At 62.1% G+C, this 50,785-nt stretch carries 59 protein-coding genes, 1 tRNA gene, 1 other RNA gene and 2 pseudogenes; 38 read left to right on the top strand and 25 right to left on the bottom strand.

All coding sequences use genetic code 11. The features are described from left to right. From A3722_RS14170 to recO, 9 genes and pseudogenes are all read left to right on the top strand, one after another. Positions 1-190: pseudogene (locus A3722_RS14170) on the top strand (DUF2062 domain-containing protein); the annotation flags it as partial. 99 nt (positions 191-289) lie between these two features. Then, positions 290-1,042 (top strand): pyridoxine 5'-phosphate synthase, encoded by a 753-nt coding sequence (locus tag A3722_RS14165; protein WP_067627712.1) that lies wholly within the window; start codon positions 290-292, stop codon positions 1,040-1,042. Between the two features lie 113 nt (positions 1,043-1,155). Beyond that, positions 1,156-1,599: a PA2169 family four-helix-bundle protein gene (locus A3722_RS14160; protein WP_067627704.1), complete on the top strand. Its 444-nt coding sequence runs from the start codon at positions 1,156-1,158 to the stop codon at positions 1,597-1,599. Positions 1,600-1,744: 145 nt separating this feature from the next. Beyond that, positions 1,745-2,149 carry a holo-ACP synthase gene (gene acpS, locus A3722_RS14155; protein ID WP_067627706.1) on the top strand — a complete coding sequence of 135 codons (405 nt, stop codon included), beginning with the start codon at positions 1,745-1,747 and terminating at the stop codon, positions 2,147-2,149. Positions 2,150-2,281: 132 nt separating this feature from the next. Then, entirely contained in the window at positions 2,282-3,118 is an 837-nt protein-coding gene (gene lepB, locus A3722_RS14150) for a signal peptidase I (protein ID WP_067916223.1), read from the top strand. Then, a complete protein-coding gene (rnc, locus tag A3722_RS14145; RefSeq protein WP_067626292.1) occupies positions 3,115-3,801 on the top strand; it encodes a ribonuclease III in 687 nt (228 codons plus the stop codon). Before lepB ends, rnc begins: the two co-directional genes overlap by 4 nt. Beyond that, the gene (era, locus tag A3722_RS14140; protein WP_067626294.1) at positions 3,798-4,706 is read left to right on the top strand and encodes a GTPase Era; all 909 of its coding nucleotides are present in this window, start codon (positions 3,798-3,800) and stop codon (positions 4,704-4,706) included. Before rnc ends, era begins: the two co-directional genes overlap by 4 nt. A 15-nt stretch (positions 4,707-4,721) precedes the next feature. Further along, entirely contained in the window at positions 4,722-5,051 is a 330-nt protein-coding gene (locus tag A3722_RS14135) for a DUF1491 family protein (protein WP_067626296.1), read from the top strand. Further along, entirely contained in the window at positions 5,051-5,773 is a 723-nt protein-coding gene (recO, locus tag A3722_RS14130; protein ID WP_067626298.1) for a DNA repair protein RecO, read from the top strand. Before A3722_RS14135 ends, recO begins: the two co-directional genes overlap by 1 nt. Here recO and A3722_RS14125 read toward each other — a convergent pair. Both A3722_RS14125 and A3722_RS14120 read right to left on the bottom strand, forming a co-directional pair. Further along, entirely contained in the window at positions 5,757-6,149 is a 393-nt protein-coding gene (locus A3722_RS14125) for an META domain-containing protein (protein WP_067624750.1), read from the bottom strand. The two genes, recO and A3722_RS14125, sit on opposite strands and share 17 nt — an antisense overlap. 67 nt (positions 6,150-6,216) lie before the next feature. Next, on the bottom strand, positions 6,217-7,899 hold the full coding sequence (locus A3722_RS14120; protein WP_067624753.1) for an acyl-CoA dehydrogenase family protein: 1,683 nt from the start codon (positions 7,897-7,899) through the stop codon (positions 6,217-6,219). Positions 7,900-8,041: 142 nt separating this feature from the next. On the opposite strand from A3722_RS14120, the gene A3722_RS14115 reads away from it, so the two are divergent. Continuing rightward, positions 8,042-8,806, top strand: coding sequence for a sulfite exporter TauE/SafE family protein (locus A3722_RS14115; protein ID WP_067624757.1), 765 nt, complete (start codon positions 8,042-8,044; stop codon positions 8,804-8,806). A gap of 406 nt (positions 8,807-9,212) precedes the next feature. On the opposite strand, the gene A3722_RS14110 is transcribed toward A3722_RS14115, so the two are convergent. Beyond that, positions 9,213-9,288, bottom strand: a tRNA-Ala gene (locus A3722_RS14110). Positions 9,289-9,381: 93 nt separating this feature from the next. Beyond that, positions 9,382-9,711, bottom strand: coding sequence for a TIGR02300 family protein (locus A3722_RS14105; RefSeq protein ID WP_067624760.1), 330 nt, complete (start codon positions 9,709-9,711; stop codon positions 9,382-9,384). 111 nt (positions 9,712-9,822) lie between these two features. Here A3722_RS14105 and A3722_RS14100 point away from each other — a divergent pair, with 111 nt between their 5' ends. Then, positions 9,823-10,524: a M48 family metallopeptidase gene (locus A3722_RS14100; RefSeq protein ID WP_067624763.1), complete on the top strand. Its 702-nt coding sequence runs from the start codon at positions 9,823-9,825 to the stop codon at positions 10,522-10,524. Here the strand turns inward: A3722_RS14100 and A3722_RS14095 are convergent. Both A3722_RS14095 and A3722_RS14090 read right to left on the bottom strand, forming a co-directional pair. Then, positions 10,521-11,642, bottom strand: a complete 1,122-nt coding sequence (locus A3722_RS14095; RefSeq protein ID WP_067624767.1) for an aminodeoxychorismate synthase component I — start codon at positions 11,640-11,642, stop codon at positions 10,521-10,523. The genes A3722_RS14100 and A3722_RS14095 overlap by 4 nt on opposite strands. 8 nt (positions 11,643-11,650) lie before the next feature. Beyond that, the gene (locus A3722_RS14090) at positions 11,651-11,944 is read right to left on the bottom strand and encodes a Dabb family protein (protein WP_067624770.1); all 294 of its coding nucleotides are present in this window, start codon (positions 11,942-11,944) and stop codon (positions 11,651-11,653) included. 126 nt (positions 11,945-12,070) lie between these two features. Between A3722_RS14090 and A3722_RS14085 the strand changes: the two genes are divergently transcribed. After that, on the top strand, positions 12,071-12,721 hold the full coding sequence (locus A3722_RS14085; RefSeq protein WP_067624773.1) for a GntR family transcriptional regulator: 651 nt from the start codon (positions 12,071-12,073) through the stop codon (positions 12,719-12,721). Positions 12,722-12,736: 15 nt separating this feature from the next. On the opposite strand, the gene A3722_RS14080 is transcribed toward A3722_RS14085, so the two are convergent. Continuing rightward, a complete protein-coding gene (locus tag A3722_RS14080) occupies positions 12,737-13,048 on the bottom strand; it encodes a hypothetical protein (RefSeq protein ID WP_067624776.1) in 312 nt (103 codons plus the stop codon). A gap of 293 nt (positions 13,049-13,341) precedes the next feature. Between A3722_RS14080 and A3722_RS14075 the strand changes: the two genes are divergently transcribed. Continuing rightward, positions 13,342-13,788, top strand: coding sequence for a GNAT family N-acetyltransferase (locus A3722_RS14075; RefSeq protein ID WP_161487430.1), 447 nt, complete (start codon positions 13,342-13,344; stop codon positions 13,786-13,788). On the opposite strand, the gene A3722_RS14070 is transcribed toward A3722_RS14075, so the two are convergent. Continuing rightward, positions 13,785-14,747: an acetyl-CoA carboxylase carboxyltransferase subunit alpha gene (locus A3722_RS14070; protein WP_067624781.1), complete on the bottom strand. Its 963-nt coding sequence runs from the start codon at positions 14,745-14,747 to the stop codon at positions 13,785-13,787. The genes A3722_RS14075 and A3722_RS14070 overlap by 4 nt on opposite strands. A gap of 158 nt (positions 14,748-14,905) precedes the next feature. After that, positions 14,906-15,865, bottom strand: a complete 960-nt coding sequence (locus tag A3722_RS14065; RefSeq protein WP_067624784.1) for an L-malyl-CoA/beta-methylmalyl-CoA lyase — start codon at positions 15,863-15,865, stop codon at positions 14,906-14,908. A 257-nt stretch (positions 15,866-16,122) separates the two neighbouring features. Between A3722_RS14065 and dgcN the strand changes: the two genes are divergently transcribed. From dgcN to A3722_RS14050, 3 genes are read left to right on the top strand one after another with little or no spacing between them, the layout of a single operon-like run. Continuing rightward, positions 16,123-17,124: an N-acetyltransferase DgcN gene (gene dgcN / locus A3722_RS14060; RefSeq protein ID WP_067624787.1), complete on the top strand. Its 1,002-nt coding sequence runs from the start codon at positions 16,123-16,125 to the stop codon at positions 17,122-17,124. Positions 17,125-17,126: 2 nt separating this feature from the next. Next, positions 17,127-18,092, top strand: coding sequence for an N-acetyl-D-Glu racemase DgcA (gene dgcA, locus A3722_RS14055; RefSeq protein ID WP_067624914.1), 966 nt, complete (start codon positions 17,127-17,129; stop codon positions 18,090-18,092). A 2-nt stretch (positions 18,093-18,094) separates the two neighbouring features. Then, positions 18,095-18,955, top strand: coding sequence for a D-amino-acid transaminase (locus tag A3722_RS14050; RefSeq protein ID WP_067624790.1), 861 nt, complete (start codon positions 18,095-18,097; stop codon positions 18,953-18,955). A gap of 3 nt (positions 18,956-18,958) precedes the next feature. Here A3722_RS14050 and A3722_RS14045 read toward each other — a convergent pair whose 3' ends face one another. After that, positions 18,959-19,402: a DMT family transporter gene (locus A3722_RS14045; protein ID WP_067624917.1), complete on the bottom strand. Its 444-nt coding sequence runs from the start codon at positions 19,400-19,402 to the stop codon at positions 18,959-18,961. A gap of 109 nt (positions 19,403-19,511) precedes the next feature. Here A3722_RS14045 and A3722_RS14040 point away from each other — a divergent pair, with 109 nt between their 5' ends. After that, positions 19,512-19,970, top strand: a complete 459-nt coding sequence (locus tag A3722_RS14040; protein WP_082849493.1) for a MaoC family dehydratase — start codon at positions 19,512-19,514, stop codon at positions 19,968-19,970. Between the two features lie 19 nt (positions 19,971-19,989). Here A3722_RS14040 and A3722_RS14035 read toward each other — a convergent pair whose 3' ends face one another. Continuing rightward, on the bottom strand, positions 19,990-20,982 hold the full coding sequence (locus tag A3722_RS14035) for a calcium-binding protein (protein ID WP_067624796.1): 993 nt from the start codon (positions 20,980-20,982) through the stop codon (positions 19,990-19,992). Positions 20,983-21,122: 140 nt separating this feature from the next. Beyond that, positions 21,123-21,434 carry a DUF1244 domain-containing protein gene (locus tag A3722_RS14030; RefSeq protein WP_067624799.1) on the bottom strand — a complete coding sequence of 104 codons (312 nt, stop codon included), beginning with the start codon at positions 21,432-21,434 and terminating at the stop codon, positions 21,123-21,125. A 152-nt stretch (positions 21,435-21,586) separates the two neighbouring features. Here A3722_RS14030 and pyk point away from each other — a divergent pair, with 152 nt between their 5' ends. The 5 genes from pyk to A3722_RS14005 all read left to right on the top strand — a co-directional run bounded on the left by pyk (position 21,587) and on the right by A3722_RS14005 (position 25,452). Continuing rightward, complete coding sequence (gene pyk, locus A3722_RS14025) at positions 21,587-23,032, top strand: pyruvate kinase (RefSeq protein ID WP_067624802.1); 1,446 nt, start codon at positions 21,587-21,589, stop codon at positions 23,030-23,032. Positions 23,033-23,059: 27 nt separating this feature from the next. Continuing rightward, positions 23,060-23,284 (top strand): hypothetical protein, encoded by a 225-nt coding sequence (locus A3722_RS14020; protein ID WP_067624919.1) that lies wholly within the window; start codon positions 23,060-23,062, stop codon positions 23,282-23,284. A 136-nt stretch (positions 23,285-23,420) separates the two neighbouring features. Next, positions 23,421-23,621, top strand: coding sequence for a 50S ribosomal protein L35 (gene rpmI / locus A3722_RS14015; protein WP_067624805.1), 201 nt, complete (start codon positions 23,421-23,423; stop codon positions 23,619-23,621). Positions 23,622-23,636: 15 nt separating this feature from the next. Beyond that, positions 23,637-24,002, top strand: coding sequence for a 50S ribosomal protein L20 (gene rplT / locus A3722_RS14010; RefSeq protein WP_007118124.1), 366 nt, complete (start codon positions 23,637-23,639; stop codon positions 24,000-24,002). Between the two features lie 253 nt (positions 24,003-24,255). Then, positions 24,256-25,452, top strand: a complete 1,197-nt coding sequence (locus A3722_RS14005; protein ID WP_067624808.1) for a Hint domain-containing protein — start codon at positions 24,256-24,258, stop codon at positions 25,450-25,452. On the opposite strand, the gene A3722_RS14000 is transcribed toward A3722_RS14005, so the two are convergent. Then, complete coding sequence (locus tag A3722_RS14000; RefSeq protein WP_067624811.1) at positions 25,441-25,653, bottom strand: hypothetical protein; 213 nt, start codon at positions 25,651-25,653, stop codon at positions 25,441-25,443. The two genes, A3722_RS14005 and A3722_RS14000, sit on opposite strands and share 12 nt — an antisense overlap. 91 nt (positions 25,654-25,744) lie before the next feature. Next, positions 25,745-26,419 (bottom strand): type 1 glutamine amidotransferase domain-containing protein, encoded by a 675-nt coding sequence (locus tag A3722_RS13995; protein ID WP_067624814.1) that lies wholly within the window; start codon positions 26,417-26,419, stop codon positions 25,745-25,747. A 173-nt stretch (positions 26,420-26,592) separates the two neighbouring features. Here A3722_RS13995 and pheS point away from each other — a divergent pair, with 173 nt between their 5' ends. The 6 genes and pseudogenes from pheS to mscL all read left to right on the top strand — a co-directional run bounded on the left by pheS (position 26,593) and on the right by mscL (position 32,753). Then, positions 26,593-27,666: a phenylalanine--tRNA ligase subunit alpha gene (pheS, locus tag A3722_RS13990; protein ID WP_067624817.1), complete on the top strand. Its 1,074-nt coding sequence runs from the start codon at positions 26,593-26,595 to the stop codon at positions 27,664-27,666. 74 nt (positions 27,667-27,740) lie between these two features. Further along, positions 27,741-28,022, top strand: coding sequence for a YrhK family protein (locus tag A3722_RS13985; protein WP_067624820.1), 282 nt, complete (start codon positions 27,741-27,743; stop codon positions 28,020-28,022). A gap of 9 nt (positions 28,023-28,031) precedes the next feature. Next, the gene (gene pheT, locus A3722_RS13980; RefSeq protein ID WP_067624823.1) at positions 28,032-30,428 is read left to right on the top strand and encodes a phenylalanine--tRNA ligase subunit beta; all 2,397 of its coding nucleotides are present in this window, start codon (positions 28,032-28,034) and stop codon (positions 30,426-30,428) included. Positions 30,429-30,443: 15 nt separating this feature from the next. Continuing rightward, positions 30,444-30,889: pseudogene (locus A3722_RS13975) on the top strand (YtoQ family protein). A 193-nt stretch (positions 30,890-31,082) separates the two neighbouring features. After that, a complete protein-coding gene (locus A3722_RS13970) occupies positions 31,083-32,198 on the top strand; it encodes a histidine kinase dimerization/phosphoacceptor domain -containing protein (RefSeq protein WP_082849492.1) in 1,116 nt (371 codons plus the stop codon). Positions 32,199-32,321: 123 nt separating this feature from the next. Then, positions 32,322-32,753, top strand: coding sequence for a large conductance mechanosensitive channel protein MscL (mscL, locus tag A3722_RS13965; RefSeq protein WP_067624825.1), 432 nt, complete (start codon positions 32,322-32,324; stop codon positions 32,751-32,753). Between the two features lie 64 nt (positions 32,754-32,817). On the opposite strand, the gene ald is transcribed toward mscL, so the two are convergent. Beyond that, entirely contained in the window at positions 32,818-33,936 is a 1,119-nt protein-coding gene (gene ald / locus A3722_RS13960) for an alanine dehydrogenase (protein WP_067624828.1), read from the bottom strand. 138 nt (positions 33,937-34,074) lie between these two features. Between ald and A3722_RS13955 the strand changes: the two genes are divergently transcribed. Continuing rightward, a complete protein-coding gene (locus A3722_RS13955; protein ID WP_067624832.1) occupies positions 34,075-34,533 on the top strand; it encodes an Lrp/AsnC family transcriptional regulator in 459 nt (152 codons plus the stop codon). A gap of 281 nt (positions 34,534-34,814) precedes the next feature. Here A3722_RS13955 and rpsU read toward each other — a convergent pair whose 3' ends face one another. Further along, complete coding sequence (gene rpsU / locus A3722_RS13950) at positions 34,815-35,021, bottom strand: 30S ribosomal protein S21 (protein WP_007118112.1); 207 nt, start codon at positions 35,019-35,021, stop codon at positions 34,815-34,817. 110 nt (positions 35,022-35,131) lie between these two features. Between rpsU and A3722_RS13945 the strand changes: the two genes are divergently transcribed. The 4 genes from A3722_RS13945 (at position 35,132) to A3722_RS13930 (ending at position 37,820) form a co-directional block, all read left to right on the top strand. Then, the gene (locus A3722_RS13945) at positions 35,132-35,824 is read left to right on the top strand and encodes a COQ9 family protein (RefSeq protein ID WP_067624835.1); all 693 of its coding nucleotides are present in this window, start codon (positions 35,132-35,134) and stop codon (positions 35,822-35,824) included. A gap of 82 nt (positions 35,825-35,906) precedes the next feature. Next, entirely contained in the window at positions 35,907-36,641 is a 735-nt protein-coding gene (locus A3722_RS13940; RefSeq protein ID WP_067624838.1) for an energy-coupling factor ABC transporter ATP-binding protein, read from the top strand. After that, positions 36,616-37,212: a CbiQ family ECF transporter T component gene (locus A3722_RS13935; RefSeq protein WP_067624841.1), complete on the top strand. Its 597-nt coding sequence runs from the start codon at positions 36,616-36,618 to the stop codon at positions 37,210-37,212. The genes A3722_RS13940 and A3722_RS13935 overlap by 26 nt, the downstream gene beginning before the upstream one ends. A 62-nt stretch (positions 37,213-37,274) precedes the next feature. Further along, a complete protein-coding gene (locus A3722_RS13930) occupies positions 37,275-37,820 on the top strand; it encodes a biotin transporter BioY (protein WP_067624844.1) in 546 nt (181 codons plus the stop codon). Positions 37,821-37,856: 36 nt separating this feature from the next. Here A3722_RS13930 and A3722_RS13925 read toward each other — a convergent pair whose 3' ends face one another. Next, a complete protein-coding gene (locus A3722_RS13925; RefSeq protein ID WP_067624847.1) occupies positions 37,857-38,963 on the bottom strand; it encodes a thiolase family protein in 1,107 nt (368 codons plus the stop codon). Next, entirely contained in the window at positions 38,960-40,189 is a 1,230-nt protein-coding gene (locus tag A3722_RS13920) for an AMP-binding protein (RefSeq protein ID WP_067624854.1), read from the bottom strand. The genes A3722_RS13925 and A3722_RS13920 overlap by 4 nt, the downstream gene beginning before the upstream one ends. A gap of 98 nt (positions 40,190-40,287) precedes the next feature. On the opposite strand from A3722_RS13920, the gene A3722_RS13915 reads away from it, so the two are divergent. Further along, on the top strand, positions 40,288-41,298 hold the full coding sequence (locus tag A3722_RS13915; protein ID WP_067624857.1) for an NAD(P)H-quinone oxidoreductase: 1,011 nt from the start codon (positions 40,288-40,290) through the stop codon (positions 41,296-41,298). Between the two features lie 162 nt (positions 41,299-41,460). Here the strand turns inward: A3722_RS13915 and A3722_RS13910 are convergent, their stop codons facing one another. Beyond that, on the bottom strand, positions 41,461-42,105 hold the full coding sequence (locus tag A3722_RS13910; RefSeq protein ID WP_067624861.1) for a ribonuclease T2 family protein: 645 nt from the start codon (positions 42,103-42,105) through the stop codon (positions 41,461-41,463). A gap of 123 nt (positions 42,106-42,228) precedes the next feature. On the opposite strand from A3722_RS13910, the gene A3722_RS13905 reads away from it, so the two are divergent. From A3722_RS13905 to A3722_RS13895, 3 genes are all read left to right on the top strand, one after another. Beyond that, complete coding sequence (locus tag A3722_RS13905; protein WP_067624864.1) at positions 42,229-43,008, top strand: DUF1013 domain-containing protein; 780 nt, start codon at positions 42,229-42,231, stop codon at positions 43,006-43,008. 119 nt (positions 43,009-43,127) lie between these two features. After that, on the top strand, positions 43,128-44,249 hold the full coding sequence (locus A3722_RS13900) for an endonuclease/exonuclease/phosphatase family protein (protein ID WP_067624867.1): 1,122 nt from the start codon (positions 43,128-43,130) through the stop codon (positions 44,247-44,249). A 186-nt stretch (positions 44,250-44,435) separates the two neighbouring features. Beyond that, a complete protein-coding gene (locus A3722_RS13895; protein ID WP_067624870.1) occupies positions 44,436-45,614 on the top strand; it encodes a type III PLP-dependent enzyme in 1,179 nt (392 codons plus the stop codon). Positions 45,615-45,692: 78 nt separating this feature from the next. Here A3722_RS13895 and recR read toward each other — a convergent pair whose 3' ends face one another. From recR to A3722_RS13875, 4 genes are all read right to left on the bottom strand, one after another. Then, positions 45,693-46,286, bottom strand: a complete 594-nt coding sequence (recR, locus tag A3722_RS13890; RefSeq protein WP_067624873.1) for a recombination mediator RecR — start codon at positions 46,284-46,286, stop codon at positions 45,693-45,695. 52 nt (positions 46,287-46,338) lie between these two features. Continuing rightward, the gene (locus A3722_RS13885; RefSeq protein WP_067624876.1) at positions 46,339-46,683 is read right to left on the bottom strand and encodes a YbaB/EbfC family nucleoid-associated protein; all 345 of its coding nucleotides are present in this window, start codon (positions 46,681-46,683) and stop codon (positions 46,339-46,341) included. Between the two features lie 51 nt (positions 46,684-46,734). After that, a complete protein-coding gene (locus A3722_RS13880; RefSeq protein ID WP_067624879.1) occupies positions 46,735-48,498 on the bottom strand; it encodes a DNA polymerase III subunit gamma/tau in 1,764 nt (587 codons plus the stop codon). Between the two features lie 77 nt (positions 48,499-48,575). Further along, positions 48,576-48,938 (bottom strand): YidH family protein, encoded by a 363-nt coding sequence (locus A3722_RS13875; protein WP_067624882.1) that lies wholly within the window; start codon positions 48,936-48,938, stop codon positions 48,576-48,578. A 63-nt stretch (positions 48,939-49,001) separates the two neighbouring features. Between A3722_RS13875 and ypfJ the strand changes: the two genes are divergently transcribed. Next, complete coding sequence (gene ypfJ / locus A3722_RS13870) at positions 49,002-49,835, top strand: KPN_02809 family neutral zinc metallopeptidase (RefSeq protein WP_067624885.1); 834 nt, start codon at positions 49,002-49,004, stop codon at positions 49,833-49,835. A 171-nt stretch (positions 49,836-50,006) separates the two neighbouring features. Here the strand turns inward: ypfJ and ffs are convergent. After that, positions 50,007-50,104: signal recognition particle sRNA small type (ffs, locus tag A3722_RS13865), an RNA gene on the bottom strand. 37 nt (positions 50,105-50,141) lie between these two features. Then, positions 50,142-50,785: 5'-nucleotidase C-terminal domain-containing protein (locus A3722_RS13860; protein WP_236627420.1), on the bottom strand; the 644-nt coding region annotated here is incomplete at its 5' end.

Here is a 50,785-nt window from a genome sequence, read left to right as displayed (position 1 = left end):
TCAGGTCTTCTACCCCTATCTGATCGGGGGCATCCTGCCGGGAATGATCTGCGCCTCTATCGCCTATTATATCTCGGTACCGGTGCTGCGGGCTTACCAAAAGCGGCGGCGCGGGATGATCAAAGCCAAGTTCGAGGCGCTCAAGCATAAGGCGGCGCAAAAGGCCGAGGCCAAGCGCCACGCGGACTGAGGCTTTCAGGGCATCAATTTTCCGGAAAAACCGCTTCCCCCTATGGGGTTGGCGAAATTTCCGACCTATGGTCGGGCAAGTGATGCAGGGGGAATCGAGATGGCGGATCAACCAAAGCTGAGATTGGGCGTGAACATTGACCATGTGGCGACCGTGCGCAACGCGCGGGGCGGCGCCTATCCTGACCCGCTGCGCGCGGCCAAGATCGCGGAAAAGGCTGGCGCCGATGGCATCACCGCGCATCTGCGCGAAGACCGGCGGCATATCTCTGACGCCGATATCGAAGGGTTGATGGAGGTGCTTTCCGTCCCGCTGAACTTTGAGATGGCCGCCACCGACGAGATGCAAAAGATTGCCCTGCGCCACAGGCCCCATGCCGTCTGCATCGTGCCCGAAAAGCGCGAAGAGCGCACCACCGAGGGCGGGCTGGAAGTCGCCCGCGAGGAGAACAAGCTGGCCCATTTCATCGCGCCCCTGCGTGAGGCGGGCAGCCGGGTGTCAATCTTCATCGCCGCCGAGCCTGCGCAGATCGAAGCCGCCAATCGCATCGGCGCAGAGGTGATCGAACTGCACACCGGCGCTTATTGCGATGCCTTTGCCGAAGGCCGCTGGGACGAGGCGGATGTCGAGCTTAACAAGCTGCGTGAGATGTCGAGTTTTGCAGCTTCCCTCGGGCTTGAGGTTCATGCCGGACACGGGCTGACCTATGACACGGTGACCCCCATCGCCGCCTTTCCGGAGGTGCGCGAACTCAACATCGGGCACTTCCTGATCGGAGAGGCGATATTCCTCGGGCTGGAACCCGCCATAACCGAAATGCGCCGCCTGATGGATGAGGCCCGCGAGGGCTAAGCCCGCCGGTCTTCGGTGGCGAAAATCCACTCAATGGATGCCTTCTTCTGGACCCAAAACGGCTTTGACTGCGTTGGGCTGCCAGACTGGTTAACAAACCTAAGGAGGCACCAATGAGCGACCATATCGACACACTGAAGAAACTCCACACCCGCCTGATCGACAGCCGCGACGGCTATCGTGAATCCCGCAAGCAGGTCTCGGATGAGGCCGCTTTCGTCGGCTTCTTCGACCAGCGCATCGCTGAGCGCGAGAAGTTCCACACCGAATTGCACCGCCAGTTGGGCGTCGACGGCGTGGATGTCTCCGAAGAAGGCTCCGCCGCGGCATCGGCCCACCGTGGTTGGCTGAAACTGCGTGACGCGGTGACCGGCGATGACGAAGCCGTCTATGACGAAATCGTCAACGGCGAAACCGCATTGATCGAAAACTACGACGATGCGATCAAAGCCACCGCTGGCCGCCCCGGTTATGAGTTCCTGACCGAGCAGCGTGCCTCTGTGCAGCGCGCCATTGATGAGGCGAAAGCCGAAAAAGCGCGCCACGCCACAGCCTAAGCTGCGCGACATCCCGAGTTTAACGCCGTTCCGTTCCGCGGGGCGGCGTTTTCGCGTCGTATTGCTGCTTTTCCTCGGCAACGGCGCATGATCTATTGTCGGTAAAGGGCGCATCGGCCCTGTCACGCGACAAGAATGGCACTCAATGATCCTCGGCATCGGTACTGATTTGGCAAATATCGAGCGTATCCAAGGCACGCTCGACCGCTTTGGCGACCGTTTCCGCAATCGTGTTTTTACGGACGTGGAACAACGCAAGGCCGAGCGTCGCCGCGATGTCGCGGGAACTTACGCCAAACGCTGGGCCGCGAAAGAGGCCTGCTCAAAGGCGCTTGGCACCGGGCTGCGCATGGGCATTGCATGGCGCGACATGGCGGTCAGCAATCTGCCCACCGGCCAACCCGTGATGGAAGTGACCGGTTGGGCCGCCGACCGTCTGGCCGCGATGACCCCGCCGGGGCATGAGGCAATCATCCATGTCACCCTGACCGATGACCACCCCTGGGCGCAGGCCTTTGTCGTGATCGAAGCGCGCCCCCTTGCCGATTGAGACCGCTCAGGCTGGCGTGCGCCGCCGTTTCGCGTCATATGCACGCGGGACAGGCCGATCCGGCCCCGCGTCACTTGACTTGGCCCGCACGGCCCCGCATGTAACCCCAAACCGATATGTCAGGAGCGCCGCATGGCCGCCAAGGAAAAAACCGGCAACGCCTTTGTCGAAACCATCAAGACAATCTTCTGGGCGCTGCTGATCGCCGGTGTCTTTCGGACCCTGTTCTTCCAGCCCTTCTGGATCCCTTCGGGGTCGATGAAAGAGACGCTGCTGATCGGCGATTTCCTTTTCGTGAACAAGATGGCTTACGGCTATTCCTATGCGTCTTGCCCCAGCCTGATGCTCCCCGGTGTCGGGATCGAGATTGACGCCAAGGATGTCTGCGGTGTCTTCGATGGCGATAATGAGCGTCTCTTCGGGTCCGAGCCTGAGCGCGGCGATGTGGTGGTCTTCCGTCACCCCGTATCGGGCCGCGACTACATCAAGCGTCTGATTGGCCTGCCGGGGGACAAGGTGCAGATCCAAAACGGCGTCATCAGCCTGAACGGCACCCCGGTCAAAGTCGAAGATGCAGGCACCTTTGAAGAGGTCATGGCCCCGCAAGGCCCACAACAACTGCGCCCGCGTTGCGAAAACGGCCCCGTCGGGCAGGGCGGCACCTGCCTCAAAAGCCGCCAGATCGAAACGCTGCCCAATGGCGTCTCGCATCCGATCTTGAACATCACCAACCAGCAGTCGGACAACACGGGCGTCTATACCGTGCCTGAGGGGCATTACTTCTTCATGGGCGACAACCGCGACAATTCTGCCGATAGCCGGTTGGCGCAGCGCGCCGGTGGCGTGGGTTTCGTGCCGTTTGAGAACCTAATTGGCCGCGCGGATCGCATCATGTTCAGTTCTGCCGGGCGTTCGATGCTGTTCTTCTGGACATGGCGCAGCGACCGTTTCTTCGAAGCTGTAAGATGAAGCTAAGCGGAGACCTCAAAGCCTTTGAGGCGCGGATCGGCCATCACTTCGGCAAGCCGGACGTGCTGGTGCGCGCCGTGACCCATGCCTCTATGTCCTCGGCCAACCGCGACGACAACCAGCGCTTGGAGTTTCTGGGCGACCGGGTGCTGGGCCTCGTCATGGCCGAGGCGCTGCTGGCGCTGGATCCCGGTGCGACCGAGGGGCAGTTGGCCCCGCGGTTCAACGCATTGGTGCGCAAGGAAACCTGCGCCGATGTGGCGCGCGAGATCGATCTGGGAAAGGTGCTGAAACTGGGCCGGTCTGAGATGATTTCGGGCGGGCGGCGCAAACAGGCGCTTTTGGGCGATGCGATCGAAGCGGTTATCGCCGCCGTCTATTTGGATGGCGGGTTTGACGCGGCCAAAGACCTCGTGTTGCGGCTGTGGGGCAACCGGCTGAAGACCGTCAAGGAAGATGCGCGTGATGCCAAGACCGCGTTGCAGGAATGGGCGCAGGCGCGCGGGCTGAACCCGCCGCGCTATGTCCAGACCGACCGCAGCGGCCCCGACCATGCGCCGGTCTTTACCATTACCGCGCGGCTGGACAACGGCGCCGAAGCCGCCGCCACCGCGCCCTCAAAACGCGCCGCCGAACAGGCCGCCGCCAGCACATTGCTGCGGCAATTGGAGAAGAACTCATGACCACCCGTGCCGGATTTGTTGCCCTGATCGGAGAGCCCAACGCGGGCAAATCCACGCTGCTGAACCGCATGGTTGGGGCCAAAGTCTCGATCGTGACGCATAAAGTCCAGACCACCCGCGCCCGCATCCGTGGCGTGGCGATGGAGGGCGACGCGCAGCTTGTCTTCGTCGACACGCCTGGCCTGTTCCAACCGCGCCGCCGGCTTGACCGTGCCATGGTCGCCGCCGCCTGGGGCGGGGCTGCGGATGCCGATGTGATCGTGCTGCTAATCGAAGCGCACCGTGGCATGACCGAGGGTGTCGAGCGTATCCTTGAGGAGCTTGGCAGCATCGCCAAGGGCCGCCGCGTGGCGCTGGCGATCAACAAGATCGACCGCGTTGAGGCGCCTGTGTTGTTGGGGCTGACCGAAAAGATGAACGCAGCTTTCGATTTCACCGAGACTTTCATGATCTCCGCCGAGCGTGGCCACGGTATCGACACGCTGCGCCAGTGGCTGGCCGGAGAGGTGCCGGAAGGCCCGTGGCTCTACCCCGAAGACCAGATTGCCGACCTGCCGATGCGCAATATCGCGGCCGAGATCACCCGCGAGAAACTGACCCTGCGGCTGCATCAGGAACTGCCCTATCAGCTCACGGTCGAAACCGAGAATTGGGAAGAGCGCAAGGACGGCTCGGCCCGGATCGATCAGTTGGTCTATGTCGTGCGCGACGGTCACAAGGGCATCGTGCTGGGCAATAAGGGCGAGACGATCAAGGCCGTGGGTAAAGCGGCGCGGGAAGAGCTTGAAGAGTTCCTTGGCCGCAAGGTGCATCTGTTTTTGCAGGTCAAGGTTCGCGCCAATTGGCTGGAAGAGGCCGAGCGCTATTCCGAGATGGGCTTGGATTTCAAAGATGGCAACGACTGAGCGTAAAGGCCAGCCATGCCGCATCTGACCGCGCGTTTCTGGGTCGACGCCTATCTCACCCGGCTGCGTTTGCAGGATATCCCGGCCTTTGTTGTGGCTCATGGCGATGACACGGGCGGCGCTGTGCTGGTGAAACTGGCGACGCTGGACGGCAAAGCAGTGCTGTTTCAACGCTCTTTTGATTTGATGACCGGCGACCGGAAGTGGATTGAGCTGGCTTCGGGTGACGAGGCTGAGGTTGACGCCACCGTCGCCCGCCAACGCAGCTTTGACCCGGACCTCTGGGTGATCGAAGTCGAAGACCGGCAGGGCCGCCACCTGTTGGACGAACCGGGGCTCACCTGATGGAATGGCGCGATCAGGGCATCCTGCTGAGCGCGCGGCGACATGGCGAAACCTCGGCCATCATCGAAGTTTTCACTCCCGAACAGGGCCGCCATGCCGGGATCGTGCGCGGCGGCACCAGCCGCAAGATCGCCCCCAGCCTGCAGCCCGGCGCGCAGCTTGATCTGGCATGGCGCGCGCGGTTGGAGGACCATATCGGGGCCTTCACGGTCGAGCCTTTGCGGAGCCGGGCTGCAGTGGCGATGCAGGACCGACTGGCGCTGGCGGGGTTGAATGCGGTGACGGCGCTTTTGTCCTTTTGTCTGCCCGAACGCGAGCCGCATCCGGCGCTCTACCGCCGCACCGAAGCGCTGCTCGATCTTCTGGGGCAGGGGGAGGTCTGGCCGCTGGCCTATCTGAAATGGGAGCTGCGTCTGTTGGAAGAGATGGGCTATGCGCTCGATCTGGAAAGCTGCGCGGTAACCGGGGTGAGCGAAGAGCTGATCTATGTTTCGCCCAAGTCGGGCCGTGCGGTCTCGGCCAAGGGCGCGGGGGAGTGGGCGGATCGTTTGCTGCCATTGCCGACAGTCCTGCGCGGCGGCACGGGGAGCGATGCGGAGATTGCCCAAGGCTTGGTGACCACGGGCCATTTCCTGACCGCGCATCTGGCGCGCGATCTGGGGGGCAAACCCCTGCCGGAAGCCCGCGCGCGCTTTATCGATGCTTTCAGTCGGCGGCTTTGAAGATCAGTCGTTCGCCGCTTTCATCCGATAGGATCAGCGTGTCGCCCAATACATCCGAGATGGTCACCTCTCCTAAAGCATTCAGAAACGCCGTCTCTGCCGCGAGGTCCGGGCAGGCGCGGCGCGTGGCGGCGATATGACCCGCGTCGAACCACGGGTAGGGCACCGTCATCGCGGCGCTATAGGCGTTGCAGGGGGCCTCTCCGGCGATCTTGCCAGCTTCCGGAAAGGTCAGGGTCGCACGGGCGTCGAAGGGGGTGCCGTCCAGTTCCACCAAGGCCCATGTCTTGTCTCCGCCGCCATAGGCACGAACGGTTTCGTCACTCTGGCATTGCGGCAGAGCACTGAGGGCGGCGAGGATCAAAAAGCTGCGCATGGGCTGTCCTTTGGGTTGAAACGCCGCCTATGTCCTCGACATCGGCAGCGCTTGCAACCCCGGCGCGTTAGCCCAGCAGCCGCCGCGCGATAACCTGCGCTTGGATTTCCGCCGCACCCTCAAAGATGTTGAGAATCCGCGCGTCACAGAGCACCCGGCTGATCTTGTACTCGAGCGCGAATCCATTGCCGCCGTGGATCTGCAGGCCGTTGTCGGCGGCGGCCCAAGCGACCCGCGCGCCGAGCAGCTTGGCCATGCCTGCTTCGACATCACAGCGCCGTCCGGCGTCCTTTTCAAAGGCGCTGTAATAGGTCAACTGCCGCGCGATCATTAGTTCCACCGCCATCATCGCCAGCTTGCCCGACACGCGGGGGAAGTTGATCAGCGCCTTACCGAACTGCTTGCGGTCCTGGGCGTATTGCATCGAGATATCGAGCGCCGATTGCGCCACGCCAATGGCGCGGGCGGCGGTCTGGATGCGGGCGGATTCAAACGTCTCCATCAGTTGTTTGAAGCCGCGTCCCTCTTCGCCGCCAAGAAGGTTCTCACCCTTCACTTCGAAACCGTCGAAGCCAAGTTCGTATTCTTTCATGCCGCGGTAGCCGAGCACCTCAATCTCTCCGCCGGTCATGCCGGGGGTGGGGAAGGGGTTGGCATCGTCGCCGGGGGTCTTTTCGGCCAAGAACATCGACAAGCCACGGTGGTCTGTGGTCTCAGAATCAGTCCGCGCCAACAGTGTCATCACATGGGTGCGCGCGGCATGGGTGATCCATGTCTTGTTGCCGGTGACCTTATAGTCGTCCCCGTCCTTGACCGCACGGGTGCGCAGGCTGCCGAGGTCCGACCCGGTGTTCGGCTCAGTGAAAACCGCCGTGGGCAAAGTCTCGGCGCTGGCGATGCGGGGCAGCCATTTCTCTTTCTGCGCGTCGGTGCCGCCGCAGAGGATCAGTTCCGCCGCGATTTCCGAACGGGTGCCAAGCGAGCCCACACCGATATAGCCGCGCGAAAGCTCCTCGCTGACCACGCACATCGACGCTTTGGTCAGGCCGAGCCCGCCGTATTCCTCGGGAATGGTCAGGCCGAAGACACCCATTTCGGCCAGTTCTTCGATCACTTCGATAGGGATCAATTCGTCTTTCAGATGCCAATCGTGGGCATAGGGTTCGACCTTTTCGACCGCGTAGCGGCGGAACTGGTCGCGGATCATTTCAAGCTCTTCATCAAGCCCGCTGACGCCAAAGGTCACATCGGCGCTGCGCTCCTGCATCAGCTCCACCAGACGGCTGCGCGCGGCTTGGGTGTTGCCGCCGCGGGTCAGGGTGGTGATCGACGGCGCGTCGAGCGTGGCCTGATCCTCAGCGCTCAGCCCCAAATCTTGCAGGCGCAGTATCTCGCCTTGGTTCATCTGGATGCCGCCGCGCATCTGGCAAAGGTATTCGCCAAAGCCGATCTGGTGCAGCAGTTGCTCAACCTCGCCAAAGCGCCCGTCATCCTGCAGCCGTTCGGCCCAAAGCTGCATCTGTCGCAGCGCTTGGACATAGGTGGCGAGCCATGCGAGCCCGTGAGCGGCGGTTTGGTTGGCCTCGATCAGCTTGGCTGAGACGCGATCCCCCTCGCTCACCTGCGCGCGGACGGCGGCGGTGGCGGTTTCCAGCAGCCGATCCAACGGCGGCAGCGTCGCGCCGGTGAGCCCGATCAGATCGTCGAGAATTACGCTATGCATCGTCATATCCTGACCATCATGTGCCATGAGCTGTCCTTTCTTGCTTGGGGAAGACATAGACCTTTCGCAGTCGCAGCACAACAAAGATACGTTTTACTGCAGCATTTTGTTTTAATCTTGCGTGCTTATTTTTGACGTGCGGCTGCCCAAGGGGGTGCTATGTAGCGGTATGGACAGTATTTTCCCCTTTCTCACCCCGTTCGAATTCTATGCTGCACTTGCAATCGGCCTCTGTGGCGGGTTCGTGAAGGGCGTTGTCGGTTTTGCTCTGCCGCTCGTACTCATATCTGGTCTCACGACCTTTATGGCGCCCGAATTGGCGCTGGCGGGGCTGATTCTGCCGACGGTGCTGGCCAATGCGTTCCAAGCGCTGCGGCAGGGGCCGCAGGCGGCGCTGCGTTCGATCCGGTTGTTCTGGGTTTTCTTGGTTTGCGGCGGCGTGATGCTGGTGCTCTCCGCGCAGATGGTGCGGCTGGTGCCCGCCACCGTGATGCTCTTGATGATCGGGGTGCCGGTGGTGCTGTTCGCGCTGCTGCAACTGTCCAAGCATAAATTCCACCTGCCGCAGCGCTCGGCCAAGGTTGAGGCGCTGGTGGGCGGTTTTGCCGGGGCTGTCGGAGGGATATCGGGCATCTGGGGGCCGCCCACGGTGGCCTATCTCACCGCGCTCGGAACCGAGAAACATGACCAGATGCGAATCCAAGGTGTGATCTACGGGCTGGGCGCTGTGGCGCTTTTGGCGGCGCATATCGGGTCAGGAGTGCTGAATGCGCAGACATGGCCGTTTTCCGCGCTGTTGATCCTGCCGGTAATGCTGGGCGTCTGGCTGGGCAGCAAGGTGATGGACCGGGTGGACCCGGTGCTGTTCCGCAAGATGACGTTGCTGGTGCTGATGGTGGCGGGGTTGAACCTGATCCGACGGGCGATCTTTTAAGCGGGTCCAGAAATAAGCGTGCAGCATGACCAGCTATCATCAGCCTATGCCAATGGATTGGCGATTTGGCAAGGTTTGGCTCGCACTAGGCCGTGCACATCATGGGGGCGGCATAGTGGCAAGAGGCGAGACAGATCAGCGACCAGTAGGCAGGGGGTGGTCTAAAGATTTTGATCGCAAAGCATCGTTTGCCATGGTCAAATCGTGCGTATCATTTGTAGGGGCTGTTGCGCTAGCGCTCTCATCGCTTCTTCGAAGCGACTGCCGCGCGACGCCTTTTGCTTTGCAAAAGGCTTGGTGGAGCCTAGCGGGATCGAACCGCTGACTCAGAGTAGCCGCGAAGCGGATGCGCGTCAGTCAGCCCCTCTATCGGGTGATACTTATCTTATATCTGAAAGGGGGATGATGGTGGAGCCTAGCGGGATCGAACCGCTGACCTCCTGCATGCCATGCAGGCGCTCTCCCAGCTGAGCTAAGGCCCCATCGTGGATCGTGTGATCCGGGTCGTTCTGTGCCGCTAATTAGGCGCTGGCGGAGGCGGGATCAAGCGGAAAATTGACCCCGCCGCCGATTAATTAATCCTCGTCGTCCGAGGCCACATCGGCCAGATCGTCGAGCGGAACTGTATCGTCATCATCGTCGTCGTCATCAAGGATATCGTCATCCAGATCCACGTCGACCGCATCATCGTCATCGACCAGCGATTCGTCGTTCGCCTTGTCGCCCTTCTTGGCTTTGGCTGTGACCGCATCCTCGGCATCCGCCGCGATCATGCGCGACTTGGAGTTGTCGACCTCGACCTCTTCGCCCGTGTAGGGGCTGATGATCGGATTCTTATTGAGGTCATAGAAGCGCTTGCCCGTAGTGGGGCACAGGCGCTTGGTTCCCCATTCTTCGTTGGGCATGAAACACCCCTTTATAATATTGCTGTTGCGTGTAGATGATTCCGGCCAAGTGCCATATGAGGGGGGCACTGTCAAAGGCTTTGGCCTCTATCTAGGGACGTTGCTCCGGTAATGAAAGACCCTGTGCTGCCCGGCAACCCGCCGATTCCGCTGATCCTGCGCCGTTCGGCGCGCGCGCGACGCATCTCTTTGCGGATCTCGCAGTTGGACGGGCGGGTCACCCTGACCATGCCCAAACGTCTGGCCGAGCGTGAGGCTCTGGCCTTTGCCGAGACCAAACAGGACTGGATTCGCCAGCATCTTGCCGCGCGGGGCGAGGATGTGATCGTGGCGCCGGGGGCTGAGGTGCCGGTGGGCGGCAAGGTGCTGCGGGTGCGCGGCGGGCAGGGGCGTGAGATGCAAGGGAGGGGCGTGCGGATCGGCCCCGAAGAAATCTTCGTGCCCGGCCCGAAGGAGAGCATCGGCAAACGTCTTGCGGCGCATCTGCGCGAAGTGGCCCGCGACCGCCTCGCCGGGGCCTGTGACGACTATGCCGCGCTGCTGGGCAAGCCCTACGCCCGGATCACCCTGCGCGACACGCGCTCTCGCTGGGGGTCTTGCACCAGTGATGGCAGGCTGATGTTCTCGTGGCGGCTGATCATGACCCCGCCCGAGGTGCTGGATTATGTCGCTGCCCATGAGGTCGCGCATCTGGCGCAGATGAACCACTCGCCCGCCTTCTGGGCCGAGGTCACGCGGATATACGGTGATTATCAGGCCCCCCGCCAATGGCTGCGCGACCATGGCGGCGGGCTGCATCGCTACCGGTTCTAGGCAAGGGTCGCAAAGCGCGCCTTCAGCAGTGCTTCGGCATATTCATCCTCGGCCGTGCTGTCATGCACCACGCCACCACCGACATTCAGCCGCAACCGCCCATCGGCGTGGCAGGTTGCCGTGCGGATTGCCACGTTGAACTGCATGGCCCCCGTGGGGGCGATCCAGCCCACCGCCCCGCAATAGGCATCGCGTGGCGTGGGCTCTAGCGCGCGCAGGATCTGCATGGCGCGAATTTTCGGCGCGCCGGTGATAGAGCCACAGGGGAAAAGCGCGTGAAAGATCTCGGCCAGCCGCTTGCCCGGCAAGACCTGCGCCGTGATCCGCGAGGTCATCTGGTGCAGGGTCTCATAGGTTTCGATCTCGAACAGTTTCGGCACTTCGACACTGCCCACGTCGGCGATCCGGCTGATGTCATTGCGCAGCAGGTCCACGATCATAAGGTTCTCGGCCATGTTCTTTTCCGAAGCAGCAAGATCGGCGCGCAGCTTGGCGTCTTCATGGGCGTCCCGCCCCCGCCGCGCGGTGCCCTTCATCGGGCGCGCGGTCAGGTGTCCGTCCGCGGTCAGCGCAAAGAATAACTCAGGCGAGCGTGACAGCAGGACCGGGCTACCAAGATCGACGAAGGCCCCATGTTCCACCCGCTGGCGCTGCCGCAGCCGGGCATAGAGGGCGGCAGGCGTGCCGCTATAACGCCCCTCCATCCCAAAGGTCAGATTGGCCTGATAGATATCTCCGGCTGTGATGAAGTCCTGCACCTGCGCAAAGGCGGCCTCATACTGGGCAAAGTCCCAATCCGGCGTCAGGGCAGACAGGTTTGCATCCCCAGTTGTGTCGTCGAAACGGTGCGGTTGCGGCGCATCAAACACCCCGAAACGCAGCAAGGGCAGCCCGCGCTTCGTAGGCATCAGGTCGCGCAGCTTACCAGAGCCGAGGTAGCCCAGCTCATAACTCGCATAGCCAGCAAGCCACGCGCCTCCCGCCTGCGCCGCCTCAAGGGCTGCAAAGGCTGTGGGCACCTCTGCGGGGGTCTGGGCACTGATGATCCGCTGGGGCGCGTGAAAACCCGTGCCGCTTCCCAGCGGGCCAGTGTCAAAGAGGACGCAAGGACCAGCCATGCCGCGCCTTAAAAGTCCGCAGGCACGCGCATGTCGCGCAGCGGGCGGACGATATCGATGGATTCTTGGTAGATCGGGTGCGCCTTATAGGCGGCCAGCGCCTCGGCGTCGGGGAATTCGGCATAGACAACCACATCCACATCGCCCGACAGCGCGTCGACACGGGTGTTTTCGCAGATCTCGAAGGTAGTCGAATGCGGGATGTCGGCCAGTTTCCAAAGCCCCGCCACGATCGTGGGCAAGTCTTTGGGGTCTTTGGCCGAGAAAAAGACCACGTGACGGATGAAGTTTCGTTTGGTCAAGGCGCGTCTCCTTTGGCGGTTTTATCCCCGATAAATCGCCGCAGGGTCCGGGACAACGGGTGATCGTGCTCAGCGCCGCAAAATGCCGCGCTTGACGGGTGGCTAATTTGTGATCACAACCGCATCATGAACCTCAGCCCCCGCCCTGTCGAGGCCACACCACTGGCCCATGATCGTGTCTACCGCCGCCTGCGCGCGCGGATCATGCACGGCGATCTGCCGCCCGGTCATGCCCTGACCCTGCGCGGCATCGGTAAGGAATATGAGGTCTCGATGACGCCCGCGCGCGAAGCGGTGCGGCGTTTGGCGGCCGAAGGCGCGCTCACGATGTCGGCCTCTGGGCGCATCTCCACCCCCGAACTCAGCAACGAACGGATCGAAGAATTGGCCGCCCTCCGCGCGCTTCTGGAGGTCGAACTCGCTTCTCGCGCCTTGCCGCGCGCACATATGGCGCTGATCGAGCGGATGCAGACCATCAACACCAATATCGCCGAGGCCGTGGCCCACCGCGATGCGGTCAGCTACATCCGCACCAACCTCGAATTTCACCGCACGCTTTATCTGCGCGCCCAAGCACCCGCCATGCTCGCCATGGCGGAAACGGTTTGGCTGCAACTCGGCCCCACCATGCGCGCGCTCTATGGCCGCCTGCGCCGGACCGAGCCGCCGCATTTCCACCGGCTGATCATCGCCGCTTTGCGCGCCGGGGATGAGCCGGGGCTGCGACTGGCGGTGCGCTCTGATGTCACCCAAGGTCTGCGGATGCTGGCCAGTTAACTGTTAGCCCCCCGCTCAACTCGCCGCGCCCTCTTTTGGCGGCGCGGGAGGTTCGACCATCCAATGCGTGCCGGTTGATAAAATACAGCTCATGCCATCAGCCCTGCTTATCAACACGGTAAAGCTGCCGCTTTCAGCCGAGGCAAAGACTTCGATCAGCGCGTTCGGGTTTTGCAGGCCCCGCGCCGAAAGGGTCTCGCCATAGGCGGCTTCCAATTGCGAAGCGAGCGCCGCACGCGGGGCGCAGGCCAGAGCCTGAGCAAAGACCGGTGGCCCGGTGCAGGCCATGCCAAAAAGCAGGGCGGCGGTGAGAATACGTTTATACATGACAGGCTCCCTTGTGCTGTGGTCAACAAGGGCATCCGGCGGCACAGGGGTGTCGCAGACGCCCTGTAGTATAAATATCGGCTGCGTCGGGGCCGTTTGCAAATCACACCGGGTCACATATGCGGCGCTTGACAGGTGCGCGGCAGAGGCGCATCTATGCTTCATGGAACAGACCTGCTTCACAACAGTCTATTATCCCCGCTCCTAACCGGCGCGGCACCTATTCCCATATCCACAAGCCGCCACAGCGCGGCTTTGCTTGTCTCCCTGTGGCGATCACAGAAAGAGACGGCATGCCCCCCATTCGACCCGTCCAAAAGTCCGATCTACCAATGGTCCTCGATCTGGCCCATGCGCTTGCCGCCTACCACGGCGACACCGCCACACTCACGCTGGCCGCTCTGGAACGAGACTGCCTTGGCCCCACGCCTTGGCTGACACTCTTGGTCGCCGAAGGCGCGACCGGCCTGCATGGCTATGCGGCGCTCTGCCCGCAGATGCAGTTGCAATTCGGCGCAAGGGGGATGGACCTTCACCACCTCTTTGTCTGCGACACCGCGCGCGGGCGCGGCATCGGCAAAGCACTGGTCGACGCCGCGCTGGACCATGCAAAGGCGCAGGGATGCAGCTATGTGACGGTGGGAACAGATACAAAAAACCGGCGCGCGCAGGGGTTCTACCGCGCCGCCGGTTTCGATCACATCACGCCTGATCCGCGTTTTCGGCGGCGGCTGGCTTAGGCAGCCAGTCCTTTTCGGCCCATCTCAAGGAACTTGGTCCGGCGCTCTTTGACCAAAGTCTTGCCGTCCTTGCCGTCGAGTTCCTTGAGCATGGCTTCGATCGACTTGCCCACTGCGTTGATCGACTCTTCGGCATGACGATGCGCGCCGCCCATCGGTTCCGGAATGATCTGGTCAATGACACCAAGGGTCTTAAGCTCATTCGCCGTCAAACGCATCTGCTCGGCGGCTTCGCGCATCTTCTCGCTGTCTTTCCACAGGATCGACGCACAGCCTTCGGGTGTGATCACCGAATAAACCGAATGTTCCAGCATCGCGACACGGTTCGCCGTGGCAAAAGCCACCGCCCCGCCAGAGCCGCCTTCGCCGACGATCACACTAATCAGCGGCACACCAATCTGCAGACATTTTTCCGTCGAGCGGGCAATCGCCTCAGACTGGCCGCGCTCCTCTGCACCCTTACCGGGATAGGCCCCGGGCGTGTCGACGATGGTGACCACGGGCAGGTTAAACTTATCCGCCAGTTCCATCAGCCGCACGGCCTTGCGATAACCCTCAGGCCGCGCCATGCCGAAATTACGCTCAATCCGGCTCTTGGTGTCATTGCCCTTCTCATGGCCAATCACCACCACCGGCGTATCGTTAAACCGCGCCAGCCCGCCCATGACGGCCAGATCATCGGCAAAATTGCGGTCGCCGGCCAGCGGCGTGAATTCCGTAAAAAGCGCCTCGATATAGTCTTTGCAATGGGGCCGCTCTGGATGACGCGCCACCTGACATTTGCGCCATGGCGTCAATGAGCCATAAAGGTCTTCGAGCATCCCCGCCGCTTTTTTGTCCAGCGCGCGGGCCTCATCGGTGATGTCCATCTCTTCGTTGGACCGGGCCAATGCCCGCAGCTCTTCCGCCTTGCCTTCGATCTCGGCCAGCGGTTTTTCGAAATCCAAATATTGGGTCATTGCATGCTCCGGCTTGTTGCCCTGTTATATGGAGCGCAACGCGCCGGTTTGCAACGCGGGTTTGACAGGCAGGCAAGCGCACGCCCTTACCACTTCATCCTTTTTCAAATACCCTCGGGGGTCCGGGGGCAGCGCCCCCGGCGGCTGGCCGCAGTCGCTCAGCCCCCGGCGATCATCTCGGACTGGCGCACAATCACCTCGGCCTGTTTAATGCTGGCGATGTCCACCAGACGCCCCTTATAGACAGTCGCGCCCTCACCCTTCGCCTTGGCCTCTTCCATCGCGGCAAGGATTTCGCGCGCTTCGGCGACGGCTTCGTCCGAGGGTGTGAACACCTCGTTGCTCAGCGCCACCTGCTTGGGGTGGATCGCCCATTTGCCAACCATGCCCAGCGTGGCCGATCGCCGCGCCTGCGCGCGGAAACCCTCGTCATCCGAAAAATCGCCAAAAGGTCCGTCGACCGGCAGCACGCCATGGGTGCGGCAGGCGGCGACGATGGCGGCCTGCGCCCAGTGCCACGGGTCCGACCAATGCTTTTGCTCACCGCGCTGCATATAGTAGTTTTCCTGCGTGCCGCCGATGCCGGTGGTCTGCATGCCCATGGAGGCAGCGAAATCCGCGGCCCCCAGCGACATCGCCTGCAAACGCGGAGAAGAGGCGGCGATCTCTTCCACATGGGCGATACCGGCGGCGGATTCGATAATCACCTCAAAGCTGATCTTCTTCTCTCGCCCCTTGGCGGTCTCGACCGCCGTCACCAGCGCGTCGACGGCATAGACATCCGCCGCGCAGCCCACCTTGGGGATCATGATCTGGTCGAGCCGCTCGCCCGCCTGCTCCAGCAGTTCCACCACGTCACGGTACCAATAGGGCGTGTCCAACCCGTTGATCCGGACCGAAAGTGTCTTCTTGCCCCAGTCGATCTCCGAGATCGCCTTGATGATATTGGCGCGCGCGCTGTCCTTGTCCGAAGGTGCCACGCTGTCTTCGAGGTCGAGGTTGATCACATCGGCATCCGAGGCCGCCATCTTTGCAAAGATCGCCGGGCGGGAGCCGGGGCCGAACAATTGGCAGCGGTTCGGGCGGGCAGGGGCGGCAGGCTGAATACGGAAGCTCATGGGGCACCTATGGGTAATTTTGTTTCATCATCAGTCTCCATTCTGGTATGAAATTGCGCTGCCAATCGCAAGGAGGTTTTCGCAGTCGCAGCATTTCAATGATTTTTGTGGCCTCACGGCGCAGCGCACGAATTTTGCGCAGCCAACGGTAATTTGCGGGAAATGCTGCGCATTTGCCTGCAGATGCGTCGACAACGCCACGCACTTGCGTATTCTCACGCGCAATATGCGGACAAATTTAATGCCGGAGGCTTGCCATGATCAAAACCCCCTATCTGCTGTTTTTGGGCGACGCGCCCGATGCTCTGTCTGCCAAGGTTGCCCAAGGCATCAAAGACTGGCGCCCCGACAACGCGGTCGGTCAGTTCCGCATGGAGGGCTGTAAGGCCGACCTCGGCCTGCAAGACATGACGCTGGCCGAAGCGCGTGAGGCAGGGGCCGAGACATTGGTCATCGGTGTCGCCAACCGTGGCGGCAAGATCAGCGCGGCTTGGAAAGAGGTGCTGATCGAGGCGCTGAACATGGGCTTCGACATCGCCTCGGGCCTGCACAACCTGCTGCGCAACGAAGCCGATCTGGTCGCCGCCGCCGAGGCGAATGGCACAACCCTGCATGACGTGCGTGTGCCCAGCGTCGAATATCCCATTGCAGACGGTAAGAAACGCAGCGGTAAGCGGGTCTTGGCCGTGGGCACCGATTGCTCGGTCGGGAAAATGTACACCGCCCTCGCGCTTGATGAGGCGATGCGCGAAAAGGGCATGAAAAGCACCTTCCGTGCCACGGGCCAGACCGGCATCCTGATCACTGGCGAAGGCGTGCCGCTGGATGCCGTGATCGCCGATTTCATGGCCGGGTCGGTGGAATATCTCACGCCCGACAATGATGACGACCATTGGGATATCATCGAAGGGCAGGGTAGCCTGTTCCATGTCTCCTACTCAGGCGTGACCATGGCGCTGATCCACGGCGGCCAACCCGATGCGCTGATCCTCTGCCATGAGCCAACCCGGACCCATATGCGCGGCCTGCCGGAATACAGCTTGCCCAGCATGGAAGCGGTCCGCGACGTGGCGCTGACACTGGCCCATGTGGCGAACTCCGCCTGCAAGGTCGTCGGCATTTCGGTCAACACCTACCACATGTCCGAAGCCGAGGCGGATGCCTATCTGGCCGAAGTCGAAGAGCGTCTTGGCCTGCCTGCGGTCGATCCCTTCCGCCAAGGGGCGGCGCGACTGGCCGATGCGCTGGCGGCGCTATGACCATGCAGATCGACGTTACCGCTGATACGTTCAAACTGGCGCAGGTCTTTACCATCAGCCGTGGTTCGCGGACCGAGGCCAAGGTTCTGACCGTGCGCATCACCGATGGTGGCGTGACCGGCTGGGGCGAATGCGTGCCCTACGCGCGCTACGACGAAACGCTCGAATCAGTCACGGCTGAGATTAACGGCCTGCCCGACAATTTCACCCGTGCCACGCTTTATGATCTGCTGCCCGCCGGGGCGGCTCGCAACGCTGTCGATTGCGCGCTGTGGGATCTGGAAGCCAAACGCGCGGGCAAGCGCGTTTGGGAACTGGCCGGGCTGACCGCGCCGGGGCCAGAGGTCACCGCCTATACTTTGTCACTGGACGACCCCGAAGCGATGCGCGCGCAGGCCGCGAAACACAGCCATCGGCCCCTGCTCAAGATCAAGCTCGGCACGCCTGATGACATGCCCCGGCTCGAAGCCGTGCGCGCAGGTGCGCCCGATGCCACCATCATCATCGACGCCAATGAGGGCTGGTCGGCAGAGGTCTACGCTGACCTTGCGCCCCATCTGGTGCGCCTTGGCGTGGCATTGGTCGAACAACCCTTGCCCGCAGGGGACGACGACGCGCTCTTAGGCATGGACCGCCCCGTACCCGTGTGTGCGGATGAGAGCTGCCATGACCGTGCCAGCCTGCCCGGCCTCAAGGGCAAATACGATGTGGTGAACATCAAGCTCGACAAGACCGGCGGGCTGACCGAAGCGCTGGCGTTGCGCGATGCGGCGCGGGCCGAAGGGTTCGACGTGATGGTCGGCTGTATGGTCGGATCGTCGCTGGCGATGGCTCCGGCGACGCTGGTGGCCCAAGGCGCGAAGGTGGTGGATCTTGACGGCCCGCTGCTTCTGGCCGAAGACCGCGACAATGCTTTGAAATTCGACGGCGCGGGCGTGCATCCCCCCGTAGCCGCGCTCTGGGGGTGACCATGCGAACTGTCTATGTAAACGGCGAATACCTGCCCGAGGATCAGGCCAAGGTCTCGATCTTTGACCGGGGGTTTCTGATGGCCGATGGGGTCTATGAGGTGACGAGCGTGCTGGATGGCAAGCTTATCGCTTTTGACGGCCATGCCGAGCGTCTGACCCGCTCAATGAACGAGCTCGACATGCGTGCGCCTGCGACCACCGAGGAACTGCTGGAGATTCACCGCGAGTTGGTGCGGCTGAACGAGATCAAAGACGGGCTGATCTATCTTCAGGTGACGCGCGGGTCGGACGGCGACCGTGATTTCGCCTTTCCCGATCCCGAGACCACCGCGCCATCGCTGGTGCTGTTCACCCAGTCGAAACCGGGGCTTGCCGACAACCCTGCCGCCCGTGATGGCATCCGCGTCATCAGCATCGAAGACATCCGCTGGGGCCGTCGCGACATCAAAACGGTGCAGCTTCTCTACCCATCGATGGGTAAGATGATGGCCAAGAAGGCCGGTGTTGAGGACGCTTGGATGGTCGAAGACGGTTTCGTCACCGAAGGCACCTCAAACAACGCCTATATCGTTAAGGACGGCAAGATCGTCACGCGCGAGACCTCCAGCGACATTCTGCACGGCATCACCCGCAAGGCGGTGCTGGAACTGGCCCGCGAGGCGCAGATGCAGGTGGAGGAGCGTAACTTTACCATCGAAGAGGCACAGCAGGCGGATGAGGCGTTTGTGACCTCGGCCAGTGCTTTTGTGACCCCCGTAGTTGAGATTGACGGCGCCAAGATCGGCAGCGGCACGCCGGGCAAATTGGCGCCCCGTCTGCGGGAAATCTATCTCGAAGAGATGCGCAAAACCGCGATCTGAGTTTCAGAACCGCGATAAAACCAGCCCCGCCGCCACCAGCGCGGCGGCGGCGATGCGGGTGGGAGTTATGGCCTGCACCGTCAGGCCCAAAAGCCCCGTCGCATCGATGACCAGCGCCGCGCTTAGCTGGCCGAGGATCAGGGCTGAGATCACCGTCAGCGCGCCCAACGTCGGGATCGCCCAAAGCACCGACCAGACGTAGAACGCCCCCAGCACACCACCCAGCAGCAAGACCGGCGAAGCCGAAGCCGCGCGGGGCAGGGCGCCCAACTCTCCGCGCATCAGCAAGACCCCCAGCAGGATCGCGAACCCCACGCCAAAGGACACCGCCGCCGCAGCGACCCCGCTGCCGATGTTGCGGCCCAAGGCGGCGTTGATCGGGGTCTGCAGGGCGACAGCCGCGCCCGCGACGGCCACGACGATAAGGGCAAGGATTGGGGTGTTCATGATGCCTCCGGCTTTGGCTTGGCCCAGCATGTAAGATGGCCCGCCGGACGCAAGGGCTTTCGCAGGTCTGACCATCACGGATAGTGTGGCGCAAAGTGAGGAGGCCATGATGCGCAACGAGATTGACCGGGCAGAGATGGAAGCCGCCGTGGGGTGCGAATTAGGCGTCTCACCATGGTTCATGATGGATCAGGCGCGGATCGACGCCTTTGCCGATGTGACCGAAGATCACCAGTTTATCCATGTCGATCCCATCCGCGCCGCAGAAACCGACTTCGGCGGCACCGTGGCGCATGGGATGCTGACCTTGTCGATGATGTCGGGCATGGCTTATGGCGCGTTGCCAGTGATGACGGGGGCCAAGGCGTCGATCAACTACGGGTTCGACAGCGTGCGTTTTATCGCGCCTGTGCATTCTGGCAAGCGTATCCGCGGCCGGTTCACATTGGCCGAGGCGCAGACGCGGGGGCGGGGCGATCTGATGGCCCGCCTCGCCGCCACGGTTGAGATTGAGGGGGCCGACCGACCCGCGGTCAAGGCGGATTGGCTCGTGCTCTACCAGTTTTAGCCGCCCCCTCGGTGTGCGGTTAGCCGTATTCTACAAGGGTGATGTTCGGTATGTCCGCTTCGGTCAGCCCTTCCAATATGCCAAAGGATAGGCCCGCTCTTTGCAGCAACACCGCTTCGCGGTCCGGATCGTAGACCATCTCCAGCGGGTCTTCAGCGTAGTAATCGACGGCCAGCAGATCCTCGTCTGTATCGAAATCGGTGATTACCACGGCAGGGGGGCCGGGATCATTTGTATAGGTGAGGTTAAACAGGTCTCCGTCCTCGCCGCCGGTTGCGATGTCGCCGTTGTCGAGTGTCATGCGGTCATTGCCTGCGCCACCATAGACCGTGTCGGCCGAGGCATCGTTATCCAACGTATTGAAAGTGTCGTTACCTTCTCCGCCATAAAGCTGGTTAAAGCCTTGACCATCTTGGATGAAATCATTGCCCGCCCCACCATAAATCGTGTCATTCCCTGCATCGTCGGAATCATAGGGTACGCTGTCATTGCCAGCGCCTAGGAATATCCAGTCGTCGCCCGCGCCCCCGGAGATCGTATCGTTGCCCGCTCCGCCATAAATCGAGTCATCGTCGTTTCGACCGCTGATATTGTCGTCACCGGCGCCGCCATCGATGTTATCATTGCCATCACCGCCGATGCCGCGATCTGCGCCGTTGCCAAGGTTGATTATGTCATCCCCGTAATCGCCCCAGACGCGATCATTACCACCACCGGAATCAATCACATCATCGCCATCGCGACCGGCGATATCGTCAGTGTTATCACTTCCGGTAATCGTATCGTCGCCGCCACGCCCGGTGATAAACCCGCCTTCGTCCCGCGCGACGATGACATCATCGTCATTGCTGCCATGAAAGGATTGAACGTCATCGGGTACAAGTAAGGTATCCATTGATGTATCCGTGGGTTCAGGCGGATCTTCGGGGCGGTCATCATCTGAATCGTCGTCGTTCAAGTTAAGGATGAGGCCGAGGCCCAGCAAAGCTGGAAGTGCGAAAAAAGCGAGCATGAGGCAGTATCTCCTGATGGGAATACGCCAACACTCAGTGAAAAATTTACCTAAATCAAGTTATGTAAAATTTCTTTGTTGCCCAACTGCGAACAGTAGCGGCGCTATAACCGCTACTGTATCTACATGGTATTCAATATTCAGCTTTTACCGACATTCTCCTCAAACGCGGTTTTGAACGCCTCTTTCTGACTGTCCTTCGCATCCGTCTGATGATTGGCTTTCCACTCGTCCATTGTCATCCCGTAGAACAGCTCGCGGGCCTCTTCCTTGCCCATGTCGATGCCACGCTCATTGGCGGCTTCCTGATACCAGCGCGACAGGCAGTTGCGGCAAAACCCGGCGAGGTTCATCATGTCGATGTTCTGCACATCGGTCCGGTCTTCCATCAGGTGTTTCTGCAACCGGCGAAAGGCGGCGGCTTGCAGTTCGATCTCTTGTTGGCTGGGCATTGCAGCTTCCTTCTCATATCACTGGACGAAACCGCGAGGGACCGTCATTCTGATGAAACCTTTGACAGGCACTCATGGGGGCGCTAGGCCACCGGATAGGCGATGTTATCGTTAACATTCGCTTTGGGGACATAGGACACGAAGGAACAGATATGAGACGTTTGCGCAATGTAAAGATCGTGGCCACACTCGGGCCAGCCTCCGAAACCCGAGAGGTGATCGCGGCATTGCACAACGCCGGTGCAGATGTTTTCCGGCTCAACATGAGCCACGGCAGCCATGAAGAGATCCGCGAAAAGCACCGTATCATCCGCGAGATCGAGAAAGAGACTGGCGGCGCGATCGGCATTTTGGCTGACCTTCAGGGGCCGAAGCTGCGCGTGGGCGTTTTCGAGGGCGACGGGCCGACCTTGGAAGAAGGGGCATCCTTCCGGCTTGATCTTGATGAGGCGCCGGGCGATGCGGCCCGTGTTTGCCTGCCCCATCCCGAAATTTTCGCAGCCCTTGAGCCGGGCGCGAGCCTGTTGGTGAATGACGGTAAAATCCGTCTGAAGGTGCGCGACTGCGGTCCTGATTTTGCCGATTGCGAAGTCGTGACGGGCGGTGTGATCTCGAACCGCAAGGGCGTAAACGTGCCCGACGTGCTGCTGCCCTTGGCCGCCCTGTCCGAGAAGGACCGCGCTGATCTGGAGTTCGTCTGCGAGTTGGGGGTCGATTGGCTCGCCCTCAGCTTTGTCCAGCGGCCCGAGGATGTGACCGAGGCGCGCGATCTGGTCAAAGGCCGGGCGGCGATCCTGTCGAAAATCGAAAAGCCCGCCGCGGTGGAGCGTTTCGAGGCGATCTTGGATGTCAGCGACGGCATCATGGTGGCGCGCGGCGATCTGGGCGTGGAACTGCCCGTGCAGAACGTGCCGCCGATCCAGAAGCGTCTGGTGCGCAAATGCCGGGCGGCGGCCAAGCCGGTGATCGTGGCGACTCAGATGCTCGAATCGATGATCGAAAGCCCGATGCCGACCCGCGCCGAAGTGTCGGACGTGGCCACGGCGATCTACGAAGGCGCGGATGCGGTGATGCTGAGTGCGGAATCAGCCGCCGGGGATTACCCGCTGGAGGCCGTGGCGACGATGGATAACGTCGCCCAAGAGGTCGAGGCCGATCCGACCTATACGCAGATCATCGAATCTTCGCGCACCGCGGACCGTACCACCGTGGCCGACGGGATCGTCGCCGCCGCCCGTGAGATTGCCGAGACGACGGACATCAAGGCGATCTGCTGTTTCACCCAATCGGGCACCACCGCGCTGCTGACCGCGCGCGAACGCCCCCGCGTGCCGATCATCGCGCTGTCGCCACTGGTCAATACCGCGCGCCGTCTGGCGCTGAGCTGGGGCACGAATTGCATCATCACCGATGGGCATGACCGGTTCAAACTGGCCGTCCTCAGCGCCGCGCGGGCGGCATTGTCAGAGGGCTACGCCGGGCCGGAGGATCATATTGTGGTGACCGCCGGTGTGCCTTTCAACGTGCCGGGCAGCACCAATATTCTGCGCGTGGCACCCTGTGACGAACGTTTGATTTACGCCTCCGATCCGGAGTAGCCTTTCCTCAACTAGGGGATGTTGCGTGTGAACTCTGACTTGGCAATGGTGGTCGGCATCGTTCTGGCGGTGCTGTCGATCCCTTCGATCCTCTCTGCGGTGACCGACCGTCGGTCGCCGCGCGCTTCGGCCATCACGATCTTGATTGCTGCCGGGCTGATCGTCTTTGCTCTGCAGAAAAATCCGGGGCGCTATTCCTTCGAGACGCTGCCGGATGTCTTCGTTTCCGTGGCGGCGGACCTGTTGCCTTAGGCGCGTCTATAGCGCTGCTCAAAACCTCTTGCATCCTTGCCCGGGCGCGCCTATACGGCGCATCTTAGCCTGCACGACCGGCCTCAAGTGGCATGCCGAGTCGTGTTTATACCGAACTCAAAAGACGGAGACGGAAATGCCCAAGATGAAGACGAAATCGAGCGCCAAAAAGCGCTTTAAGGTCTCGGCGACTGGTAAGGTCATCGGCAGCCAAGCTGGCAAACAGCACGGTATGATCAAGCGGACCAACAAGTTCATCCGTAACGCACGCGGCACGACAGCACTGTCCGAGCCCGATGCAAAGATCATCAAGGGCTTCATGCCCTACGCCCGCTGATATAGGAGTACCGAGATGTCCCGAGTTAAAGGTGGTACAGTCACCCACGCGCGTCACAAGAAGATCATCAAAGCCGCAAAAGGCTATTATGGTCGGCGCAAGAACGTCTTTAAGGTCGCCACACAGGCGGTCGACAAGGCCAACCAATATGCAACCCGTGACCGCAAGAATCGCAAGCGCAACTTCCGCGCTTTGTGGATCCAGCGGATCAACGCCGCCGTGCGCAGCCACGACGAAGCGCTGACATACAGCCGCTTCATCAATGGTCTGTCGCTGGCCGGTATCGAAGTGGACCGTAAGGTTCTGGCCGATCTGGCCGTGCATGAGCCCGAAGCCTTTGGCGCGATCGTCAAACAGGCGCAGGACGCACTGGCAGCCTAAGCTGACGTTGTTTTGAATGTGCGAAAGCCCCGCCTGATGGCGGGGCTTTTTGCGTTTGGGGTTCTGCGTTTGGGGCTGGCGCACGGGCCTTGCCATAATCTTGCCCCGATAATCCCTTGCCACGGCCTTGCCTGCTCCTCACCCCCATGGACAATCTGCCCCAACGACAGGTCACTGTGCAGCCTATCTGCACCGGTGCCGCAGTAATTATCGTTGTTGGTCGGCAGGTTATTTAAAAAAGGTGGGGACGTTTATGCCCGGAATTGTAATCAACAGGTTGGACGAAGACCCCCATGAAACGGTCCACGGCATCCGCGACGATACCAGTTCGCGCGGTGTCGATTTGGATGGGGCGCGGATCACGCTGACCTATGCGGATGGCACGACCGAGACGCTGACGTGGCACGCGACAGACCCCTATACGAATGGCGCGGCGGTTGGCGAGAACACGCAGATGTCCTTTGGCTATGACTGGCACCATCTGGAAACGACCAAACCTCTGGCCACTATGGAGATCGACCTCCAGCCCGCCAGTTCGGTTTTCGATACCACCACAGCCCCGGATGACGATCCGAACGGCGGCTCTACCCCCACGTCGCTAGAGGGGTTTCCCTTCCGGGTGAATGCAGATTCGCGGGATTTGGCCGGTGATCTTGAGGTGACCTACGCTGGCATCGTCAATCTGGCGGGTAGCCCGCCTGCGGGGGATCTTTTCACCACCATGACCGTTGATTTCTCCGCTCTGCCCAAGGGTGGGCTTGTGGGAAGTCTGGATTGGAAGACCGACATCGACACGATGCGCGAGGAGGGGGATCTCGTCTCGACCGGTGTGGCCTGTTTCACGCGCGGCACCTTGATCACCACCGATAAGGGCGATCTGCCGGTCGAAACCTTGGCCCCCGGCGCGCGCGTGCTGACCCAAGGCAGTGGCTATCAAGAGCTTGTCGCCGCACTGCGCCGCTCTGTCGGGGCGTCGGAACTGGCGAGGAACCCTAAGCTGTATCCCATTCGGATCTCTGCTGGGGCATTGGGCGCGGGCCTGCCCAAACGCGATCTCATGGTCTCGCGGCAGCACCGCATGGTTGCGCGCTCGGGAATCGTGAAGCGGGTTTGCGGGGCCATGGCGGTGCTCGTCGCCGCCATCCGGCTGACCGAACTGCCGGGGGTGCATATCGACGATCGTGTGGCGCAGGTGGAATATTTCCACCTGATCTTCAAGCAGCACGAGGTCGTCTATGCCGAGGGCGCGCCGAGCGAGAGCTTCCTGCTGACCGCCGAGACGATCGGCGCCCTAAGTCATGCGCAGCGCGAAGAATTGGCCACACTCTTTCCCACCTTGGTCGCGGGCGACGGTTTTGGCGCATCCGCGCATCCGATCCCACCCGGGGCGGTGCAAAAACGGCTGATCGAAAAGCACAAGAAGAACGGGCGCGCGTTGCTATCGGTCTAACGTGTCGGGGTCATAGGGGTTCAGGCTGGCGGAGGGCAGGCTGATGCCGTCCTGCGCGGCCCGATGGGCGATCGCCTCTTCGCTGCGGCCCAGTTGTACGGCGATCACGGAGGGCGCTGTGCCCTCTGCCGCCAGAATGCGAAGCTGCTCAAGGTCTGCGGCGCTCCATGGGGCGCCGGTGCTGCGGTCATAATCTGCCATGTCGGAGGCTCCTTTCAGAGGTAAAACACGCCGCGACCACCGGCGGTTCCTCCGGGCGGGGAAGGGGGCGCGGCTGCGCCCCCTCATGCCGTTACTTCAACAGTGCCAGCATCTCTTTCGCCGCTTCTTCGGAAGAGGCGGGGTTCTGGCCGGTGACCAACTTGCCATCGACCAGCACATAAGACGCCCAATCGTCGCCCTTGCTGTAGTCGCCGCCGTTTTTCTTCAGCATGTCTTCGACCAAGAAGGGCACCACATCGGTGAGGCCAACGCCCTCTTCCTCGGTGTTGGTGAAGCCGGTGACGCGCTTGCCAGAGACCAGCGGCTTGCCGTCGGCTTGGGTGTCCTTGAACACCGCAGGCGCGTGGCAAACGGCGCCAACGGGGCGGTCGGAGGCCCAGAAGGTCTCGATCAGGCGCTTGCTGTCGGCGTCATTGGCCAGATCCCACAGCGGGCCGTGGCCACCGGGGTAGAAGATCGCGTCGAAACCGTCCGCATCCACATCGCCCAACACTTTGGTTGAGCTAAGGGCTTTCTGTGCCGCTTCGTCGTCTTTGAAGCGGCGGGTGGCATCAGTCTGCGCGTTGTCGCTGTCGCTGTTGGGATCAAGCGGCGGCTGGCCACCTTTGGGCGAGGCGAGGGTCACATCAGCGCCCGCGTCTTTGAAGACGTAGTAGGGCGCAGCGAATTCTTCGAGCCAGAAGCCGGTCTTGTTGCCGGTGTCGCCCAGTTCGTCATGCGATGTCAGAACCATCAGGATTTTCATAGGTCTCTCCTTTCGGGGGAGGTTGGGCGCGCCGCTGCCATGAGGGCGCGCCGGAGGGATGCGGCCTAACGCTTGGCAGAGGTGGTGGTTCCCCCATGCCGCTACAACCCCTACGGCTTGCATTCGAGGGGCGAGAGGGCTAGCAGGACGGGGTATTATTCCAAGGGCCTGTCATGGACGATCTGAAGCAAAAGTACCTGAGCCAAATCGCCGATGCCGGTGACGAATCCGCATTGGAAGACATCCGGCTGGCTGCCGTCGGCAAGAAGGGCGAGGTCGCGCTGAAAATGCGCGAGCTGGGCAAGATGACCCCCGAAGAGCGGCAGGTCGCGGGGCCGAAGCTCAACGCGCTGAAGGATGAGATCAACTCGGCGCTCGCCGCCAAGAAGGCCGCTTTGGGCGATGCAGCGCTGGACGAGCGCCTGCGCAGCGAATGGCTCGACGTGACCCTGCCGACGCGGCACCAGCGTCAGGGCAGCATTCACCCGGTCAGCCAAGTCACCGAAGAGCTGACCGCGATCTTTGCCGAGATGGGCTTTTCCGTCGCCGAAGGCCCGCGCATCGACACCGATTGGTACAACTTCGACGCGCTGAACATCCCCGGCCACCATCCCGCCCGGGCTGAGATGGACACGTTTTACATGGCCCGTGCCGAGGGCGACGACCGCGCCCCCCACGTGCTGCGCACCCACACCTCGCCGGTGCAGATCCGCACGATGGAGGCCGAAGGCGCGCCCCTGCGCATCATCTGCCCCGGCGGTGTCTACCGCGCGGATTACGACCAGACCCACACACCGATGTTCCATCAGGTCGAAGGTCTGGCGATTGACAAGGATATATCGATGGCGAACCTCAAGTGGACGCTTGAGGAGTTTTTCGCCGCGTTTTTCGAGATCGACGGCATCAAGACCCGCTTCCGCGCGTCGCACTTCCCCTTCACCGAGCCTTCGGCTGAGGTCGACATCCAGTGTTCCTGGGTCGACGGTCAGTTGCGTATTGGCGAGGGTGATGGCTGGTTGGAAGTGCTGGGCTCCGGCATGGTGCACCCCAAGGTGTTGCAGGCGGGCGGGATCGACCCAAACGAATGGCAGGGCTTTGCCTTTGGCATGGGGATCGACAGGATCGCGATGCTGAAATACGGGATTCCGGACCTGCGGGCGTTCTTTGATTCAGACCTGCGCTGGCTGCGGCATTATGGGTTTGCGAGCTTGGATCAGCCGAATTTGCATGGTGGGTTGTCGCGTTAAGCTACGCGTTCAGCGCGACGCGGTCGCTATAGAAACCTCAGAAACTGCGTAACGCATCGCAACACAGGTCTAGAATGAAACTTTTTCGTCACGAAAACCGCGAGAATAGCGCTGGCTCCCGCGCGCTTTATGCCAAGTTCGAGATGGCCTACACCTTTGTGGATTTCTGCGCAGCGATCTGCTTTGTCGTAGGTTCGGCGCTGTTTTTCTTCGAGAGCACGCAGACCAGCGCGACGTGGCTCTTTTTGATTGGTTCGATCTTCTTTGCCGCCAAGCCGTGCCTGCGGGTGATCCGCGAAATCAAACTTTATCGGATGGGCGACATGGCCGATCTGGCCAAACGATACGAGAATTAGGGAACGATTATGAAATTCACCCTCTCCTGGCTCAAGGACCATCTCGACACCACGGCGTCGATTGATGAGATCACCTATGCCCTCACGGACCTCGGCCTCGAGGTCGAAGGCGTCGAGAACCCGGCGGCGAAGCTGGCCGACTTTACCCTCGGCTATGTGCAATCCGCCGAAAAACACCCCGATGCCGACCGGCTGAACGTCTGTCAGGTGGAAACCGACGAAGGCGTCATGCAGATCATCTGCGGCGCGCCGAATGCGCGGGCGGGGATCACCGTCGTCGTGGCCAAGCCGGGCGTCTATGTGCCGGGGATCGACACGACCATCGGCGTCGGCAAAATTCGCGGCGTCGAGAGCTTTGGCATGATGGCCTCCGAGCGCGAGATGGAGTTGAGCGAAGAGCACGACGGCATCATCGAGCTGCCCTCGGGCGAGCCCGGCGACCGTTTCATCGACTGGCTGGCCGAGAATGACCCCGCGAAAGTCGACCCGGTGATCGAGATCGCCATCACGCCCAACCGCCCCGATGCGCTCGGCGTGCGCGGCATTGCACGCGACCTTGCAGCGCGGGGCTTGGGCAAGCTGAAGCCGCGTGATTGCGATGCGGTGGCGGGCAGCTTTGCCTCGCCGATTAGCGTAAGCATCGACGATGATACGCTGGACGGCTGTCCGGTGTTCTATGGTCGCGTGATCAAGGGCGTGAAGAACGGCCCAAGCCCCGCGTGGTTGCAGGATTGTCTGCGCGCGATTGGGCTGCGTCCGATCTCTTTCCTTGTCGACGTGACCAACTTCTTCACCTTCGACCGCAACCGCCCGCTGCACGTCTTTGACGCGGATAAGGTCAAAGGCAACCTGCGCGTCCACCGCGCCAAGGGCGGCGAAGAGATCGTGGCGCTGGATGAAAAGACCTATACCCTGCAAGCGGGGCAGATGGTCATCTCCGACGATAGCGGCGTGGAAAGCATCGCGGGCATCATGGGCGGTGAGGCCACAGGCGTGACCGAAGACACGGTGAACGTCCTTGTCGAAAGCGCCTATTGGGACCCGGTGCAGATCGCCTATGCGGGCCGCGCGCTCAAGATCAACTCGGATGCGCGCTACCGTTTCGAGCGCGGCATTGATCCGGCGTGGACGCCTTATGGCATCGAACACGCCACGCGGATGATCCTTGATCACGCGGGCGGTGAGGCGTCTGAGGTTGTGGTTGCAGGGCAAGTGCCTGACACCCGCCGCGCCTACAAGCTGGACGCGGCCAAAGTGCAGTCGCTGGTCGGTATGACGATCCCCGAGAGCGATCAGCGCCAGACACTGACCGCGCTTGGCTTCCAGCTCGACGGTGACATGGCGCAGGTGCCAAGCTGGCGGCCCGATGTGCAGGGCGAGGCCGATCTGGTGGAGGAGGTCGCGCGGATTGCGTCGCTCACCAAGCTCGAAGGCAAGCCGCTGCCGCGTCTGACAACGGGCGTGCCGCGCCCCGTGCTCTCGCCCATGCAGCGGCGCGTCGTGACCGCACGGCGCACGGCGGCGGCGCTTGGGTACAACGAATGCGTGTCTTACAGCTTCATCGACCAAGCCTCTGCCGCGCTGTTCGGCGGCGGTACGGATGAGACACGGCTGGAAAACCCGATCTCGTCGGATATGAGCCACATGCGCCCCGATCTGCTGCCCGGTCTGTTGCAGGCCGCGGCCCGTAATCAGGCGCGCGGTTTTGCCGACATGGCACTGTTTGAGGTCGGCCCCGCGTTCTCGGGCGGTGAGCCGGGCGAAGAGCAGATCATGGTCAGCGGCCTGTTGGTGGGCCGCACCGGTCCGCGCGACGTGCATGGCGCGGCGCGGGCGGTGGATGTCTATGACGTCAAAGCCGATGCCGAAGCTGTGCTGGCGGCCATCGGCGCGCCCGCCAAGGTGCAGGTCCTGCGCGGCGCGGACGCATGGTGGCATCCGGGCCGTCACGGCAAGGTCTGCCTTGGCCCGAAAAAAGTGCTCGGCATCTTTGGCGAAGTGCACCCGCGCGTGCTCGCCGCGATGGACGTCAAAGGCCCCGCGATGGCCTTCACCATTTATCCCGCCGAAGTGCCGCTGCCGCGCAAATCCGGTGCCACGCGCCCGGCACTACAAATCAGTGACCTGCAAGCGGTCGAGCGTGACTTTGCCTTTGTCGTCGATACGGATGTCGAGGCGCTGACGCTGGTGAATGCGGCCAAGGGGGCCGACAAGAACCTGATCGAAGACGTGCGCGTTTTTGACGAGTTCATCGGCGGCAGCCTTGGCGAGGGCAAGAAATCCCTCGCGATCACTGTGCGGTTGCAGCCCAGCGACAAGACGCTGAAGGATGCAGACATCGAAGCCGTGGGTGCTAAGGTTGTCGAGAAAGTGACCAAAGCCACGGGCGGCGTGCTGCGCGGCTGAACGAAAGGACGAGCGATGAAAGTCTATCTCTCCGGTGAAATCCACACCGATTGGCGCGAACAGATCATCGAAGGGGCGCGCAGCCTTGAGGTGACCTTCATCGCGCCGGTCACCGACCACGCCGCCAGCGACGATTGCGGCGTGGCGATCCTTGGGGAAGAGGCCGACAAGTTCTGGCATGACCGCAAGGGCGCGCAGATCAACGCGATTCGCACCCGTAAGGCGATTGCCGAAGCGGATGTGGTCGTGGTGCGCTTTGGCGAACAATACAAGCAGTGGAACGCGGCCTTTGACGCGGGCTATGCCGCCGCTTTGGGCAAATCGCTGATCATTTTCTGCACGGCCCCGACCATGCCCATGCGCTGAAGGAAGTCGATGCCGCGGCGCTGGCCGTGGCCTCCGAACCTGCTCAGGTGGTCGAGATTCTGCGCTATGTCCTCACCGGTACCCTGCCGGGGTGACGCGGCAGCGGGGCTAGCCGCCTTAAAATTTAACATCTATCAAGGGCTTAAGTGCGAATCGATTCGGCAGCGTAGTGGACGCCGCTGCCTTACGGGCTAAACCTTCACTAGCTGGAGGTTCATCAGCCTTGATCTGCCCCCCGAAAGGCAGGCCAAATCCGACCCCCGCTGTCGCGCCAAAGTTGCGTGGCGGGTGAACTTTGGAAGGAGAAGGTCCATTTTAGCCGACACGCCCGCAGAGCAGGACGCGCGTCTTGAGACGCTCTATTCCTATGATATTCTTGATACCGAAGCCGAAGCGGATTTCGACGATATCGTCGAGCTTGCGTCCAAGATCTGCGAAACGCCCGTCTCTCTGATCAGTCTGGTTGATGAAAAGCGCCAATGGTTCAAGGCCCGTGTGGGGTTCGAGCCGCAGGAGACCGGCTTGGATCAATCGGTCTGTTCTCACGCGATCCTTGATGGGGGTTATACCGAGATTTCGGATATGGGGGCCGATCCGCGCACCGCGGACAATCCACTCTATGTCGGCGACCCGCGGGTGAAATTCTATGCCGGGGCGAACCTGGTCGCGCCGAACGGCCAGCCGATCGGCACGCTTTGCGTGCTGGATATCAAGCCGCGCACCCTGAACGATTTCCAACGCCAAGCGCTGCAAACCCTGTCGCGTCACGTGATGATGCAGTTGGAACTGCGCAAGAAGATCCGCATTGAGGCCGCCCTACGTGCTGAGATGGACCACCGCGTGAAAAACTCGTTCCAGACCATCGCGTCACTGCTGCGGATGGCGACGCGCAAGGTGCAGGACCCCGATGCGAAGGATGTGCTCGCCCTTGTCGAACGGCGTTTCGGAGCGGTGGCATCGCTGCACAGCGAATTGATGGGGCAGGGCGGCAAAGGCAAGGTGCAAACCTCTTCCTACCTTGAGCAGTTGAACAAACTTCTCGCCGCCAGTGCGCCGGATCACGTCACCATCTTTTGCGAGGCCGAGTCGGGCGAGTTGCAGGCCGTGCAAGCCTCCGCGCTTGGCATGATCGTGAGTGAGTTCGTGGCCAATTCGATCAAACACGCCTTTGCTGGGGACCGGGCAGGAGAGATCAGGATCTCTCTGCGTCGGCAGGAGGGGGGCGAGAGCTGGCTTTTGGAGTGCCGGGACAATGGTCGCGGGCATGACGGAGCCGTGTCGGGGGCCGATAGCACCGGCCTCGGGCGAATGTTGATGGCGACGGCGGCTGAACAGCTAAGCGGGCGGCTGAGCACCGATTTCAGTGCCAATGGCGCGGCTTTGCGGGTCTGTTTTCGGCAATAGGCGTGCCCGGGGCTGCAATTCGGGCGGTTCAACTGAAAACTTTATTGACCCCACTGTGCCGCAGTCCCCACTATCGGGTATGACGGCGGGGGTATCAGCACGACGTGGAATAGGGACAGTACTGTGATTCAAGAATTCAAGGATTTCATCGCCAAAGGGAATGTCATGGACATGGCCGTTGGTATCATCGTCGGGGCGGCATTTACGGCGATCGTGTCGTCGCTGGTGGCCGACCTGATCAACCCGATTGTCGGGCTTTTCACCGGTGGGGTGGATTTCACCAACAACTACGCGGTGCTGTCGGGCGATGTGCCCGCAAATGCCTCGCTAGAGCAGGCCCGAGAGGCGGGCGCGTCGGTTTTTGCTTACGGCTCGTTCCTGATGGCCGTGATCAACTTTTTCATCATCGCCTTCGTCGTCTTCGTCTTGGTGAAGATGGTGAACCGCGTGAAATCGGCTGCGGAAAAGCCTGATGAGGTGGCGCCAGAGGTCAAGACCGGTCCGTCGCAGCTTGATGTATTGTTGGAAATTCGGGATGCCTTGAAGACGCGCTAAGCGCCGTTAGCGAGAGAGAAAGGCCCGCCAGATTGGCGGGCCTTTCGTGTCTCACGGGTGGTGTTTAGCCCGCGATGGCTTGATCCGCGGTGATGCTGTCGATCCCAAGCGCGTCGCCCACGGCGGCATAAGTCAGCTTGCCCGCGTGCACGTTGAGCCCGGCTTTGAGGTGGGGGTCATCCGCGCAGGCCTGTTTCCAGCCCTTATCGGCCAGTGCCAGCATGAAAGGCATGGTGGCATTGCCAAGCGCGATGGTCGAGGTGCGCGCCACGGCGCCGGGCATGTTGGCCACGCAGTAGTGCATGATGCCGTCGACCTCATAGACCGGGTCTTGGTGCGTGGTCGCTTTGGAGGTCTCAAAGCAGCCGCCTTGGTCAATGGCCACGTCGACCAGCGCCGCGCCGGGTTTGAGTTCGGACAGCTGTGCGCGGCTGATCAGCTTGGGCGCTGCGGCACCGGGGATCAGCACCGCGCCGATGATCATATCGGCCTGACGCGCCAGTTCGATGGTGTTGCCCGCGCTGGCATAGGCGGTTTTGAAGGTGCCGCCATAGATGTCATCGAGGTAGCGCATCCGGGGGAGCGACCGATCAAGCACAGTCACATCCGCACCCATACCGGCAGCGATCCGGGCGGCATGGGTGCCGACAACGCCACCGCCGATGACCATAACTTTCGCCGGGCCGACGCCGGGCACGCCGCCCATCAGAACGCCCCGGCCGCCATTGGCCTTTTGCAGTGTCCAAGCACCGACCTGCGGTGCCAGACGCCCCGCGACTTCGGACATCGGTGCCAAGAGGGGCAGCCCGCCATTCCGGTCGCTCACGGTTTCATAGGCAATCGCGGTACAGCCCGAGGCCAGCAGATCATGCGTCTGATCCGGGTCGGGGGCGAGGTGCAGATAGGTAAAGAGCAATTGCCCTTCGCGCAGCATCTTGCGTTCGCCCGCCTGTGGCTCCTTCACCTTGACGATCATGTCGGCGCTGGCAAAGATTTCCTCAGCCGTGTCGATAATGGTGGCACCTGCGGCGGTGTAATCCGCATCTTCAAAGCCCGCGCCGACGCCCGCCCCTGCCTGCACGATGACCTCATGCCCGTGGGCGATGGCTTCTTGTGCGGCATTGGGCGTCAGGCCGACGCGGAATTCCTGCGGTTTGATTTCTGTCGGGCATCCGATTTTCATGGGGGTCACTCCTCCTCCGTAGTGGGACAGGATTATCATATCTGCCTTGCATATCGCTGCGAATTTGGGGTCGCCAAGCTGGGCGGTAATCGAATATCATTGCGTAGAAATGGAATTTGACGCGAAAGTATTGCGCATATGGCCTTGGATGAGATTGATCGGCGTGTTCTGCGCGCTTTGCAGCGCAATGGGCGGATGTCCAATGCCGAATTGTCGGACGTGGTGCATCTGTCGCCTTCGGCCTGTCATCGCCGTGTACAGCGGTTGGAGAAGGAAGGGTATATCCGTGATTATGTGGCCCTGCTGGACCCGCGTAAGCTGGACATGCCGACGACGGTGTTTGTCGAGATCACTCTGCAAGCGCAAGCTGAAGAGGTGTTGGAGGCCTTCGAAAAATCCGTTTCGCGCATTCCCGATGTCTTGGAATGTCACCTGATGGCGGGGACGGCGGATTATCTGCTGAAGATCGTGGCGGAGAACACCGAGGATTTCGCGCGGATCCATCGCCAGCATTTGGCGCGGTTGCCGGGGGTGGCGCAGATGCAGTCGAGTTTTGCGTTGCGGACGGTGTGCAAGACGACGGCGCTGCCGGTGTAGTTGGTTCCACACGATCTGCGCCGCCGCGCCACCAGCCCGGAATCAAGGCCGAAGGCCGCCGGGCAGCGCCAGACCGCCCGGACGGGCTGGCGCTTTTGCTGAGGTCGTGCCGTCCTGAGGTATTTCCCAAGCGCAGCTACCATAAACTGCCTAATTGGGGGATTTCGAGCGCCACCCCGCGGTCTGGCGTTGCCCGGCTCCGCTGCGCTCCCCCACAAAACAAAACCCCCGCTGCCAAGGGCACCGGGGGTTCTATATCTGTTGCGTGTCGCGGGAATGATTTACATCATACCTTCGCGTTGCGCTTTTTTCCGTGCCAGTTTACGGGCACGACGGATCGCTTCAGCTTTCTCGCGCGCTTTTTTCTCGGACGGTTTCTCGAAATGTTGCTTGAGCTTCATTTCACGGAAAACGCCTTCGCGCTGTAGCTTTTTCTTCAGAGCCCGAAGGGCCTGATCGACGTTGTTGTCGCGAACACTAACCTGCATGTGGTTGTCACCACCTTTCTAGGATAAAGTTGCAAGGAATTGCAGGAAATGGGCCTATAACAGCCTATATCCCCTTTGTCCACCCCATCACGCCCCGATAGGAGCCCGCCATGACCCCGCCCAAGGCCGACCCAAAGGACCAACTGCTTGATGCCGCATTGATGCATGTGCCGTTTGACGGCTGGTCGCCCGCGACGTTCAATGCCGCGATCAAGGACAGCGGTCTGGACCCGGCGCTGGCGCGCGCGGTTTGCCCCCGAGGGGCGGTCGATCTGGCCGTGGCCTATCACCGACGCGGCGATGCGAAGATGTTGGAAGGTTTGGCGCAGGCCGATCTGTCGGAACTCCGGTTCAGGGACCGTATCGCCAAGGGCGTGCGCCTGCGCCTTGAGGCCGGGGATCGTGAGGCGATCCGGCGGGGCAGCACGCTTTTCGCCCTGCCGCATCACGCGCCCGAAGGGGCAGGCCTGATCTGGGAGACCAGCGATAAAATCTGGACTGCACTCGGCGATACATCGGATGATGTTAACTGGTACAGCAAACGCGCCACGCTGTCTGGGGTTTATTCTGCCACGCTGCTCTATTGGCTGGGGGATGCCAGCGAGGGGCATCAGGCGACGTGGTCTTTCTTGGACCGGCGGATCGACGATGTGATGCAGATCGAAAAACTCAAAGCCCAAGTGCGCGAAAGCCCGACGCTCAGCCGACTGATGGCCGGGCCGAACTGGCTTTTGAGCCACATCAAAGCGCCGCGAGGGCAGCAGGACCCTGATCTGCCGGGCCGCTGGACGCCGCCGAGCTGACGCAACCTGCGGGCGAACTGCGGGCTTCCCCGCCCGCCCGGCAGGTGCTAGGTCGGGGCACCCGGTTTCATACAGGCCCCCGATGACCAGCCAGACGCTCCCGCTCATTGATATTGAAAAGGTGTGCTACACCCCCGCAGGCACGCCGGTGCTGCGCGACGTCAGCCTCAGGTCAGATGCCTCGCGGATCGGCATCGTGGGGCGCAACGGGTCGGGTAAGACCTCTTTCGCGCGGGTTCTGTCTGGGTTGGTGGCCGCAGATGAGGGGCAGGTGCGGATCGGCGGGATCGACGTGGCCCGTGACCGCCGTCGGGCGATTGGCGCTGTTGGCATTCTGTTTCAAAACCCGGACCATCAGATCATCTTTCCCACCGTGGAAGAAGAGATCGCCTTTGGCCTGCTGCAAATGGGCCAATCCAAGGCCGAAGCGGCGCGGGGCGTGGCGGCAATCCTTGGTCAGTTTGAGAAGCGTCATTGGGCACAGGCGTCGATCCATCAGCTCTCACAGGGGCAGCGGCAGTTGGTTTGCCTGATGGCGGTTCTGGCGATGCAACCACGGGTGCTGGTGCTCGACGAACCCTTTGCCGGGCTCGATATTCCGACGCGCCTGCATCTTGAACGGGTCTTGGCCGGGCTCGACTTGACGCTGGTGCATATCACCCACGATCCGGCAGCGGTGGCGGGCTACGATCACATCCTCTGGTTGGAGCGCGGCGAGGTCGCGCAGCAGGGCAGCGCGCGTCCGGTGCTGCGCGCCTTTGAGACCCGGATGAAAGAACTGGGAGCGAACGATGATCTCTCTGACCTCGCCGGTTGAGACCCGCGCCCACGGCTGGCCCGCGGGGGCCAAGCTGGGGGCGCTTTGTGCGGCGACACTGTTGCTATTCGGGGTCGAAGATCCGGTCTGGCAGATCGCCTTTTGTGCCGGGATGTTGCTGCTTTACGCCCTGCCGGGGCGGGCTTTTCTAAAGGGCGGCTTGGGGCGGCTGCGGATGCTCTGGCCCTTTGTGGCGCTGATCTTGTTGTGGCATGTGCTGATCAGCGATGCAGAGGCGGGCCTTGTCATCGTGCTGCGCATGGTCACGGCGGTGGGGCTGGCCAATCTTGTGACCATGACCACGAAACTCAGCGATATGATGGCGGTGGTGCGTTGGCTGGCCGGGCCCCTGCGCCGCTTTGGGGTTCGGACCCGTAGCCTTGAGTTGGCCGTGGCGCTGGTGGTGCGTTTCACCCCGGTGCTGGCGGCCAAAGGGCAGATGCTGTCGCTGGCGTGGCGCGCGCGGTCGCGCAGACGGGCGGGCTGGCGGATTGTGATGCCCTTTACCGTGCTGGCCATCGACGACGCCGAACATGTGGCCGAGGCGCTGCGCGCGCGGGGCGGGCTGTGATTGCTTGACCGGGGAAGAGGGCTGGCCTAGGCATTGGAAACTTTAATTCAAGGACCCTCTCAATGGAACGCAATCTGACAATGATCGCCCTCTTCGCCGCGCTGATTGCGGCATTGGGCCTGATCCCGAAATTCACGCTTGGCTTCGGTGTGCCGATCACCGCGCAGTCGCTGGGCGTCATGCTTTGTGGCACGGTGCTGGGCGCATGGCGCGGTGGTCTTGCCGCACTGCTATTCGTGGCACTGGTGGCGCTTGGTCTGCCGCTTTTGGCCGGAGGCCGTGGCGGTCTGGGCGTCTTTGCCTCGCCGACCGTTGGTTTCCTCGTTGGCTTCCCGATCGGTGCCTTTGTGACTGGCTTTATCATGGACCAGTGGCGCAACGCGCCGGTGGGTCTGGCTGCCGGGGTTTCGGCCGTCTTGGGCGGCATCCTTGTGGTCTATGCCTTTGGCATCTTCGGCATGATGATGACGCTGAACAAGACGCTGCTTGAGGCGACCCTGCTGGTCCAAGCCTTCATCCCCGGTGACCTGATCAAAGCCGTGCTGGCGGGTTTCATCACCTCCGGTCTGGCCAAGGCGCGTCCCGCAAGCGTGCTGTCGCGCAGCTAAAACGATTGGCCCGCTCCCCCAAAAGGGGGCGGGCCGCTACAGCCGCATCAGCGCGGCAGAGCCGATCCCCCCGGCTGCGGCAATCGCCGCCAATCCGGTGCCCGACCCCCGCGCCACCAATTCATGCCAGAGCCGCACCGCGTTGATCGCACCCGAAGCGCCGATCGGATGCCCACGGGCCAAGGCGCCCCCACCGATGTTGACGATTTGCGGCGCGATCCCTGCGCCGTTGACGCAGGCGATGGCCTGCACGGCGTAGGCTTCCATGATCTCGGCAAGAGTCAGGTCGTCGGCGGTCAACCCGGTTTGGCGAAAGACTTCGGCAATCGCCACCAGGGGTGCCAAACCCGGCTCTTCGGGTCTGCTGCCCTTCGCCGCGGTGGCGATGAGTTCGATTTTTGGCATGGTGAGGTCTGCCGCCACGCGGTCTGACACGACCACGCAAAAGGCCGCTGCATCGGCAGCGACGGCGGCATTGGCAGCGGTGATGTCACCTGAAAGTACCTTGGCACGCCGGCAAAGCGCGGAGCTAAGGCGGCGGGTAAAGGTATCGCTCCCGGATCCCGCAAGTGGCACCAGCTCTGTTTCGGACGGCAGATGCGCGCGTGCCTTCGCGTGGCTTTCCACGGCCCACTTATCCTGCGCCTGACGGGAGATGCCTTGCGATCGGCCAAGCGCTGCGGCGGCATCGGTCATGTCGGGGTCGCGCGCGGGCCATGGGGTAAAGGGCGCTTGGGTATAGGCCTCAGGCGGGTGGCCATCGGCGAAGGTGCGGTAGCGCAACGGTTGGCGCGAGTAGCTTTCCGCGCCGCCCGCCACGACGATATCCGCCGCACCGCTGAGGATCATCTGCCGCGCCAAGGCCAGCGCATCCAAGCCCCCCGCGCATTGCCGGTCGATGCTGAGACCCGCGACATGTTCAGGCAGTCCTGCCGCTAGCGCGATGCTGCGCGCCGGGTTGCCGCCGGGGCCAAGGGCGGTGCTGCAAATCACCTCATCAACTTGGCGCGGCGCGATGCCTGCGCGGGTCAATGCAGCGGTGAGGATGGGGGCGGCGAGGTCGGGTAGCGAGAGGTGCGCCAAGGCTCCGCCGCGCGGGGTAACCGGGCTGCGGCAGGCCGAAATGATGTAGGCGCTGGTCATATTTGACCCTCCAGCCAGTTGGAGAGGGCGTTAAGGTCGATCTTGCCCGAGGGGAGCAGTGGCAATTCGGCGCGGAAATAGACGCGACGGGGGGCGGCCAGTGGGCCGAGTGCTGCGCGGCAATGTGCGATGATTTCCTCAGGGCGCGCCGCCTCTGCGGTGCCTTCGACAACCGCAATCAGATGTTGCCCCCGCAGCGCATCGTCACGGGGCAGAACCGCGCAGGGCAGACCAGTATGCGCGGCGATCACGGCCTCCACCGCTTCGGGGAAGACCAGTTGATCGGCAATCTGCACCATGCGCTGCCGCCGCCCTCCGATCCACAGCTGTCCTTTGTCATCCAGTTCGCCCATCTCGCCCACGGTCACGAAACCATCCTGCCTGCGGGTCTCGGTGCTGCAGCCCTGTGCGTAGCCATCGAAAAGGTACGGGCTGCGCACCCAGATTTCACCCACGTCTGAAGTGGGTTGCCCCGCCGCATCCAAAAGCCGCAGTTCGACGCCGAGATAAGGGCGGCCAACCGATCCTTCGGGCGTGGCGGCATCGGCCAGCGTGATAAAGCTCGTTTCTGCCGCGCCGTAAAACACGTGCACCGCCGCATGGGGGCAAAGCCGCCCGGTCGCCGCCCGCGTCGCCGCATCAAGCGCGCCGCCGCCACAAAGCACCAGCCGCAGCGAGGGCAGCGGGGCGGCGGCCCCACGGGCCAGCAGCCGTAATTGCGTCGGCGTGGCATAGAGGATCGTCGCCCCCGATGTGGCAATCTGCGACGCTTGCTGGCGGGGGGGCTGATCGGCCAGAACATGCGCGTCGAGGCCAAGGTGCAGCGCCTCCAATACCGCATAGAGCGACAGGGAGTGGCTGAGCCGCCCCAACACGGCAACGCTGTCGCGGCGGGTTAGGGCAAAGCGATCGGCATTCACGTCAAAGCTGGCGATCCAAGAGGTTTGGCTGCGGCGCACGGCCTTGGGCTGGCCGGACGCGCCGCCGGTGAGGGTAAGGAATGCGCCGGGCGGGCAGGCGATGTCATCGGGCAGAGGGCGGTCGCTGAGGCAAAAGGGGGCCTGCTGGCTGATCGCTGTGGTAAGGGCCGTCAGCGCGTCGAAGGTCGGGGTTGCGGGCAGGGCGCGGAAGCTGTCGCGCTGGCCTTCGGGCGCGCGGGGCACTTCCGATTGTCCCGCGAAAAGCCGTGCGTCCTGATGCCATCTGAAACTGCCTTGCGCGCGCATCCGCCTTCTCCCACTTCCGCCGGGTTTCAAATTCCGGGTGCACGCCCCGGGGCCGCCCGTTAGGCTGCGGCAAAACCAGACCCGAGGATACTTCAGACATGACAGAGACCATGCGTGCAATCGAAATCACCGAACCCGGCGGTCCGGACGTTCTTCAGGGCACCACCCGCCCGCGGCCCCAACCGAAACATGGGCAGGTCATCATCAAGGTCGCCTATGCCGGGGTGAACCGCCCCGACGCGCTGCAACGCGCGGGCAAATATGCGCCGCCGCCCACCGCCAGCGATCTGCCGGGGCTGGAGGCCTCGGGCGAGGTGGTCGAGGTCGGCCCCGGCGTGACGACACTGGCACCGGGGGATCTGGTTTGCGCCCTGCTGCCCGGCGGTGGCTATGCCGAATATGTCGCCACCCCCGCGGCGCATTGCCTGCCGATCCCCGAAGGCATGGGGCTGAAAGAAGCGGCCTGCCTGCCCGAGACGTTCTTTACCGTCTGGTCCAACCTCTTCATGCGGGGCGGGCTTAAGGCTGGGGAGAAAGTGCTGATCCACGGCGGATCTTCCGGCATCGGCACGACGGCAATCCAGCTGGCCCGTATCTTGGGTGCGCGGGTGTTTGTGACCGCGGGGACGGATAGCAAATGCACGGCCTGCATGAAGCTGGGGGCCGAAGTGGCGATCAACTATCGGGATACGGATTTCGTTGACGTGCTGCAGGCCGAGGGCGGCGCGGATGTGATTCTCGATATGGTCGGGGGCAGCTATATCAACCGCAACCTGAAGGCTTTGGCCGAAGATGGCAGGCTGGTGCAGATCGCCTTCCTGCAGGGGGCCAAACAGGAGGTGAACTTTGTCACGCTGATGACCCGCCGCCTGACCATGACCGGATCGACCCTGCGCCCGCAAAGCGATCTGGCCAAGGCGCGGATTGCAGAGGAGCTTTTGCAAAACGTCTGGCCCCTGTTGGAGCAGGGCCGCGTCGCCCCGGTGATGGACAGCACCTATGACCTGTCCGAGGCGAATGACGCGCACCGCCGGATGGAGGCCAGCGGCCATATCGGCAAGATCGTTCTAAAGGTCGGTGGCGCGCTGGACGCCGAGGCAGACCAATAAAATTTGAATTAGTAACGAATTGTTAACCAGTAATTCGTTTACTGATAGCACGGGTGGCCGGGACGCCAGCCACCCGTGTTGGAGAGAGAGCCGAAAGGCATTGAATGCGGGGGAGGAAATTACGCCTCTCCCGTTTTCGCCCAGATACCCGCGCCGATGGGTTTAGCGCAGAGGGGTGAACAGGGCATTATCAAGCGTACAGTCCCGCCGAACGTCTGGCCCGCAGGGGATGAACTCAAGACTGCGAGACAGACAGATGCGCACCTCTTGGATGTGACCTTGCTTGCAGGTGATGGTGATCCCCTGTGCGGTCAGGTCGGGGTTCGCTTTGAGGAATGCCTCCTCTACCACGGAGGCGGGCAGGGAAACGGCGCGGTCGAGCTTGCGAAAGACCTCGGGGCGGTTGATGCGGGCGTAGGCCTTTCGCGAGAGGGCGAAATAATCCGCGGAGTCCAGCCCGCTGCAAGAGCCGTGTTTCTTCCATTGATGCCATGCCAAGCCCCCGGTGCCCATGATATCGGCCATCGCCCCGGTCTGTGCGCGGCTGGGCGGGCGCTGGCCGCTTTGGCAATAGGACGGATACCCGCGCGTGAATTGTGGCCAAAGTCCATGCAGGGTCCAGCCGTGGTCCTTATCCGCATCGCATTGCGCAGACTGCCGCGCGTCGCCGGTCAATTCGCACCAGTTGGGCGACCATGACAGGGACATGACGTAATAGTCGAATTCACCCGAACGTTCCCCCTCGGCCAGAGAGGGGACGGGGGCGATCAGCCCGAGGATCAGCAGACAGGCGCGCAGTGGCCGCATTGGGTCTTCCCTTATGATGTTTGAGACAGTATACAGCCGCCAACTTCCCCGACAATGAAGACCGTTCTGCCAAGCAGGACAGCCTTTCAGGCGACGGGAAAATTGCGTTTTTAGGAGAGTGACATGGCAAAACCGATTATGGCCAAAGCCACCGCCGTCTGGCTCGTGGACAACACCACCATCAGCTTCAAGCAGATCGCCGATTTCGTCGGCATGCATGAGTTGGAAGTGCAGGGCATCGCGGATGGCGATGTAGCGCAGGGCGTGAAGGGTTTTGATCCGGTTGCCAACAACCAGCTGACGCAGGAAGAGATTGACGCCGCGCAGAACAACCCGATGCACAAGCTGAAGCTCAAGTTCAACGCCGCTGCCGAAGGCGAAGAGAAACGCCGCGGCCCGCGCTATACCCCGCTCAGCAAACGTCAGGACCGTCCGGCGTCGATCTTGTGGTTGGTCAAGTTCCACCCCGAGCTTAGCGATGGTCAGGTCAGCAAGCTGGTGGGTACCACCAAGCCGACGATCCAAGCGATTCGTGAGCGCACGCACTGGAACATTTCCAATATCCAGCCGATCGACCCGGTTGCCTTGGGCCTGTGTAAGCAGTCCGAGCTTGACGCCGCCGTGCAAAAGGCCGCCGCGAAAAAGGCCGCTGCGGGCGAAGTGATGAACGACGACGAGCGCCGCAAGCTGGTGTCGACCGAGCAGAGCCTCGGCATGGACAACGAGCCCAAAATCCCCACGGCCATCGAAGGTCTGGAAACATTCACCCTCTCCGGCAACAGCACGGACGACGAAGAGGAAGAGGACCATTCCAAGGGCGATTACTCCGACGCCGACAGCTTCTTCTCGCTGCCAGAGAGCACCGATGAAGACGACGAGGATGACGACAAGGCCAAGGGCTAAGCCCCTTCAGGGCGGTGTGGCGGAAGGAACTTTCGCCACAAGGATGTGTTAAAGTGACAGGGCGTCGGATTCTTCGGCGCCCTGTTTCTCTTTGTTAAAAAGGCGCTTTGCGCCGGGGGATGGATTTGGAAACGGCATTGGACTGGATGATCTGGGGGCTGGCAGGGCTGCTGATACTGTGCAGCCTACTGCCGCTGAGTAAGCTGCCTTTCGGGGCGATCCGGGGGCTGGCCTTTCCACGTGAGCAATTCCTTGGTCTGGCGCTGCTGCTGGCCGCCGCCTTCGCGCTGGTCCAAGGGCCGACAACGACTTACGGCATGATTGGCATCGCACTCATGCTGGGCGTGGCAGCGCTTCAGGCGCTTTATATCACCAAGTTCACCCCAATTTGGCGCAAGCAATCGCTCGCCGCTTCGCCCGAGCTGCGCCGCGAGACGGACCGCCATTTCAGTCTGCTGGCGGCTAACGTCAAGAAATCCAACCGGGACTATGGCAAGCTTATCGCCCTTGTTGAGGCGCGGGTGCCGGATATCTTCATGGCCATCGAAGTGGATCAGGATTGGATTGATGCGCTGGATGCCGGGCTGGGAAAGAACTACGAGCACCGCATCGACGTGCCGCTCGACAATGGCTACGGGCTTTGCGTGATGTCGAAACTGCCGCTGTCGGAGGTCGAGGTGCGGGAGTTGGTGACGCGCGACGTGCCGTCGATCCGCGCCCGGGTGCATTTGCCGATGGGGGAGGATTTCCGCCTCTATGTCGTGCACCCCGAACCGCCTGTGATCGAACATGATACCAAGGGGCGCGACAGCGAGATTGCGATGGTCGGTATCGAGGCCGAGAAAGATCCGCTGCCCGCCGTTGTTACCGGTGATCTGAACGATGTAGCTTGGTCCACGACGACGCGGCGCTTCCAGCGGCTCTCTGCTCTGCTGGACCCGCGCGTGGGGCGCGGCATGTATAACACCTTTAGCGCAACGATGCCGTGGATGCGCTGGCCGCTCGATCACCTGTTCCACGACCCGCAGTTCCGCCTGCTTGAGATGGACCGACTTGATAAGATCGGGTCGGATCACTTCCCCATGTGGTTTGTCTTGGCGTTGGCCCGGACCGAAGCCGCCGAAAGTGACCCCGAAGAAACCGATCCAGAAGAGGAGCAAGAAACCAAAGATATGATCAAAGAAGAACGCAAAAGAGACCGCGACCCCATCGGTAGTGACTGGGAAGATGAGGAAGCCTAACAATCTGCATCTCGGCTAATTTTACCCCTTGTACGAATCCTAAAACGGCGTATGTGGCGCATTACAGACGCCAACGCACGCGCCTCTGGCCGGTCAGTTCCTACTCTGACTGACCCGCGTTTATGTAGCGACGGTAACGTCTCTTGAAACGACACGCGGGGAACCAGCCCCACCTGCTCTTTGGAGATGACCATGAACGCTACAGTCCCCGGTGCCCTGCGCACCGCATCCACTGCATTCGCCGATCCGGCTGCCGCCTATATCGCTGCCAACAGCTTTGACAAACCAACGCTGGTGATCAGCCGCGACCGTGTCGCCGCGCAATATGACGCGCTGCACAAAGGGCTGGGCGAGGCGCATATCCACTACGCGGTGAAGGCGAACCCGGCGCCTGAGATCATCCGTCTTCTGGTCAAAAAAGGCTCTGGCTTTGACGCGGCATCGCGTGCCGAGATTGAGCTTTGCCTCAGCCAAGGTGCGAAACCGGAAAACATCTCCTTCGGCAACACCATCAAACGCGCCTCCGACATCGCTTTTGCGCATTCCGCAGGCGTGACCCTGTTCGCAGCCGACAGCGAAGCCGAACTCGACAAGATCGCCGCCCATGCACCGGGCGCGCGGGTCTACCTGCGCTTGATCGTCGAAAACTCCATGGCCGACTGGCCGCTTAGCCGCAAATTTGGCTGTGCTGGTTCCGCGCTGCCTGCGCTGTTGAACCACGTGGTTGCCGTGGGCCTTGAGCCCTTCGGCCTGTCCTTCCACGTCGGCTCGCAGACCCGCAAGGCGGAGTTCTGGAACCCGGTGTTGGATCAAGTCGCGCCGCTGTGGCATGCCGCCCGTGCGGATGGCCATGACCTGCAACTGCTGAACCTCGGCGGTGGCTTCCCAGCCTTTTACGGCGAAAGCATCGAAGCGCCCCGCGCCTATGCTGCCGCTGTGATGCGCGCCGTCAAAGCCCGCTTTGGCGACGTGCCGCAGGTGATGGCAGAGCCGGGCCGTGGTCTGGTGGCCGAGGCCGGTCACATCGCCGCCGAAGTCATGTTGGTGAGCCGTAAGTCCGCGGACGATCTGCACCGCTGGGTCTATCTGGATATCGGTCGTTTCTCGGGTCTGGCGGAAACTGAAGGCGAAGCGATTCGCTATCAGATCGTCACCCCGCACGACGGCGAAGAGACCGGACCCTGCGTTTTGGCTGGCCCGTCCTGCGATTCGGCGGACATTCTTTACGAAAAACGACCGATTCATCTGCCTTTGGCCCTGCGCGATGGCGATAAAGTGATGATTCGCGCTTGCGGAGCCTACACAAGCTCTTACAGTTCGGTTGGGTTCAATGGATTTCCGCCGCTTGATGTGATCGTGCTCTGACAGCACGATCAGCGTCGCCACGGAAAAGGGCCGTCTGCTTTGGGAGGAGCGGGCGGCCCGCTTTGATTCTGGGTAGGGTTAAATCGACTTACGCGCCTGCATTGCGGCGGTGATCGTCCCGTCGTCAAGGTAATCCAACTCCCCGCCAATCGGCACCCCTTGAGCGAGGGAGGTGAGCCGCACCCGGCCCTCCAACTGATCCGCGATGTAATGCGCCGTGGTCTGCCCGTCGATCGTGGCGTTGAGCGCGAGGATCACCTCGCTCACGCCTTCGGTGTCGATCCGGTCCACCAACCGGGGGATGCGCAATTCCTGCGGTCCGATGGCATCCAGCGCCGAGAGCGTGCCGCCCAGCACATGATAGCGCCCTTTGAACACGCCAGAGCGCTCCATCGCCCAAAGGTCGGCCACATCCTCGACCACGCAAAGCTCGCCATTGGCGCGTTTTTCGGAGGTGCAGATGTCACAGACATCAGCGGTGCCCACGTTGCCGCAGTTCAGACATTCCCGCGCCGTGGCGGCGACGGTCTGCATCAGGTCAGACAGGGGGGTCAGCAGCAGCGCGCGCTTGCGGATCAGGTGCAGCACCGCGCGCCGGGCCGAGCGGGGGCCAAGGCCGGGCAGTTTCGCCATCAGCTCGATCAGGGCGTCGATGTCGCGGGTAGAGCTCAAGGCGGGGCACCTGTGGGAAAAGGGAAGGGAGGGGCGTTTCCGCCCCAACCGTTTAGAAGGGCAGTTTCATACCTGCGGGCAGGCCCATGCCTTCGGTCAGCTTGGACATTTCGGCCTGCGCACGGTCCGAAGCTTTGCTCTGCGCGTCTTTGATGGCGGCGAGGATCAGGTCCTCGACCACTTCTTTCTCGTCTTTGTTAAAGATCGACGGGTCGATATCGAGACCCTTCAACTCACCCTTGGCGCTACAGGTCGCTTTGACGAGGCCCGCACCGGATTCACCTTCAACGGTGATGTTGTGCATCTCCTCTTGCAGTTCGGCCATTTTGCCCTGCATTTCCTGCGCTTTTTTCATCATCCCGGCCATATCGCCGAGGCCGCCTAATCCCTTGAGCATCTGGGTCTCCTTGTTGCGTTGTCGTTTATATGTGGCGTGAGGGGGCGTGGATCAACCGTCCTCGAACGGATCCCATTCGTCTTCGACTTCTGGCAGCGCTTCTGCCGTGGCGGCGGCGGCGATGTCTTCGGGCGTGCGGATCGCGGTGATCCGGGCTTTGGGGAATTGCGCCAGCACGGCCTGCATCATCGGATGTTCTTGGGCCTGTTTCTTCAGCGCAAGTTCGCGCGCGTCTCGGATTTGCGCGATGGTTTCGGCACCGCCCTCGTTGACCAGCGACACCGCCCAGCGATTGCCGGTCCAGAGTTGCAGCTTTTGCCCCAGCCGTTGCGCCAGATCGCGCGGGGCGTCTTCGGTGGGGACGAATTCGATGCGGCCGGGCTGATAGGCGGCCAATTGCAGGCAGGTTTCGACCTCGACCAGCAGTTTCACATCGCGGTTCACGCGGATCAGCTCAACCACATGTTCGAATGTCGGGAAGCGGGCCAACGCGGCGTTCAGGTCTTGCGCCAAGGCGGTGCTCTGCCCCTGCGGACCGGGGTTCGACGCCATGCGCTGCTGGGCGTGTTGCACGGCCTGCGCGCCGGTGCTGCCTTGGGGCGCGCCATTGCCGCCGCCACCGCCACCACCGACGGGGCCGGGGGCCGGGGGTGGCGTGCTGTTTTGCAGCTTGCGCACCAGTTCTTCGGGCGAGGGCAGATCGGCCACATGGGTCAGGCGGATCACGGCCATTTCGGCGGCCATCATCGCGTTGGGAGCGGCGGCCACTTCATCCAGCGCTTTCAGCAGCATTTGCCACAGCCGCGTGAGCACGCGCATCGGCAGGGTCTCGGCCATTTGCTGGCCACGGGTGCGTTCTTCGGGGGCGATTGTGGGGTCTTCGGCGGCATCAGGCGTGATCTTCACGACCGACACCCAATGGGTGATCTCGGCCAGATCGCGCAGCACCGCCATCGGGTCTGCCCCATCGGCGTATTGGCCGCTGAGTTCCGTCAGCGCCGCTGCTGCATCGCCGCGCAGCACCATGTCGAAAAGGTCCAGCACCCGGCCTCGGTCCGCCAGGCCCAGCATTGCGCGCACCTGTTCGGCGCCGGTTTCGCCCGCGCCGTGGCTAATGGCCTGATCCAACAGCGAGGTCGCGTCGCGGGCGGAGCCTTCGGCAGCGCGGGTGATCAGCGCCAGCGCGTCGTCGGTGATCTCGGCAGTCTCTGCCGTCGCTATCTTGCGAAGCAGGGCGATCATCACTTCGGGCTCAATCCGGCGCAGATCAAAGCGTTGGCAGCGCGACAGCACCGTCACCGGCACCTTGCGGATCTCGGTGGTGGCAAAGATGAATTTGACGTGTTCGGGCGGCTCTTCCAGCGTCTTCAGCAGCGCGTTGAACGCACCGGTCGAGAGCATGTGCACTTCGTCGATGATGTAGACTTTGTAGCGGGCCGAGGCGGCGCGGTAATGCACCGAATCAATGATCTCGCGGATGTTGGCAACGCCGGTGTTCGACGCGGCGTCCATCTCCAACACATCAACGTGGCGGCCTTCCATGATCGCGGTGCAGTGTTCGCAGACGCCGCAAGGATCAGTCGTCGGCCCGCCGTTGCCGTCTGGCCCGATGCAGTTCATCCCCTTGGCGATGATCCGCGCGGTGGTCGTCTTGCCGGTGCCGCGGATGCCCGTCATCACAAAGGCCTGCGCGATCCGGTCGGCGGCAAAAGCGTTCTTGAGCGTGCGCACCATGGCGTCTTGGCCGACAAGATCGGCAAAGGTTTCGGGCCGGTATTTGCGGGCCAGAACGCGGTAGGCGGATGTATCTGTCATGGTGCCCCAGATCGGATTCGGTCAAGGCCGTAAACTAGGCGCTCCGCGCCGTGGCGTCTACCGTGCTTGCGGGATGCTCAGAGCATCCAGAGGATCGCGCCGACGCCGGTTGAGGCAACCGCAAGGATGGCGGCCAGAATTTTCATGCGACTGTTGGGCTGGGCGTTGGCGTGATGGTCGCTCAGTCGCTTTTGGGTTTTCGCCGCCGACGCCTGTGCCGCCCAATAGACATAGAGCGCGGCTATGATGAAGACCGAGGCCACAGCCTTGGCCACCCATGTCGGCTCAAACTCACCAAAGACGGCACGCAGACCAATCGCCACGGCCACACAGGCCATGCCGGTACGCATCCAGCCCGCAAAGGTGCGCTCATTGGCCAGAATCGTGCGGTCTTCGGCCCAATCGGTGCGGCTCTCAGCGAGATCGTTTTTATCCTTCATTGAACCAATCTGCGCTTTGCGCGTTCATGTGGCAATAAACTTTGACATAGCGGGGGACGGTAAATGCGTTTGCGGGGAATTGGGCGGAGCAAGAATGTCATTCGCCGTAGCGGAGGGGCCGGTAAGGCGGGCGGACTTGGTTTGGTGGGCGTTTTGGCGGTTATGGCCATTGGATATTTCACCGGCATCGACGTGACCCCGCTATTGACCGGCCAAGGCGGCGGTCAGGTCCAGCAGTCCCGCCCGCTGAGCGACAGCGAAGACCCGCAAGTCGATTTCGCCGCCCGCGTGCTGACCACGACAGAACAGGTCTGGAGCCGGATTTTCCAAGAGCAATTGGGGGAAACCTATACGCCGCCCAAGCTTGTCGTTTTCGAAAACGTCACCCAAAGCGCCTGTGGCGGTGCCTCCGGCGCAACCGGCCCCTTTTACTGCCCGGCGGATAACATGGCCTATCTCGACACCGCCTTTTTCCGCACGCTGGACCAGCGTCTTGGGGCCGAGGGCGATTTCGCGGCGGCCTATGTGATCGCGCATGAGGTCGCCCATCATGTGCAAAATGAGATCGGCGTCTTGCCGCAGGTGGCCCGGATGCGGCAGCAGTCCTCTCAGGTTGAGGCGAATGCCCTGACCGTGCGGCTTGAGCTGATGGCTGATTGTTTTTCAGGGATCTGGGCGTCGAACGTCGAAGGGTTGATGGAAAAGGGCGATCTTCAGGAAGCTTTGAATGCGGCGCGGATGATCGGGGATGACCATTTGCAACGGCAGGCCGGTCAGGTGCCACAGCCGCATACCTTTACCCACGGTACGTCAGAGCAACGCGCGCGTTGGTTCGAACGGGGCTTTGAGAGCGGCGAGATCGCGGCCTGTGATACATTTGAGGCGGATCGGCTGTAAGATGATGTGGGCGGCGCCCTCCCTAGGGGGCGATGCCCGTGGTGCCCGCAGGCGGGGCATGTCGCCGGGCCTGTTATCTCTCAACCGCGACAATTTCTTTGGAGAATCTACCCCTTTCATCGTTCCTGCGGAGCGACTGCCGGGGCGTCGCATTGCTGCACAATGCGACGGTGGTGAGAGGCTGATAACGACCCAAGCGGGGCTCGTTACGGCTGCTTCCTTCCGGATCTGACCGGGTTGGCGAGGCGCTTGCCCGCACCAACCTCTCAAGGCCCATATAGGAGGGGGAGGATCGAAGTGCAAGCCTCACAAGCGGATCCAGATCTGGGCAAAGCCCGATGCCGTTATTCCGCGGGGATCGGGCGACAGATGCGCGATATCATTAAGAAAGGGCAGCGCGCCCGGTGAGGTATAGTGGACCGCTTGCGCTCCGGTCGCATCGAAGTGCCATGGGTGAGCGCTGGACCATGGGTGGTCTGGGCTCGGCGCGAGGGCGGCGATCAGCGCCTCGGTCAGGGGCAGGGGGCTGCGCAGGGCGACATTTGCGATGGGTGCACGGTCAAATCCGCCGCCGCCCGCTGCGCGAAACTGGTTGGTTGCCAATAGAAACCGTTGGTCCGGCTCGACAGGACCCCCCTGCCACGACAGCGCCGTGATGCGCGCCCCACGGGGGCGGTGGGGGTCGATTGCATAGGTCACGCCGTAGATCGTATCGCAGTGAAAAGGCGGGCGGCAGGGATCGAGAAGCGGACCTGTCGCACTGCCAAGCGGGGCGAAAACCTCGGCCGCTTTTTCCAGCCGTCGCCGGAGGTCAGCCCCCGTGATACGCAGCGCCCAGACCGCGTTTTGATAAGGAACCAGCCCGGCGATATGGCGGCGCTGCACCGCACCGGGGGGGATGTGCAAAAAATGCTCGGGCCCGCCACGCCCTTGCGTATCACCTCGGCCTG

Source organism: Sulfitobacter sp. HI0027 (assembly GCF_001634775.1).
Lineage (GTDB): Bacteria > Pseudomonadota > Alphaproteobacteria > Rhodobacterales > Rhodobacteraceae > Sulfitobacter.
This window is presented reverse-complemented; position numbering and strand designations above follow the sequence as displayed.

Coding starts and splice junctions, on each gene's coding strand:
- A3722_RS14165 (WP_067627712.1), top strand. CDS start 290: ATGGCGGATCAACCAAAGCTGAGATTGGGCGTGAACATTGACCATGTG.
- A3722_RS14160 (WP_067627704.1), top strand. CDS start 1,156: ATGAGCGACCATATCGACACACTGAAGAAACTCCACACCCGCCTGATC.
- acpS (WP_067627706.1), top strand. CDS start 1,745: ATGATCCTCGGCATCGGTACTGATTTGGCAAATATCGAGCGTATCCAA.
- lepB (WP_067916223.1), top strand. CDS start 2,282: ATGGCCGCCAAGGAAAAAACCGGCAACGCCTTTGTCGAAACCATCAAG.
- rnc (WP_067626292.1), top strand. CDS start 3,115: ATGAAGCTAAGCGGAGACCTCAAAGCCTTTGAGGCGCGGATCGGCCAT.
- era (WP_067626294.1), top strand. CDS start 3,798: ATGACCACCCGTGCCGGATTTGTTGCCCTGATCGGAGAGCCCAACGCG.
- A3722_RS14135 (WP_067626296.1), top strand. CDS start 4,722: ATGCCGCATCTGACCGCGCGTTTCTGGGTCGACGCCTATCTCACCCGG.
- recO (WP_067626298.1), top strand. CDS start 5,051: ATGGAATGGCGCGATCAGGGCATCCTGCTGAGCGCGCGGCGACATGGC.
- A3722_RS14125 (WP_067624750.1), bottom strand. CDS start 6,149: ATGCGCAGCTTTTTGATCCTCGCCGCCCTCAGTGCTCTGCCGCAATGC.
- A3722_RS14120 (WP_067624753.1), bottom strand. CDS start 7,899: ATGGCACATGATGGTCAGGATATGACGATGCATAGCGTAATTCTCGAC.
- A3722_RS14115 (WP_067624757.1), top strand. CDS start 8,042: ATGGACAGTATTTTCCCCTTTCTCACCCCGTTCGAATTCTATGCTGCA.
- A3722_RS14105 (WP_067624760.1), bottom strand. CDS start 9,711: ATGCCCAACGAAGAATGGGGAACCAAGCGCCTGTGCCCCACTACGGGC.
- A3722_RS14100 (WP_067624763.1), top strand. CDS start 9,823: ATGAAAGACCCTGTGCTGCCCGGCAACCCGCCGATTCCGCTGATCCTG.
- A3722_RS14095 (WP_067624767.1), bottom strand. CDS start 11,642: ATGGCTGGTCCTTGCGTCCTCTTTGACACTGGCCCGCTGGGAAGCGGC.
- A3722_RS14085 (WP_067624773.1), top strand. CDS start 12,071: ATGAACCTCAGCCCCCGCCCTGTCGAGGCCACACCACTGGCCCATGAT.
- A3722_RS14080 (WP_067624776.1), bottom strand. CDS start 13,048: ATGTATAAACGTATTCTCACCGCCGCCCTGCTTTTTGGCATGGCCTGC.
- A3722_RS14075 (WP_161487430.1), top strand. CDS start 13,342: ATGCCCCCCATTCGACCCGTCCAAAAGTCCGATCTACCAATGGTCCTC.
- A3722_RS14070 (WP_067624781.1), bottom strand. CDS start 14,747: ATGACCCAATATTTGGATTTCGAAAAACCGCTGGCCGAGATCGAAGGC.
- A3722_RS14065 (WP_067624784.1), bottom strand. CDS start 15,865: ATGAGCTTCCGTATTCAGCCTGCCGCCCCTGCCCGCCCGAACCGCTGC.
- dgcN (WP_067624787.1), top strand. CDS start 16,123: ATGATCAAAACCCCCTATCTGCTGTTTTTGGGCGACGCGCCCGATGCT.
- dgcA (WP_067624914.1), top strand. CDS start 17,127: ATGCAGATCGACGTTACCGCTGATACGTTCAAACTGGCGCAGGTCTTT.
- A3722_RS14050 (WP_067624790.1), top strand. CDS start 18,095: ATGCGAACTGTCTATGTAAACGGCGAATACCTGCCCGAGGATCAGGCC.
- A3722_RS14045 (WP_067624917.1), bottom strand. CDS start 19,402: ATGAACACCCCAATCCTTGCCCTTATCGTCGTGGCCGTCGCGGGCGCG.
- A3722_RS14040 (WP_082849493.1), top strand. CDS start 19,512: ATGCGCAACGAGATTGACCGGGCAGAGATGGAAGCCGCCGTGGGGTGC.
- A3722_RS14035 (WP_067624796.1), bottom strand. CDS start 20,982: ATGCTCGCTTTTTTCGCACTTCCAGCTTTGCTGGGCCTCGGCCTCATC.
- A3722_RS14030 (WP_067624799.1), bottom strand. CDS start 21,434: ATGCCCAGCCAACAAGAGATCGAACTGCAAGCCGCCGCCTTTCGCCGG.
- pyk (WP_067624802.1), top strand. CDS start 21,587: ATGAGACGTTTGCGCAATGTAAAGATCGTGGCCACACTCGGGCCAGCC.
- rpmI (WP_067624805.1), top strand. CDS start 23,421: ATGCCCAAGATGAAGACGAAATCGAGCGCCAAAAAGCGCTTTAAGGTC.
- rplT (WP_007118124.1), top strand. CDS start 23,637: ATGTCCCGAGTTAAAGGTGGTACAGTCACCCACGCGCGTCACAAGAAG.
- A3722_RS14005 (WP_067624808.1), top strand. CDS start 24,256: ATGCCCGGAATTGTAATCAACAGGTTGGACGAAGACCCCCATGAAACG.
- A3722_RS14000 (WP_067624811.1), bottom strand. CDS start 25,653: ATGGCAGATTATGACCGCAGCACCGGCGCCCCATGGAGCGCCGCAGAC.
- A3722_RS13995 (WP_067624814.1), bottom strand. CDS start 26,419: ATGAAAATCCTGATGGTTCTGACATCGCATGACGAACTGGGCGACACC.
- pheS (WP_067624817.1), top strand. CDS start 26,593: ATGGACGATCTGAAGCAAAAGTACCTGAGCCAAATCGCCGATGCCGGT.
- A3722_RS13985 (WP_067624820.1), top strand. CDS start 27,741: ATGAAACTTTTTCGTCACGAAAACCGCGAGAATAGCGCTGGCTCCCGC.
- pheT (WP_067624823.1), top strand. CDS start 28,032: ATGAAATTCACCCTCTCCTGGCTCAAGGACCATCTCGACACCACGGCG.
- ald (WP_067624828.1), bottom strand. CDS start 33,936: ATGAAAATCGGATGCCCGACAGAAATCAAACCGCAGGAATTCCGCGTC.
- A3722_RS13955 (WP_067624832.1), top strand. CDS start 34,075: ATGGCCTTGGATGAGATTGATCGGCGTGTTCTGCGCGCTTTGCAGCGC.
- rpsU (WP_007118112.1), bottom strand. CDS start 35,021: ATGCAGGTTAGTGTTCGCGACAACAACGTCGATCAGGCCCTTCGGGCT.
- A3722_RS13945 (WP_067624835.1), top strand. CDS start 35,132: ATGACCCCGCCCAAGGCCGACCCAAAGGACCAACTGCTTGATGCCGCA.
- A3722_RS13940 (WP_067624838.1), top strand. CDS start 35,907: ATGACCAGCCAGACGCTCCCGCTCATTGATATTGAAAAGGTGTGCTAC.
- A3722_RS13935 (WP_067624841.1), top strand. CDS start 36,616: ATGATCTCTCTGACCTCGCCGGTTGAGACCCGCGCCCACGGCTGGCCC.
- A3722_RS13930 (WP_067624844.1), top strand. CDS start 37,275: ATGGAACGCAATCTGACAATGATCGCCCTCTTCGCCGCGCTGATTGCG.
- A3722_RS13925 (WP_067624847.1), bottom strand. CDS start 38,963: ATGACCAGCGCCTACATCATTTCGGCCTGCCGCAGCCCGGTTACCCCG.
- A3722_RS13920 (WP_067624854.1), bottom strand. CDS start 40,189: ATGCGCGCGCAAGGCAGTTTCAGATGGCATCAGGACGCACGGCTTTTC.
- A3722_RS13915 (WP_067624857.1), top strand. CDS start 40,288: ATGACAGAGACCATGCGTGCAATCGAAATCACCGAACCCGGCGGTCCG.
- A3722_RS13910 (WP_067624861.1), bottom strand. CDS start 42,105: ATGCGGCCACTGCGCGCCTGTCTGCTGATCCTCGGGCTGATCGCCCCC.
- A3722_RS13905 (WP_067624864.1), top strand. CDS start 42,229: ATGGCAAAACCGATTATGGCCAAAGCCACCGCCGTCTGGCTCGTGGAC.
- A3722_RS13900 (WP_067624867.1), top strand. CDS start 43,128: ATGGATTTGGAAACGGCATTGGACTGGATGATCTGGGGGCTGGCAGGG.
- A3722_RS13895 (WP_067624870.1), top strand. CDS start 44,436: ATGACCATGAACGCTACAGTCCCCGGTGCCCTGCGCACCGCATCCACT.
- A3722_RS13885 (WP_067624876.1), bottom strand. CDS start 46,683: ATGCTCAAGGGATTAGGCGGCCTCGGCGATATGGCCGGGATGATGAAA.
- A3722_RS13880 (WP_067624879.1), bottom strand. CDS start 48,498: ATGACAGATACATCCGCCTACCGCGTTCTGGCCCGCAAATACCGGCCC.
- A3722_RS13875 (WP_067624882.1), bottom strand. CDS start 48,938: ATGAAGGATAAAAACGATCTCGCTGAGAGCCGCACCGATTGGGCCGAA.
- ypfJ (WP_067624885.1), top strand. CDS start 49,002: ATGCGTTTGCGGGGAATTGGGCGGAGCAAGAATGTCATTCGCCGTAGC.